The following is a 56,462-nucleotide window of genomic DNA, read 5'->3' on the forward strand; positions in this document are numbered from 1 at the left end:
CCCGTTCAAAAGAAGTTTACAACCCATAGGGCCTTCATCCTTCACGCGGCTTGGCTGGATCAGTGTTGCCACCATTGTCCAATATTCCTTACTGCTGCCTCCCGTAGGAGTCTGGTCCGTGTCTCAGTACCAGTGTGGGGGTTAATCCTCTCAGATCCCCTACCGATCGTTGCCTTGGTGGGCCGTTACCCCGCCAACTAGCTAATCGGACGCATGCCCATCTTCAACCGCCGGAGCTTTCATTGAAAAATGATGCCATCTCTCAATAATACTGGGTATTAATTCCCGTTTCCGGGAGCTATTCCCAAGTTGAAGGTAAGTTGCATACGTGTTACGCACCCGTGCGCCGCTCGTCAGCATGTATTGCTACACCTGTTACCGCTCGACTTGCATGTATTAGGCCTGCCGCTAGCGTTCATCCTGAGCCAGGATCAAACTCTCCATTGTAAAGTTTGATTTTCCTGATGGCCCCGCATCACTGCGGTGCCAGGGAAGTTTACTCAAGGTTTTGACTTCCTTCCCGGCCTCGCCGGGAAAGGGGTCCGCTATTTCATAGCCTCTTCAATCTTTTCAAAGAACCTTTTCTATTCTCAAAAGTCCACGTTCGGACTTCTAACTCTATTCAATATCCCCTAAAATGGGACGGCAAAAGTAGAAACCGTTTTCCTATCCACCAAATATTTCTTTAAAAATATTTTTCCCTCAGCCACAGGCCCTTACTTCTTTCCCGATTATCCTCTAAAAGGGGGGCAAAGATAACCATCTGAACCCACTTTGCCCCAATCATTATTAACATTTTTTTGACAGAACCTGAAAATGCCTGATCCAACCCTATCCCTTTGGGCATTCAATGAGATCTCTGCGCACTGATCCTATATAATATACTATAATTCAGGTGATTGTGTAATCACCGGAGCCTACTCACAAAACCTTCGCCTCGTTCCATAAAACATCCAACTCCGCAAGCGACATGGCGGACATCTCTTTGTTCGTTTCGCTGAGCTTCTTCTCCATGTACTGGAAACGCCGGATAAACTTCCGGTTGGTTCGCTCCAGTGCATCCTCCGGATTCACGCCCACAAAGCGGGAATAATTCACCAGGGCGAAAAACAGGTCTCCGATCTCTTCCTCTATTCTCCTAACATCGCCCTTATTCACTTCCTCCTTCACCTCCTGTATTTCCTCTTCTACTTTTTCCCATACCTGTTCCGGCCGCTCCCAGTCGAACCCCACTGCTCTGGCCTTCTCCTGGATTCGCCACGACTTTACAAGGGCCGGCAGCGATAGGGGAACCCCCGCCAGCACGGATTTAAATCCGGCGGCCGTCTGACTCTCTTTTTCCTTCAGTTTGATCTTTTCCCAGTTCTCCTTCACCTGGTGCTCATCCTTCACTTGAACATCCCCGTAAATGTGCGGGTGGCGCTGAATGAGCTTCTCACATAAAAAATGGGTCACCGTGCCGATATCAAAAGCCTTCTGCTCCTCTCCGATGCGTGCATAAAACACGATATGAAGCAGAAGATCGCCCAGCTCCTTTTTTATCTTCTCCTGATCGCCTTCCATTATAGCATCGGAGAGTTCATAGGTTTCCTCGATGGTAAGGGTGCGAAGCGTTTCCGGTGTTTGTTTCCGGTCCCAGGGGCATTTCTCCCGCAACTCATTCATGATCCCAAGAAGCCGCTCCAATTCTTTCAGTTTGCGTTCCATTTCCGACATTTGATGCCCCAAGTTACATTATTAAATTTGTGCCGTGCGTTTTGTGCTGTGGTTATTTTTCATTCCTGTTATTTCTACTGCTGCAAGTGGAACTGATTCGCTGTGCTTTTCCGTAATCGGACATTACGGATTCATCCTTCCCCATTCTCCCAGCATGAGTTACATTATTCCTTCACATATTTACGGGGCTGAGGTGAATGTTTTCCGGAGAACCGGCGGAGAAAGAGACTGGGAACGCACCTTTGGTTATCCTGAAACAGGACTTCACTTCTTTTTTATTGATCTGCAGAATCCGGGTGTCACCGGGCGGGGGTTTGCCCTGGATCCTTACCTGCAATTTCCGCTTTTCACAGGCAAAAGCCTACGCCTTCATCTAAAAACAGGTGCCGGAATCGGTTACCTCACCGAAAAGTTCGACCGGATTGAAAACCATAAGAATGTAACGATCGGATCTCATATCAATGCTTTTGCCGACATCCGACTCAGCGCCGCCATCCAGTGGAGCGGGAGTTACCGTACGGATGTGGGAATAGGCTTCGCACATTTTTCCAATGGTGCATGGACGGTTCCCAACCTTGGGTTTAACTGTATTACCTTAAACATGGGACTGGCCGTAACGCGATATCCTGTCACGAAAAAGGGAGAACCACCGCTTCCCGACAGGCAAATTCGTTACTGGCTGCGTATATTGGGAGGTGTTAACGAGACCATGCCGCCGGGCGGGAAAAAGTATTTTCCTCACCTGCTCTCTTTTAATGCACACATGGCACTGGGGAATATTTCCACCATTACCGGAGGTATTGAACTGCTGAACAATCCTGCACGTATCCGCAAACTGGAATTGGATTCAACCCCAATTTCCTATAATGAGAATTTCCAGGCCGGGTTGAAAATCGGACATGAAGTAACCGTTGGGCCTGTTTCGCTGGTGGTAGAAATGGGCGCCTATGTATACAACCCCTACCCCATCGCCGGTCCTTTATTTCACCGGATCGGGGTTCATTACCGGTTCTCCCAACTCTGGACATACAATATGACCCTGCGAACACATTGGGCGCAGGCGGATAATTTTGAATTCGGACTTTCCCGGCTCATCAATCCCGGACCATAAGATGAGGTACCCGCTATTATTCCTTTTCGCACTTTCTTTCTTCGGATGCAGTCCGCAGGAACGGTGGGATTGCGTGAAAGGCACAGGAGACGAGATCACTGAGTTACGCGACGTATCGCCCTTTTCAGAAATTTATTTGGAAAATAAAATTGATGTGGAACTGGTTCAGGACAGCGTGTACCGGGTAGAGATCACCGGAGGTAAAAATCTCATGCCAAAGATTCTGGCCACCTCCGACGGGAAGGTACTCCACATCCGGGAGGAGAATAAATGTGATTTCATGCGCACCTACAAGCGGCGTATCAGGGTCAAAGTACATGTGACCGGGCTCAAAAAGATTCTTCACGAAGGCACGGGAGAACTTACCAGTAAAAGCACTTTCAGAGCCGACACCATTGACCTGATTGTAAGCAACGCAGGAAACATACAACTGGATCTACAAGCGGATAAAGTGCTCACACATATGGGAAGAACAGGCGACATTACGCTCACGGGCTCTTGCGGGGAACATGCCTGCTACGCCATGGGCAACGGTTTTCTGGAAGCAGACGGACTCCAGACGAACTATACCTGGATGCACTGGAATTGCACAGGAAATGCGAGAGTACGCGCCTCCTCCTTATTGCATGCCCGGCTATTCTGGACGGGAGATGTATCCTATACCGGAGGACCCGTAGTAATTTCCGAGGTACTTGGGACCGGCAAGTTGCTGGCTTACTGATCATTATATTTGTCAGCCCATTCCACTTTTTTCCATCATTATTCGTACCTTTGCAGGCCTTTTCCCGGAAAGGTGTGACTTAAAGAAAGAAAACCACTCTTTCTGCGACAGCAACCGGGGCTGCACCAGAAGGATACAAAGCCACGGCCGAGGCATAAAACCGGCGAACAGCATGTCAGAATCCACTACTCCGGAAGTAATTTCCAACGCTTCCGTTACCGATGCCAGTTTTGACTGGGACAATATCGGAAAGAAAGTAAGCTCTTATTCCCAAGACGAATTTGCGAAGCTCGAGGAGTTATACACCCGTTCCCTGAAGACCATCAACACCCATGATTTGGTGGATGGAAAAGTTGTTTCCATTTCCAAAAAAGAAGTGGTAGTGAACATCGGTTTCAAATCAGACGGGGTGATTCCGGTTTCTGAATTTCGCTACAATCCGGAACTCAGCATCGGCGATACCGTAGAGGTATATATTGACAATCAGGAAGACAAAACCGGCCAGCTGGTGCTTTCACATAAGAAAGCCCGCGCGATGAAGAGCTGGGAGCGCGTGAAGGAAGCACTGGCAAAAGATGAGATCATCAAGGGATTTGTGAAGTGCCGTACCAAAGGCGGACTAATTGTTGATGTATTTGGTATTGAATCCTTCCTTCCCGGTTCACAGATTGATGTGAAGCCCATTCGGGACTATGACATTTACGTTGGAAAGACCATGGAATTCAAGGTGGTCAAGATCAACGAAGAGTTTAAAAACGTGGTGGTTTCCCACAAGGCGCTGATCGAGGCGGAGCTGGAGCAGCAGAAGAAAGAGATCATTTCCAAGCTGGAAAAAGGACAGGTGCTTGAAGGCACTGTGAAGAACATCACTTCCTACGGCGTGTTCATTGATCTGGGAGGAGTAGATGGTCTGATCCACATTACCGATCTGAGCTGGGGACGAATCAGCCACCCCGAGGAGATTGTTAAACTGGACGAAAAGATAAACGTTGTTATTCTTGATTTCGACGATGAGAAGAAGCGCATCGCACTGGGTCTGAAGCAACTCACCCCGCATCCGTGGGAGAAGCTGAATCAGGATCTTAAAGTAGGAGACAAGATCAAAGGACGCGTGCAGGTGATCACCGATTACGGAGCATTTGTAGAAATTGCTCCCGGCGTAGAGGGACTGATTCACGTGAGCGAAATGAGTTGGAGCCAGCACCTGCGTTCACCCGGTGATTTCCTGAAAGTGGGAGACGAGGTAGAAGCGGTGGTTCTTACACTTGACAGAGAAGAACGCAAAATGTCACTTGGCATCAAACAACTTACTCCCGATCCATGGGCCAACATCCTCGAGAAATATCCGAAAGGATCGCGGCACAATGCCACTGTTCGCAATTTCACCAACTTCGGTGTATTTGTGGAGCTGGAGGAGGGCATTGACGGGCTGGTTCATATCAGTGATCTGAGCTGGAGCAAGAAGATCAAGCACCCGAGCGAAGTTACCAAGGTGGGAGAAAAACTGGATGTGGTGGTGATGGATGTAGATGTAGACAACCGTCGTTTGTCTCTCAGCCACAAGCATATTGAGGAGAATCCCTGGGAAGTATTTGAGACCGTGTTTACGATGGACTCCGTACACAAAGGAACCATCACACAGGTACTTGACAAGGGAGCCGTGGTATCGCTTCCTTACGGCGTGGAAGGTTTCGCGCCGAACCGTCATCTCAAGAAGCAGGACGGCGGAAACGCGAAAGCAGAAGAGCAACTCGAGTTCAAAGTGATTGAGTTCAATAAAGATCAGCGAAAGATTGTACTCTCCCACACCCGCACCTTTGATGACATGGTACGCGACGAGAAGGAGAACAAGAGAACAGACAAGCGTTCAGATTCCGGCGAAACGCAGAAAGCGGTGAAGAAGCTCAAAGATGCCAACGAGAAATCCACCCTCGGTGACATTGAAGCCCTCTCCCAGCTTAAAACGGATCTGGCAGAGAAAGAAAAGAAAGATGAAGCAGGAAGCTGACAAAAAAATCCCGACCCCGGTCGGGATTTTTTTTCGCCCATCGGTTGAACAAATGTTAATAAGAGAGAAAAAACAAATCTTAAATCGCCTAAATTTGTTGTGCCGGACATGAAACCCAGACTGATACTTGACAGCGAGCAGTTTCAGATTACCATTGACCGGCTTTGCCATCAGCTGATCGAGGTGCACGATGATTTCCGGGAGACGGTGATCATAGCCATTCAGCCCCGCGGAATATTACTGGGAAGACGGATCCGGACCAGGCTGCAGCAGCTTCTCAAGAAAAAACACATCTTTTACGGAGAACTGGATATCACCTTTCACCGTGATGACTTCCGTAAACGTTCACTGGTTCCATCGGCCACCGACATACCGTTCACCATAGAGGAAAAGAATGTCATTCTTATTGATGACGTACTGTTCACCGGACGTACCATCCGTGCCGCGCTGGACGCCATGCTGGATTTTGGCCGACCAAAAGATGTGGAGCTCATGGTGTTGATTGACCGGCGCTTCAGCCGCAATGTTCCGATCCAGGCCAAATATGTAGGAAAAACCATTGATTCCATTTCCTCGGAGCGGGTGACAGTAGAATGGAAGGAAACAGATAAAAAGGACCAGGTCATTCTGGCTGCAACAGAAACCAAAGCGAAAAAAAAGAATGGATAAACTCAGTGTGAAGCATCTGCTGGGGATAAAAGGCCTCCACGCAAAGGATATCCAGCTCATCCTTGACACTGCAGTTCATTTTAAAGAAGTGCTCAACCGTCCGATAAAAAAAGTTCCTTCCCTGCGTGACATTACGATAGCCAATCTTTTTTTCGAGAACAGCACACGGACAAAGCTCTCCTTTGAACTGGCGGAAAAACGACTGGGAGCCGATGTGGTAAACTTTTCTTCCTCTTCTTCCAGTGTTAAAAAGGGAGAAACCCTGATTGACACAGTGAATAATATACTCGCCATGAAGGTAGACATGGTAGTGATGCGGCACCCCAACCCCGGCGCGTGCCTCTTCCTTAGTAAACATGTAGATTCCCGGATTGTAAATGCCGGCGACGGGGCACATGAGCATCCCACCCAGGCACTGCTGGACGCCTTTTCCATACGCGAGAAATTGGGAAAACTAAAAGGCGTGAAAGTGGCCATTATCGGAGACATTCTTCATTCCCGGGTAGCTCTCTCAAATATTTTTCTTCTCAAAACCATGGGAGCGGAAGTAACGGTTTGCGGCCCGGCCACGCTCCTGCCCCGTTATATTTCGAGTGTTGGTGTGCGGGTAGAAACGGATCTGAAGAGGACGCTGGAATGGTGCGATGTTGCCAATATGCTGCGCATCCAGCTTGAGCGTCAGGAGATCCGGTACTTCCCCAGCCTGCGGGAATATACCATGCAGTATGGGCTGAACCGGGCTCTGCTTGACAGCCTGAAAAAGAAGATCGTAGTGATGCACCCGGGGCCGATAAACCGGGGAGTGGAGATTACCTCTGATGTGGCTGACAGCAAGCAAAGTATCATTCTGGAACAGGTAGAGAACGGGGTAGCAGTTCGAATGGCTGTATTATTCCTGCTGGCCGGACGCACACCCGTATCGTAAGAAAAAAGCGTTGTTTCCATATTCTAAATTCCTTATCTTTGTTTGATACACGTTCAGGATGTCATTCTCAGTTGAAAGAAAGGAAAAGTTTGCGGTGATCCGCACTCAGGCGGAAAAACTGGACAGCAATGTGGCTCCCTCATTGAAATCCGAGTTGGTTGTACTTAACGCGGATGGAGTAAAGAATATCATCATAGATCTCACCAGTACACGTTATTGCGATTCTTCAGGCCTGAGCGCCATACTTGTGGCCAACCGCCTATGCAAGAATTCTCACGGTACGCTGGTGATTTCTTCCCTTCAGGAGAACGTTACTAAACTGATCTCCATATCACAGCTCGATTCCATTCTGAACATTGCTCCCTCGGTGGAGGAAGCCGTTAACATGATCTTCACGGAAGAAGTAGCTCGCAATAATTAAACCCTGATTCATGAGAAAATTTTTTATCCTGTGCCTACTCTGCCTTGCGGCATGGCAATTTGCCGGCGCGCAGGCCTGTAATCCTAACATGAGCTTCCCGGGTCCAGGCATTGACCCTGACAGTGCTACGAATTTTGCACCTGCGTACGCCAATTCACCCTATGCTCAGCTTATTACCATTGTAGTTCCTCAGGATACTCAGGTTCTCCCCTGGCCGATACCTCCCATTCCCTGGGACAGTACCGTTCTTATCGCGATCAATGGATTACCTCCCGGATTCACCTACTCCTGTTATAATCAGGGCCCCGGCAATCAGACCCGCTGTTCCTGGAAAGGTAACACAAGGGGGTGCGTTATCATTACCGGAAACCCTACGATCAACGATACCGGCACCTACAATCTCAGTATCCCCACAGCGAACTATGTAGGCGGAAGCACTACGCCTACTAACTTCACCATCACTTATTATAAAATTGTAGTGAATGCGCCCAGCGGTGTTAACGAAATGGATCCTGCCACTTTTGAAGTGCTGCAGAACGCTCCCAATCCATTTTCCGACCGGTCCGACATTACCTTTATTTCCGGAACTGCCGGAAACGTGGAGATCAGGGTGTATAATATGGTCGGCACGGAAGTAGGCACTTACAATCTGAGAGCCAGACAAGGAAAAAATAAATTCACCTTCGATGCAAAAGGATACACTTCCGGAGTGTATATGTATTCCCTGACCATGGGCGACCGTACGGTTACCCGGAGGATGGTGATTAACCGGTGATGCAGCCGTTTTCGCTGACCGTACTGGGAAGCAGTTCGGCGCTTCCCGCGGCAGGAAGACATCCAAGCGCTCATGTGTTACAAGTACATGAGCGTTTTTATTTGATTGACTGCGGAGAAGGGACTCAGATGCAGCTGAGACGATTCAACTTTTCAATATTAAAAATCGAGGCTGTTTTTATCACGCATCTGCACGGTGATCATTATTACGGATTACCCGGGCTGCTGGGATCTATGCATCTGCTGGGAAGAAAAAAGCCTCTGAATATATTTGCACCGCCCGGCTTGCGCGAAATCATCGAACTGCAACACAGGTTTTCCGACACATTTCTGCACTTCCCGCTTGAAATTCATGAAGTAACGGAAGAGGTGTGCAACGTGTTCAGCGATGAACGGATTAGTGTGAAAACTTTCCCACTCAAACACCGCATCCCCTGTAACGGCTACCTTTTTGAAGAAGTTCCCGCAGATGGAACACTGGACGTACAGAAGGCGGAAGCGCTCGGCGTGCCCAAAGAATTCCTCGGCGCATTAAAAAGAGGAGTTGCCTACGTAGCGGAAAATGGAAAAGAAATAAAAAAAGAAGATGTGGTGCATCCACCTCCCCCTCCCAGAAAACTGGCTTACTGTTCAGATACCCTCCGATCGGATGAATTTACAAAAGTGATTCAGGGCGCAAGTTTGCTCTATCATGAGGCCACTTTTATGGAAGTACACCGCGACAAAGCAAAAAAGACCTGGCATTCCACGGCGAAGGATGCAGCCGAAGCAGCCGCTGCCGCCCGGGTAAAACAACTGCTGATCGGACACTTCAGTGCGCGGTATTACGACAGCGCCGGGCTTTTAGCCGAGGCCCGCGCCCTGTTTCCCAATACGTTGGCTGCCGAGGAAGGGCGTTCCTACCCTGCAGAACACTGAAAAAGCGTTATTAAGACAAAAATCATGTTTTCAAATAGGGGAACTTATATATATTTGCGTGCTATTTAAACTGATTCTAAATTAAAATGACTGAAAATCAAAATGTTGTGATTGCCACTGAAAACTTCCTGGTGAGAGAAGGACTCAGGGGCATCCTTCGAACAGCGGTTGGTTTCAGTTTAGCAGGAGAATGCACGCAGAGTACAGACCTGCTCGAATTACTACTCACTACTCATCCCAAGGTGCTGGTTATTAATTATACAGATTCCGGATTTGACCTGTCGCTGGTTAAAAAAGTGAACCGGTACTTTCCCGAAACGCATATTCTGGCTATCACTCCCATTCAGCCCCGTCAGACAGTAAGCAAGGCTATCGCGGCGGGCATCATCAGCCATCTGCTTACGAATTGCGAAAAGGACGAGATACTGGAAGCCATTGTGGCCACTTCCAGAGGAGAAAAATTTTTCTGCGGTAAGATCCTTAACCAAACCATGAATGAAAAAGGTGCGGAATCTTCCGGATCTTTTTCCTGTAACGGCGTTCGGATCTCCTCGCGTGAAGTAGAGATTATTCAACTGGTAGCAGAAGGACTAACGAATAAAGCGATTGCCGATAAGCTCTGCCTCAGTTCTCACACCATTATGACTCACCGTAAAAATATTATGGCCAAAATAGGGGTTAACAATACCGCGAGTCTTGTGCTTTTTGCCATTAAAAATGGCCTGGTACCTCAGGATCAATTCCTGCTTAATCCCACACCCAACTGATACCTGAATCAAGGTACCAGAAATACCTAATATCCGGTATTTGATTGAATTTCAAGCTAATTAGCTTTGCTGTGTTATTTATACTTAATCTAAATAAGCACAGCATATGCGATACCTTCTTACACTGGCTCTATTAAATACCGCACTGTTTTCTGCAGCACAAAACGACAGCACCACGATGACTCCGCCGCTGAACGCGGTAAATACAATTATTCATTCGAAATCGGAAAACAAACTAACCATCGGTGCATACGGTCAGGTGGAATACACACGGCAGTTTGGCGACACCGCGTATCACAACGCCCTGATTGATGTGCACCGGTTGGTTATGTTTCTGGGGTATAAGTTCAATGACAAGACGCATTTTGTGGGGGAGCTTGAATTCGAGCACGTGAATGAAGCGGCGGTGGAGCAGGCCTTCATTAATTATCAGCTCACGAAGTGGATGGATCTCCGAACGGGGTTACTCCTGGTGCCTATGGGCATCATTAATGAATACCATGAACCTACCACCTTTAACGGAACGATTCGTCCGAACATTGACAAAAACATCATCCCAAGTACCTGGAGAGAATTGGGAGCAGGAGTTACGGGTAAGTTTAACGCAGCATCCGTACGTTACCAGCTTTACGCGATGAACGGGTTCATGGGATACGACGGGACAGGCAAATTCAAAGGGAGCGACGGGCTGCGTGGCGGTCGTCAGAAGGGAATAAAGTCTGTGATGACCACTCCGGATTTTTCCGTGAAGGTTGATTATTACGGAGTAAAAAATCTCAAAGTTGGTCTCGCGGGTTACTTCGGGGAAAGCGAAAGCAAGCTGTACGAAGGGCTATGGAAAGAGGATACGCTTCAAAATGCTCGGGCAAAATTCGACTCCTCGCTGGTAGGCATCAGCATGACCGGCGTGGATGTGCGTTACAAGATTATCGGTGTGGAATTTCGCGCTCAGTACATTCTCTGCTCGCTCAGCAACACAGAATCCTACAATAAGCTCACCGGCAAGGATCTCGGAGCGTCTATGGCAGGTTATTATGTAGAACTGGGATACAATATTCTGGAGATGACCAAATGCAAAAAAGAAAACAAACTCATTGTATTTGGTCGCTATGAAGACTATGATACACATGCCTCAGTAGCCGGCACACTCACACGAAATAAATCGTTTCACCGCAAGGAACTGACTGCCGGAATAGGTTATTTTATGGGTACCTCCGTAGCCTTCAAGGCAGATTTCTCCCAACTAAGCACGGATCAGGATAACGACGTTCCGAAGAAGTACTTCAACATGGGCTTCGGCTTCTGGTTCTAAGGGTATATCATGACGGGTTTAGTACCTTCGCGTAATGCTTCTCATTGCGGAAAGCGGGGGTACTCGTACCCGTTGGATCCTGACCGATAAACGGAAGACCCTGCCATTAGATGGTCACGGACTGAATCCGAACAGCGTAGACCACCGCCTGATCAAAAAAGAATTATCGCGAATCGCCAAAAGAATCCGTAAATATTCTGTTGACGAGGTAATTTTTTACGGCGCAGGTTGTGGCCGCAGTGCGCCCCGCGAACAAATGATGGGGCTTCTAAGCGCACAATTTCCAGCAGCCACCATATCCGTTTATACCGACCTGGAGGCTGCGGCCGCAGGGATGCTGGGAAACCGGAGCGGGTACATCGGCATTTTGGGTACTGGAAGCAACGCCGGATATTTTTCAGGGAAAAAGATAACTCGTACTACCGGTGCCGGGGGATTTCCGGCCGGAGATCACGGCAGCGGAGCCTGGATGGGATTACGAATGGTACAAGATGCTGAAACGGGCAGAATGCCTTTACGGCTGGTTCGCGCATGGAAACCGGCCATCCGAAAATCTTTCTCTGATAAACAACCTGCGGCGGCGCTGGCGCGGCTCGCAAAACTTGCCGGTAAAAAAAGAAAGGACGCCTATGTCCGTTCTCTGCTGCTGGAAGCCTTTGTCCTTTATCATTCCTATTATCTTAAACCCCTGCGTATACGTCGGAACTCGGTTCTTGCGTTAACTGGCGGCATTGCATGGAATTTCCGGACCGAACTGCGATCCTTCCTTCGCCGTAAAGGATTCACCTTGCTGCGTTTTTATCCTGACCCCGTGGAAGGACTCATCCGGTATCACCGTTATTTGTTGAGCAGACGGAAATAAGCAGCAAGATCCCAGTTGTTGCCGTAAAAGCATCCATCGTAGTAATAGATCATATCTATATTTACCGCGATAAAAACGATCACGAGAACCGTAAAAATAATTTTGCTCCAAATCGAGGAAATATTCATGATCAGCCAGGCGAGTCCCACTGCCAGAAAAGGATAAAGCACTATAAAACTCCGGCCGCCGTATGCGCAGCCGAACATCCAGCTATGCCAGGAGGCTGCGAGGTATGTCACCAGCAGTGTAACCACCAGAATTCCACGCCCTTCCCGGTAACCTTTTCTAATGTAATAAAGCGTTCCTGCCAGGGCAAGGATGATAAGAGGAGAATACAATAACCAGCCGTTTTTTGTACTGAAGAGCACATGAAAAAAGTAAGGTGACGCCCAGTTTTCGAATGATTCGCCGGTATAGGAATAATGAAAGTAAGAGCCCTGTGCATGTTTCCAATACAGCATTTGCGGAATCCAAACGAGAAAGGCAATGCCCACTCCCGCCACTAACCTCAACGGTTTACCAAGAACATCAATCAGGCGCTGCTTCCGTTCTGCTCTTCCCCTGACACCTGCGTAGAAGATCATCAGCAGAACGGGGAAGTCCATCGGACGTACGAGAATAAGAAAAGAGGCGCAGGTACTGAGAAGTACAAAGCGGATAAACGAAGGCTGCTCCATGAACCGGTAGATCAAAAACAAAAAAAGCGACGCGAGAAAAAAATCATAAACATGCGACATCCCCGTGCCGTCGATCATGTACCAATACAGATTGGTACCTGCAAAAAGAAGCAGGGGAACCGTGAAGGATATCCATTCGGGAAATCGCCGTTTCAATACCAGCGCCAGGAGCACGAGTCCGAGCCAGCCATAGGTTACACCGGCAACATTGACCGCCCCGCGATAGAAAGAACTATATCCATTGGCATCTGCATCCGGACTTATCAGGTGCGCCGTGAGAAAGAACGGCAGCTGCAGAATAGCCACTCCCATGGGGTACTTCGTTTGCAGAACACCAGATGCAGTGTAACTGAAGCCATTGCCGGTTTTCACCGAAAGGGAATCTACAGCGAGAATTTTTTCTGCAGGAATAAAAAAATACGGGAGATAGGCATTGTATCCTGCCGCATCAGCAAAAATGGGATTCCTGTAATGGTCCTGTCCAATCCTGCTGTGTTTATTAAACGTAAGGAATACCGATACCGGGAGCAGAAGATACAGCAGGAAAAACCTGGGGATTTTACTGAGCATTGTTCACCGGATAATGCAAACTGGGATGGTGGTTACTCCTGCCGACGTGGTGATTCTGAGAAAAAAACATCCGGCTGCCGGCGAATCAGTCACGACCCTTCTATAATCCGTCGAAACAGTGATAAAGGCCGGCCGCCCTGCCAGGTCAAACATTTCCACGCTTTCAATTTGCTGATCACCAGAACCCCGTGTGTAGATCTGAAACGCACCATCGCAGGAAGGATTGGGGAAAACGGAGAACAGGCCAGGCAATTTTTCTTCAACACTCACGGCAACATTTCCGCCGGCGGCTCCGGCAGAATCCGTTTTAATCACATAAATATCCGAAAGACCGTTGCCATAGCTCCACGTGGTACCTACGGCAAAGAAGCCACCATCTTTTGTGCGGATAATCTGACTGCCGATCTCATCATCAGAGCCGCCTATATCGCTGGACCAGACATACCATCCGGCGGCCGCGAACATATCTATTCTGAATTCATGTTGTGATCCTGTACTGGCGCCCTTTTCCCCGAACACCACAAAATTTCCGGATTCGTGGGGTAACACCGAGTAGTGCGCCTCATGCCCTGCGGACCAGAAAGTATTGAATGTAATAAAATTCCCTGCCAGATCGTACCTGATCTGAATACCATCACTGCCCCCAAATCCCACGCTGAATGTATTTCCTTCCGTTACCAATTCGTTCGTTGATGTAACGGTCACCGCGGTACCCTCATCATCGAGGTTACCTCCGAAGATCCGGTGCCAACCCTGTCCGCCTGTGGTATCTCCCCCACTTCCGATTTTCATCGAAATGATATCATACCCCCCCGAACCAAAACTTTTTGTCTTTCCGCTGAGGTAGAAATCACCCCCTGAGAGTTCTATAATTTCAGCCCCCTCCTCTTCATCTGACCCACCGTACGTTCGTGTCCAAAGGGTATCTCCGTTCTGATCCAGCCGGAGCACCCAGATATCCGAATTCCCCTGCCCGAAACTCTGTGTACTGCCTGTAACAATAAATCCATTTCCGGCTGCAGGGGCGATCCAGTTTCCAAAATCCCAATTGCTGCCTCCGTATGTTTTCTGCCAAAGAAAATTTCCATTTTTATCTGTTTTAAGCACCCACAGATCATACCCTCCACTTCCGTAGCTGTTGGTATACCCCACGCATACAATTCCGGAGTCGGTTGACTCCACCACCGACATTCCCACATCCACATTCACCTCGCCGAACGTGCGGTGCCACACAAAATTTCCGTATTTATTCAGCCGAAGCATGTAGAGTCCTGAAGCACCATTGCCGTAGGAGGAGGAACTGCCGACCACCACGTAACCGGAATCCCAGGTTTGCACACATGCGTTCCCTTTATCGTGACTCCAGGCGCCATAAACTTTTTCAAATCTAATCAGCTGAGGGAAGACCCCCCCCGGGAAGAAGATTAAAAAGATATAAAACAGTACACGTCTCACTTTTTCTGCATTTCCTGATTCTTCTTTTCGAATTCCCGTATGATTTCCTCATCCGTTTTTCCGAAGAAAGAGATCATAGCCTGCGCATCATCCACGAAGTCATGATCCGGAAAGTCCCGTATGAGTTCATCATAATATTCCTTTGCTTTAATTCCGTTTTGCAGTTTATCCTGGCTGATAAATCCGGCCAGAAAAAGACAATCGGGGTATTTGGGGAATTTCTTATGCCCGGCGAGAATAATATCATACAGATCGACGGCTTTTTTGTGATCGCCGAGGGCAGCTGAAGCAATATCCGCCGCCTTGTACAGATACCAGGGAGTAAGCGAGTCCGTTTTATAGGTAGCGGCAAACTGAGTATATGCTTCCAGTGCGGCAGATGCCAGTTTTTTATCCAGCTTGTTTGATGCTTTCAGCTCTGTTATCCGCATCTCGATCGTGTCAATTTTTCTTACCAGCGAATCCCGCGGCGAAAGCTCCGGCTGGTTTTCTCCTCCGGAGCATGAGAACAAAAAGATTCCGGAAATACCTGTCAGAATGAGGAGCAGTTTTTTCATATCATCTTGCATTTGCGAATTTCATTTTATAATCCACCTGCACTTTCCCTTTGATGATATCATCCAGTCTTCCCTTGATCATCCGCCGGCGGAGGGGGCTGATGCGGTCGGTAAAGAGTTTGCCTTCGATGTGATCATATTCATGCTGTATGATACGGGCCGCAAGGCCATCAAATTCCTCCTCCTGCTTTTTGAAATTTTCATCGTGGTACTGCAGAACGATCTTTGGCAGCCGGTGAACATCTTCCCGGATTTTTGGAATACTCAGGCATCCTTCGTTGAAGGGCCATTCTTCTCCTTCTTCGCTAAGCATAACAGCGTTGATGAATACTCTTTTAAAGCCGGCAAGCTTTCGCCTTTCCTCATCTGTTGTAAGGCCGTCATCCGCTTCGTCGTCTTCAGCATATACGGAGGCGTCTACCACAAAAAGCCGGATGTCTTTTCCTACCTGGGGCGCGGCCAATCCCACTCCGCTGGCATTGTACATGGTCTCAAACATGTCCGTAATAAACCGGTCGAGTCCGGCATGATCTTTCCTGATCTCACGGGCAACTTTCCGGAGTACCGGATCACCATATCCCACAATTGGCAAAATCATTTTGTTATTTCCAGATAATCCTGAAGGAGAATGGTTGCACTTACCTCATCCACCAGGGCTTTATTTTTCCTTTGTTTCTTTTTCAGTCCTGACGCCAAAATGGCTTTTTTCGCCAGCCGGGAAGTAAACCTTTCATCGAGTCTTTCCACTTTCATCTGCGGAAAAGAGCCTGTGAGCCGCTTTACAAACAAGTTTGCGTGCAGGGTGGCATCGGTTTCTTTCCCATCCAGACCTTTGGGTTCTCCCACCACCACCGCATCCACCTTTTCCCTTGAGAAATACTGCTTTAAAAAGTCAAATAATTCATTGGGATGCAAGGTAGTAAGTCCGTGCGCGATGATACCCAGCGGATCGGTCACGGCAACCCCTACCCGTTTGGTACCATAGTCTATGCCCATGATACGACCCATTGGCACAAATTTACGAAACTTTCACCTCTGATTCACAGGGGGTTTGTACCTTTAGCCTGCCTGTCGGCACCTATGAAAGAAATCATCGAAAAAGCCTGGGAAAACCGGGATCTTTTAAAAGAAGCAGAAGTTCGCCGAGCCATTGAATCGGTTATTGAAGGGTTGGACCTCGGAAAGATTCGTGTGGCCGAACCCGGTAACGGCGGGTGGATTGTAAACCAGTGGGTAAAGAAGGCAGTGATCCTGTATTTTCCGATCCGTCAAATGGAAACGATGGAAGCCGGTCCGATGGAATTTCACGATAAAATGAAATTAAAGCATGGCTTTGCCGCGCTGGGCGTACGTGTGGTACCTCATGCCATTGCCCGATACGGCGCATACCTTGCGAAAGGGGTGATTCTGATGCCGAGTTATGTTAATATCGGAGCCTATGTGGATGCAGGCACGATGGTAGACACCTGGGCAACGGTGGGATCCTGCGCTCAGATCGGCCAGAATGTACACCTGAGCGGAGGGGTAGGAATCGGAGGCGTTCTGGAACCCCTGCAAGCCTCGCCGGTGATTGTAGAAGATGGATGTTTTATCGGTTCCCGCTGCATAGTGGTGGAAGGAGCCCACATCGGAAAGGAGGCGGTACTGGGAGCAAATGTAGTGATCACGGGATCCACAAAAGTAATTGATGTTACAGGAACATCACCCGTGGAATATAAAGGGAAAGTTCCCCCGCGTGCGGTGGTGATTCCCGGAAGCTTTTCGAAAATATTCCCGGCAGGGGAATTTCAGGTACCCTGCGCACTGATCATTGGTCAGCGGAAACAAAGCACGGACCTGAAGACTTCCCTCAACGATGCACTGAGAGACCATCAGGTAGCTGTGTGATGAAAATAGGATTCGATGCCAAGCGGGCTTTTACCAATGCGAGCGGACTGGGTAATTATTCCCGTTCACTTATCAAAGCCTTAGCCGCCCTGCCGCAGGGGGATGAGCTGCACCTGTACAGTCCGCGCGACAAGGGAGGAGAATTCTCTGACTGGTGCAAAACGCACCCCGGTGTTATTGTACACACGCCGGGTTCACTCATTGACCGCAGACTGAAAGCACGCTGGAGATCCTATGTGATCACCCGCCTCCTGCAGAAAGAAGAAATCAGCATTTATCACGGACTGTCCAACGAACTTCCGTTTAACATTCAGCGTTTTAAAGGAAAAAAAGTTGTGACGGTGCATGATCTTATTTTTATACGGCACCCTGAGCTTTATCCGTTCCTTGACCGGACGATTTACAACAAAAAATGCCGTCACGCCTGCCATACGGCAGATGTAGTAGTGGCAGTAAGTGAGCAGACAAAAAAAGATCTGGAGGAGCTGTATTTCCTTCCTGAGACACGGATCAGGGTAATTTATCAGAGCGGGGATGAAGCCTTTCACCGGCCGGTTGCATCCGCTGACACAGAGAACGTCTTAAAAAAATACGGTTTACCCCGCGATTACATTCTGCATGTTGGGACGATAGAAGACCGAAAGAATCTGATCACGGTGGTGCGGGCGATGGAAAGGGTAAAAGATATTCCGCTGGTGGTGGTGGGAAAGAAGAAAGGAGCTTTCAGGAAAGTAAGTGAGCGGATCCGGGAAGCCGGGCTCACGCGGCGGGTATTCTTTCTGGAGGATGTAGCACAGCAGGAACTTCCGGCCATTTATTCCGGCGCCTCCGTGTTTGTCTATCCCTCACTCATTGAGGGATTTGGGATTCCCATCATAGAAGCACTGGGTGCCGGCATACCGGTGATAGCATCCCGCGGCGGATGTTTCCCTGAGGCGGGCGGCCCCGGAAGCTGTTACGTAGATCCGCTCAACGCAGAAGAACTGGCAGCGGCCATTTCGGAGATTGCGGAATCCGCGGTGCGGCGTAACCAAATGAGAACAGAAGGACTTGAATATGTAAAACGCTTCCGGCCCGAAATGGCCGCAGCACAAATGACACGTCTTTATCATACGCTCTAAGCAGGAATCGGTGATCCAGGAATGCCTGAAAGTACTTCGGGGAGGAGGCGTTATTTTATATCCCACCGACACGATCTGGGGCTTGGGCTGCGACGCCACGAATAAAAAGGCAGTGGAACGCTTATTTCTCATCAAGCAACGCAGTGAAGGGCATCCCCTGATTGTGCTGGCATCGGACGACCGGATGATCAATCGCATGGTACCCGATGCACCGGCCGCCAGCTGGGACATTATAGAACAGCATGAAGGCCCTGTAACCATTGTATATGAGAATGCCGGGTGGGTAGCGCCGAACGTGCTTGGATCCGACGGTACCTGCGGCATACGGCTGGTAAAGGATGAATTCTGCCGGACCCTGATTCATAAATTTCAGCGGCCGGTTGTGAGCACGTCAGCCAATATCAGCGGTAACCGCGCACCGGAAAATTACGAAGAGATTTCTCCCAGAATAAAAGAAGCCGTTGACTTTATTGTCCCCTTGCGGCAACTCGAAAAAAACTTGCCTCCCCCTTCTCCTGTTATCCTGATCAGAAATAACGGCGAAGTGAAAGTACTCCGGAAATGAACTACAGCGCTGCGCTTAATGATCCCGTCTTTCATGCCATCGGAAAAGCAGCCGACGAAGCGGGTGTGCGCGCCTACATTGTTGGAGGATGGGTTAGAGATCTGTTGCTGAACAAAGAAAGCAAAGACATTGATATTGTATGTATCGGCAATGGTATTGAACTGGCCGAAGCTTTTGCGCGGAAGTCAGGCGGTATCACCGTGAGCGTTTTTAAGAATTTTGGTACCGCCCAGGTTAAGATCAACGATCTGGATATTGAATTTGTAGGTGCAAGAAAAGAATCGTACAGGAGAGATTCCCGTAATCCGGTGGTGGAGAACGGAACATTGGAAGAAGATCAAAACCGCCGCGACTTCACCGTGAATGCCATGAGCATCTGCCTGAATGCCGCATCTTTTGGTGAGTTTCTTGACCCCTTTAACGGCAGGAAAGACCTGGCGGAAAAAGTGTTGCGGACACCGCTGGATCCGGACATCACCTACAGCGACGATCCGCTGCGGATGATGCGCGCCGTGCGCTTTTCCTGTCAGCTGGGATTCCAAATAGAAGAAGCGTCCCTTCTTGCAATCGGAAAAAATGCAGGCCGGATCGGTATCGTTTCCATGGAGAGGATCACGGAAGAACTTAACAGGATCATTCTGAGTCCGGCTCCCGGAGAAGGATTCCGGACTTTAAATGAGTCCGGACTGCTGCCGGTTATTTTTCCGGAATTCTGCAAACTAAAAGGCGTTGAAACAGTTGACGACAAATCACACAAAGACAATTTTTATCACACGCTGGAGGTTCTGGACAATGTTTCACGCGTTAGTACGGATCTGTGGCTGCGATGGGCAGCCATTCTACACGACATTGCCAAGCCGCAAACCAAACGATATGATAAAGAAAACGGATGGACCTTTCACGGGCACGAAGATAAGGGCGCACGAATGGTGCCCCGGATATTTGCACGTTTGAAGTTGCCGCAGAATGAAAAAATGAAATTTGTACAAAAACTGGTACTCCTTCACCTGCGGCCGATCGCACTCAGCAAGGAAGAAGTAACAGACAGTGCGGTGCGCCGCCTCCTGTTTGAAGCAGGGGATGCCATTGACGATCTCATGCTTTTGTGCAATGCCGACATCACCAGCAAGAATCCAAACCGGGTAGCCAGATACATGCGTAATTTTAATCTGGTAAGGGAAAAGCTGAAAGAAGTAGAAGAAAAGGACCGGATCCGGAACTGGCAACCGCCGGTGAGCGGCGAACTGATTATGAAAACCTTCGGAATACCCGCGGGAAAGCAGGTCGGCATTATCAAAGATGCTATCCGGGAAGCAATCCTTGACGGGGTGATTCCGAACACCTATGAGACGGCGTTCGGGTTCATGCTTCAGAAAGGAAAAGAACTTGGCCTTGCCCCTGCGCAGTGATGCTGTTTTTTTACTTAACTTTAAGTCCCGATGGCGATTTACAAATTCCGCGTGGTTTTTGAAGACCAGGACGACGTGTCCAGGGATCTGGAAGCGAAGGGTTCAACCTCTTTTCGCGAACTAGCCGACTGCATTCTCCGTTCGGTAGCATTTGACGACAAACACTCCGGTTCCTTCTTTATCAGTGATGATTCCTGGAGATATGGGGAAGAATTCGTTTGGAAGGAAGAAGATCGTCAGACAGGATATGCCGGAAAGAAAAGGGAAAGTCCGCTTCGCCTGATGGAGAAGGCTAAAGTGGTAAGCTACATTGACGATCCTCACCAGAAATTCATTTTCATTTACGATTACAAGGAACTGTGGACTTTCCACATTGAGATGACACGGATTGTGAGCGAAGAGCCGGGAGCGGTATATCCGCGTGTAACGCGTACCATCGGAACTCCGCCCAAGCAATACAAACAGGTGCTACCCGCTACCCCTGAGGAAGGGGGGGATTTGCTTTCCAAGCTTTCCGCCGAACTCAGTGATGAGGAGGATGAACCAATGCCGGAGCAGATCGCGGCCGCGGAGGAAGGGATGGACGAAGAGGATCATGAACGCGCCGCAGGAATGAGCGAAGAAAAAAATGAAGAGGAGGAAAATGAAGGGGGGGAAGACGGAGATGAATCCTCCGGCAGTTACGACGCGGAAGAAGAAGATCACTGAATCCTTTCCTGCACGAGCCGCAGCACAAACTGTAACTGCTCCTCCTTGTCCAGATCGGAATTATCCAATACCACCGCGTCCGCCGCCTTTCTGAGCGGATTTGTTTTACGGGTTGTGTCTTCCTGATCACGTGCCATCAGGTTTTCCCTTACTTCCGCCAGTGTCGCACGCGATCCTTTGGCATGCAATTCGTCGAACCGGCGTTGCACTCTCACTTCGGTTTCCGCTGTCATGAAAATCTTTAATTCCGCATCCGGAAAAACATTGGTTCCAATGTCACGGCCATCGAGCACCACTCCCTTCCCCTTTCCCATCCGGCGCTGAAGTGCCACCATTTTAGTTCGCACCTCCGGGATGGCGCTAACCGGACTCACCAGTGATGAGACTTCCATGGTACGTATATCATGTTCCACATTCGATCCGTTGAGAAGTGTATCCGAAGATTTCTTTCGCGGGTCGTATAAAAAGCCGATATCAATAGAGGGAAGCGCCTTTACTATTTCTCCCGCGTCAAAGGAACCTTCGGGCTTGATGATTCCGTTTTGCATACAAAAAAGTGTTACTGCCCGGTACATGGCTCCCGTATCAATGTACTTATAGCCGATGCGGGAAGCCAGGGAGCGCGCCAGTGTACTTTTACCGCAGGAAGAATAACCGTCAATGGCGATAGTGAGTTTCACAGGGTAAAGATACTTGGTTAACGGAAACCGGGATACCCCGGTATCAGATAGATGGCTTTCGTATAAAATCTGCCAGATTGGTAGTAATTGTAAAGTTGTTTGTGCCGCCGGCAAGGTGGTAGTTGCCGTGGCCGTAACTGATCTGGAACCGATTGATCTTCATACCGAATCCGAAGGAGAATCCCACCAGACCCGGTTTTGTTTCAGTGAGTAATTCCTTTCGGCGGCGGTAATTATAGGCCAGCCGGATATGAAAATTTTTGGTGAGAATCATCTCTGTGCTCACATGAAGATGCCTCATGGCCTTATCCGTGAATTTTGCCAGCTTCCGCTCTTTCAGCGGTTCGCCCGTGATGGGGTCTTCCGTAACAGGAGGATTGGCCGGATCGGTGTAGGTGAGATCCCATTTTTCCAGATGGGTCAGTATCAATGACATTCGGAAAGGGGCGTGTTTAGGCTTTTTTGTAATTCCTGCCTGAATCTCAAAAGGCATAGGTTCAATCACTCCCGGCGTATACCCTTTCCACTGCCGGCCAATATTTTTGATAATTACCGCCGCGGTAAAATTCTTTGATTCCCTGGAATAAATAGCGCTGAGGTCTATTACATTTCCTCCGCTCCAGTAATCCTCGTATACAGAATAAATTGTTTTGAGCGAAGCACCCACGGAAAACATGGAATCCAGCGGGCGCGCATAGGATATGTGAAAACAATAATCCGACGCAAAAAAAGAACCGGTTACCTCTCCGGTGACATCTGTTTCTTTGAATTTTCCGTAATCGGCATACATCAGTCCAGCAGCGAAGGTGCCCACCTTTTTAAACTCTCTGGCGTAGGCAGTATAGCCGTAATTGACATCGCCGAAATAATTAATATAACTCAGAGAAAGCTGGTTGTGCAACCTGTTGCTCAGGACAGACGGATTGTCGTACACCAGATTGATATCGTCGTCTTTGGTGGGAAGTGTATATCCCCCCAGCGCACAGGATCGTGCCGACAATGTGAGATTCAGGAATTCAAACGTATTATCACCGCCCGTCTGAGCCTTGAAAGAAAAAAAGGTTCCGAGGAAAAAACAGGTAACAAAAAGGCGCAGATTCCTCATGCTGACCGAACGAAAAAAAGTATTAAAAATTGCGGGGATCAGTTACTTCCCTCAGCCGCGATCTCTGCAACCGGTTCTTCCTTGACCGCCCGTGGTGCCGCCGCCTTCTTCGCCACCTTGCCGGGCTTGAGGCCCTGCATCAGCCGAGCTACCGACTGGCCTTCACACCAGATTTCCGCCATCAAAATACCGGAAGAAGAAATTCCTGAAATGTTCCGGATCTCGATGGTCTTGCCAAGAACATTGTTTAACAGCTGCTTTTTGGCATCCCTCCTTACATCCGCCTTGCTGGATATGGAATAGTCCGTTGCCCGCACTTTTTTGCCACCCATTTTGTGTTTCCACACCCTCCATTCCGGAGCGATCATCACGGTGTACTCATTAACGATCTTGATCACTTTGAAAGCCATGCCGTTGTTTTTTAGGTTCTTACAAACTTATCGGTTTTCATCGAATATTCCAAATACGCTGTTTATCAATGCATTACATCAATCTAACCAGCGCGCCGTCTTTTAAAACGGGAATAATACCGGTTTGGTTGGGAGTTAGACAGAAGCGGATATCCTTCTTCAGGTTAAGAGAAGCCAGCCGTTCTTTGTGGGAAGCATTACTAAGAAATTTAACGGGGTCCTTTTCTGCCATCTGATAAAGGTATTTCAGTGCGAGGCATGCGTCTCCCATTTTAAACTTTTTTGCTCTTGCGCTGAGTGCTTCCGTGACAGCGCCGGCGAAGAGGGCATCCTCCAGGTTAAATTTGTTCTTCCACCCGGAGCACAGTAACAAAACATTCCGGTTTTCCTTGAGGAGAAACTCACACAATGCGCCGATATTCAGAAACGATCCCACCACTACCTTGTATGCGTCTTTGGCGGCGTCTAAGGCCTGCGTTCCGTTGGTGGTGGTAAGCACAATGCTTTTGCCCTTCACGTGCGGACCGTTATAATCAAACGGGGAGTTGCCGAAATCAAACCCTTCCACCTTCACGGCATCACGTTCTGCTCCGGCAAGGAATCCTTTTTCCTTCCAGTGTTTTGCTTCTTCCACCGTGGCCACCGGAATAATTTTTTCTACCCCGTACTCGAACGCAATGCAGATGGCAGAGGTAGCACGCAGGATATCAATAACCACCACCACACTTTCTGTATCCCGGTAAATCGGATAGAGGTACGGCGAAAAACAGGCGTCTATTTTCTTTTGTTCCGGCAAAACGGTTCAGCCTGCTTTATAGAAAGGGATCTTCACCACCGTTGCCTTCAATGCCTTCTCTCTCACTTTGATAAAAATTTCGCTTCCTGAAGGAGCATGACTTTTATTCACATATCCCATTCCGATGCCTTTTTGAAGGGAAGGGGATTGCGTTCCGGAAGTAACCTTGCCTATCACCACACCGGCGGCGTCCGTAATTTCATAATCGTGACGGGGAATTCCGCGGTCTACCATTTCGAATCCCACCAGCTTTTTGCTTACTCCTTTCTCCTTTTGCACTTTCAGTGCGGCGGAGTTGGTAAAGTTTTTTGTGAATTTCGTGATCCAGCCGAGGCCGGCTTCCAGCGGTGATGTTTCATCGTTGATATCATTGCCATACAGGCAAAATCCCATTTCAAGACGCAATGTATCGCGTGCGCCAAGACCTGCCGGCTTCATTCCGAATTCCTTTCCCGCCGCAAGAATACTATCCCACATCTTTTCTGCATGTGCATTGGGAAAATAAAGTTCGAAGCCGCCGGCACCCGTGTACCCGGTATTAGAAATAATCACTCCCTCTACACTGTTGAACTCGCCTACGGCGAAATGATAATACGGAATGGAAGAAAGATCAACCGCCGTAAGTTTTTGTAAAGCGGCCGTAGCTTTCGGGCCCTGAATAGCCAGCAGAGCTGTTTCGCCGGAAATATCCGTCATTTTAACTCCCCCGGAATTATGACCGGAAATCCACTTCCAGTCTTTTTCCATATTTGACGCATTCACCACCAGAAGATATTTCTCCGGACCCAGGCAATACACCAGAAGATCATCCACGATACCGCCTTTTTCATTCGGCAGGCAGGAATACTGTGCTTTCCCTGCAGTAAGAACGGAGGCATCATTACTGGTTACACGCTGAATGAGCTCCAGGGCACCTTTCCCTTCCAGGATAAACTCGCCCATATGACTAACATCGAAAATGCCGGCTGCGGTTCGAACGGTGAGGTGTTCATCGTTCAGCCCTGAATAAGATACGGGCATATTGTACCCTGCAAAGGGAACCATTTTCGCTCCCAGTGCAATGTGTTTTGCGGCCAGGGCGGTTTGAAGCAATTCTGTACTTGTTTCCATTGAAAATTGTTTGATGCAAATGTATCATTTCGCGGCAATCAGACCAATGGGCAGGCCGGTTTTATTCGTCCCGGAGTACGGCGAGATAGCGATCCGTATTGGCGATTACGGAAAACTGCTCCTCCACTGTTACCCTCCCGGCATTGCCCAGCCTTTCCCGCAGCGACTGATCTTTCAGCAGCAGCAGAATCCTGTTCTTCCATTCTTCCGGCGTTTTCACTAAAAAGCCATTTTCGCCGTCGGTAATAATCCTGAAGTTGGCTCCCTTTGCGGAAGCGATCACCGGAATACCGAGTCCCATGTACTGAAGTGCCTTCAGTCCGCTCTTGCCCAGCACCCAGCGCTCCTCCGGAAGGGGATAGAGTCCGATATCAATACGGGCCAGTTCCTTCACCTCACCCGTACCCGGCCATTCCATTGCTTCCACGTTCACCCCCTCGATTTGAAAATCCCCGTCACCGATTACCAGCAATTTAAAATCCAGTTCCTTTGCCAGTTCCCGGAGAACAGGTGCCAGCAGGTGCAGAAAACGGGAAGTGCTGTGGGAGCCGCTCCACCCGAGCACCGGGGTTCCCCGCAACGCATGATCCGTTTTAGGCCGGTAGACTTCCGTATTGATTGTGGAGGAAATATCCGTGGTTTTTTTATTGTATTTCCGTACAAATTCATCCAGGATGGGTGTACAGGTAATCACATGGTCCGCCTTTCTCATCAGATACAGCGCCTTCAGACGACCTTTGAAACGAAGCGTCCATTGATTGGCTTCGCTCACATGCCCCAGGAAAATCAGGTCATCAATATCGTAGATCAGTCTTTTTGCGAGCAAGCGAACCGCCCGCTCAAAGCCCGGCAGTCCCAACGGTGTTACCCAGAGATGTACGTAAACGATATCGTAGGCCGGGAGTTTAAACAGGTGTATAACCCGGCGCAAATAACCAGTAAGCGTGTAGCGTATCTTCTTTCCAACATTTCCTTTGGAATAAAGTATTTTCCAAAAAGCGGGAGTAACAAATGAAAGCGTATGAACCGTATAACCTTCCTTTTCCCAGGATGCATAATACTGTTCAAACTTCAGGCGCTGACTGGGCGCGCATCCAACCGGATACGGAGTAAGCACGAGTATTTTTTTTCTGCTCACCTCAAACACTTTTTATACGCATCCCTGTACAATTCGACGCCCTGGTCCAGATCGAACAGCTGTTCTGCTATACTTCGGATCCTTTTCGGATCAACTGCCATGCCTGCAAACAATGCCGCCGCTTTCCTGTATCCGTCTGCGTTGAGTTCTTTCACGATTATTCCTCCTCCGTATTCCGACAACACTTCGTCCACATCACCCACCCCGCTGTTGGCGATCACGGGTATTCCGCAGGCCAGCATCTCTCCCAGTTTGGTGGGAGAAGAAGCCGTTTTAGAAAAAGTAGGACGGATAAAAAATATCCCGGCATCCGCTGCGGCCAGTTCCCGTGGCACTTCATCGCGCTCCGCTTCGCGGATGATGATCTCTCCGGCAGGAATCTGCTTCCGGGAAGCAGCGTGCCGGATGATCTCCGGATCATCGGGGGTGAGGAAAAGAAATAAGGAAGGAGCAAGGGAACGGAGCACGTTGAAAAAATCCAGCATTTCCTCCAGCATATACCAGGTTCCCAGCGACCCGAGATACACGATTACTTTTCTTTCTTCCCCGATATTCCGGATCGCTCTGCCGGCTATCCGTTGCTCCGGTGCCGGAGGATAAAAATGCTGGAGATCGGCCGCACAACGTATCAGCGATACCTTACCGGGATCTACTCCCCATGAGGTCAGCGTGGATAAGGCCTGTGCGGTAAGACAAACGATACCATCTGCATCGCGCAGGAATTTTTTCTCGAGATTCTTGAATCTTTTGTAAGCCAGGCGGTAGACCGGATTTCGCTGATCCCACAACCCGCCCTCCACGCGCTCATCCACCCAAAACCCTCTCATATCAAATAAAAATCTGACTCCTGTTTCCTTTTTCAGTTTCCAACCAGCCTCCGCCGCTACATAGCTCCGGCAATGCACCAGGTCAAAATTCTTCTCCCCGTGCCACTGCTTCGCCATAGAAATCATTCGTCTGCGGTCGACGAGTTTTGGAAGCACAGGCATCCCGGAAGAGAACGGTGAGGTTCTCCATTCTATTCCCGACGCCTCCAGTTCCTTTCGGACCGCTTCGCCGCGGCGTTTGAGGCGCTCTTCCTTTTCGAAACTGAGCAGGTGTATGCGGAATTCGCGCGCGAGCTTTTTCAGGTAGGGAATAACCTGAGACTGCCCAAGCGCATCCGTCATGCCATCGTAGGAAATATACAGAACGTCCGGGCCATGCTCCTTCACACCTGTAAAGATAATAGTATGTCCTGAAATCCAGCTTGTTCTGTGGTTTTGGTATCTTTGCTTCATGCTGGAACTCATTAAGCAGAAGTTGTTTTTCAGTAATAAGCGCCCGCGCTGGATCATTTTTCTGGCCGACCTTCTCATCTGCTTTTGTTCGCTGATACTGGCTTACCTGCTGCGATTCAACTTCAAAGAAATTCCCAGGACAGAAATAGACGCGTTCAGCGTTGTATTTCCGCTGGTGCTGGGTGTGCGGGCGCTGAGTTTTTTGCTATTCCGTACCTACCAGGGAATTGTTCGCTATACAGGTTCAAGAGACGCCTCCCGCATATTCCTTGTGCTCACCGGCGGTTCAGCGGTGATTGCGGCAGTGAATGCCGGAACCTACCTGGTGCAGGGCAGTTATCATGTGCCCGCTTCAATTCTTATCATCGAATACATGGGAAGCACTTTTCTCATGCTGAGTACCCGTTTTATTTTCAAAGCCCTGTATACCGAATTCGCAAATCCCGGAAAAGAAAAGCGGAATGTGATCATTTTCGGTGCAGGGGAATCGGGTCTCATCACGAAACGTACGTTGGACCGCGACCGCGGAACGAGGTATAAAGTACTTGCATTCATTGACGATGATCCGGCGAAAAAAGGGAAATACCTGGAGGGAACCCCCATTCATTCTCCCGCGAAACTGAAAGAACTTCTGAACGCAAATGAGATTGCGCACCTGATTATTTCCATTCAGCATCTACCCGCACAGCGAAAGCAGGAAATTGTAGATACCTGCCTCGAGAGCAATACCAAAGTGCTTTCTGTTCCGCCCGTGAGCAGCTGGATCAACGGCGAACTGAGTTTCCGCCAGATCCGGAAAGTAAATATTGAAGAACTGCTGGAGCGTGATCCTATCCGGCTGGACGAAGAGAACATCCGAAGACAGAACAAAGAAAAAGTGGTGTTAGTAACCGGTGCTGCCGGAAGCATCGGGAGCGAATTAGTGCGTCAGCTGCTGCGCTTCGGCGCTAAAAAAATTATTCTGCTGGATCAGTCTGAATCGCCCCTTTTTGAAGTAGAACAGGAACTCCTGGAGAAATACAGCAAGGACCGCCTGGAAGTGGTAGTGGGAGATGTGCGGAATAAAGAACGTATGACCAATGTGTTTCGGTCCTTCCGCCCCTCCCTTGTGTACCACGCCGCCGCTTACAAGCACGTTCCCCTGATGGAAACCAACCCGTCCGAATCTGTATTAACCAATATCATGGGCTCGGTAAATGTTGCCGAGCTCGCCGCGGAATACGAATCAGAGGTTTTTGTGCTCGTATCCACAGATAAAGCGGTGAATCCAACCAACGTGATGGGCGCCAGCAAACGGATTGCGGAAATGTATGTGCAGGCAAAACAGAAAGGATGCAAAACCCGCTTCATCACTACGCGCTTTGGAAATGTGATCGGCTCCAACGGATCGGTCATCCCCCGCTTCCGGGCACAGATTGAAAAAGGCGGCCCCGTTACCATCACCCATCCGGATATCACACGCTACTTTATGACCATCCCTGAAGCCAGTCAGCTGGTGCTTGAGGCCGCCTCAATGGGAAAAGGAGGAGAGATTTTTGTGTTTGATATGGGAAAATCCGTCAAGATCGCCGACCTGGCCAGGAAAATGATACGGCTAAGCGGCCTGGAACTCGATAAGGATATCCGCATTGTGTACACCGGACTGCGGCCGGGAGAAAAACTATTTGAGGAACTTCTGGCTGATAAGGAAGCGACACTTCCCACCCATCATCCGCAGATCCTGATCGGCAAGGTAAGAGAACTCGATTTTCAAACTGTGGCACAAAATGTGCGGGAGCTGGTCGGATTATTCGGCACACAGGACAATAAAAGTATTGTCTTGAAAATGAAAGAGTTAGTGCCGGAATTCCTGAGTAACAACTCTGAGTTTGAGCAACTTGACAAGTAGACGTATTGTTCTTTTTAGCCTCGGGATCCTTTTCCTGTCTGCTCTATTCCTTTCTTCCTGCATCATGGAGAAGCGCCTGTATATGCGCGGGTATCACGTTGATTTCGCTCACCGGGAGGTGAACACCAATAAGGAGAGGGAAAATAAACACGTACTGCCGGAAACAGAACCTCTGGTGCCGGTGAAGGAAAGGTCAATGAAACAGGGGCTTACGCAAACTACTCCGGATCAATGGCATAGCCCTTCCATTCCTCCCCCGGTCGGTACTCCCGATTTACCGGATTCCCCGGCACCCAATGTAACTGATTCCCATTCTTCCGGCATCGAATTCAAAACTCCTCAGCTCGAACTCCGCAGCTCCGGTTCCGAATCGGGTCCGCGCACCTCTCCCACTCCCGATGACCTGGAAATATGGGGCATTGTTTTTATTGTGCTCGGTATTATCATTGGGCTTTTAAGTATTCCTTTTTGGGAAGCGGCACTCACCACCGCTTATATTTTACTTGGCATCGGGGGTGCCCTGTTCATGGCCGGGCTCGTTTGCCTTTTTATCTATGATCCGGAAGGATGCATTGAAGCGTGCGGAGAAATCCTGGTGGAAGCCCTTATGGGCATTATACTGGGATTACTTTGCGGTGGACACTAAAAAAATAATGAGTAAATAATACCTTTAATTATGTCTCGATTCCGACACCTGCTGATTTTTCTGTTTTCCCTGTTGCTTCTGGCATCCTGTACGGTGGAAAGGCGGCACTACATGCCAGGATGGAGTGTGGACTGGAAGAAAAAGAGCCATGAAACGGAGAACACTCCGGAAAAGGAAAAGGATAACAAAGCTACAGCCCTTACCGGCCCTGAAAGAAAGGATTACTCCTTCGGCGGAGAAACGATGACAGATCTCTCTGATTCAGCTCCTGTTTTCCGGAAAACAGATGAGCCATCCGAATCGGTCTCCACACACACGATCGTGATCCCCTCGTCCTCCTCACATTTGTTCAGCAAGGTTAAACCCCTGGAGTGGACGAAAAGAGGATATGCTATTTTGAAGGATAAAAAACCAAAAAAGACCGATCAGCTGATTCTCGGAATTCTGCTTTTTATTGGCGGTCTGGCGGCCATGATCGGGATAGCCTTTGCCTATTCGGGTTACCCTACCCTGCCGGTGGTGGCCATCATTTTGCTGGTGATTTGCCTGATCACCTGTATTGTAGGGTATATACTAATCGAGGATGCCGTACCCGGTTTGGGTTGTCTGCTTCTCATGCTTTTGCAGATATTTGCAGCGGTACTGGGATAGTCAGATCCTTCCAATCCGCAGAAAATGCTCACACCCCGTCAGATCTTTTTAAAACACCTGGCTCAAACAAGTCCTTCCCCGCCTGCGCTTGAAATGGTGAGGGCCGAAGGAAGTAAAATGTGGGATGCGGCAGGAAAGGAATACATTGACCTGATCTCGGGCATTGGCGTAAGTGTGATTGGTCACCGGCATGCAAAAGTAGTGAAGGCGATCAAGGATCAAGCAGACCTTCATTTGCACTTGATGGTATACGGAGAGCTGATCCAGTCTCCTCAGGTAAAGCTGGCTGAAAAACTTTCTTCACTACTTCCCTCCTCCATTTCCTCATTTTACTTTGTTAACTCCGGATCAGAAGCCACAGAAGGTGCATTGAAGTTAGCGAAACGTGCAACAGGGCGCACAGAAATTATTGCATTCAAAAACGCTTACCACGGAAGTACCCACGGGGCACTAAGTGTAATGGGAAACGAAACACTGAAGCAGCCATTTCGTCCATTGCTTCCAGAGGTGAGGTTCATTGAATTTAACCGGGAAGAACAGCTCCGGGAAATTTCCAACCGTACTGCTTGTGTGATTGCTGAAACCATTCAGGGCGAAGCGGGAGTTGTGCTTCCGCAAAATGGTTTTCTGAAGAAATTACGGAAACGCTGTGATGAAACCGGAGCCTTGCTGATCCTTGACGAGATCCAATGCGGGATTGGCCGAACCGGAAAAATGTTTGCTTTTGAGCATTATGGTATAACCCCTGATATTCTTTGCCTGGGAAAAGCACTCGGAGGAGGGATGCCGATCGGGTGTTTTGCATCTTCCCAAAAGCTGATGGCGACTTTATCCGACAACCCTGCACTCGGACACATCACCACATTCGGGGGGCATCCGCTTAGTTGTGCCGCGGCCCTGGCCACACTTGAAGTATTGACTGAACAAAAGGATCTCATTGCATCAGTACCGTCAAAATCAGAGCAGTTCAGAAATAGAATCGAAAGTTTAAAGATCAATGGGGTAAAAGAAATACGGAATGCGGGCTGGATGATGGCGGTAGAGTTTACCAGCCGTGAAGACAATTTCCGGATGATACATCAATTACTTCAAAATGGAATTATCACCGATTGGTTTCTTTTCGACGACCGAAGTCTGCGAATTGCCCCACCATTGACGATCAGCGAAGAAGAATTAACTTTTGTACTAAGATCCTTTTCAAACTAATCCAGTTACATCCTTTCCGGCACTTCTATTCCCAGTAAATCCATAGCATAGCATATGGCGCCTGCGGTTTTATCGGAAAGCTGAATTCTGAACTGCCGGACTTCCGCCTGTTCCTCCTTCAAAATCGGACACTCATGATAAAAATAGTTGTATGATTTAGCCAGATCATAAACATAATTTGCAATAACTGAGGGATTATATTCACTTGCAGCTTGTTCAACTGTTTGCGGAAGGTCATGCAAACGACGAAGGAGGTCCTTCTCCATACGATTGACGTTTTCAATACGGCTTACCTTTGCTTCCTGTACACCTGCTCTCCGGAGAACAGACTTAATCCGTGCGTGGGTGTATTGAATGAAGGGGCCGGTGTTTCCGTTGAAGTCGATGCTTTCCTTCGGATTGAACTGCATCTTTTTCTTTGGATCCACTTTTAATATAAAATACTTTAATGCACCCATTGCAAGCCGGTGATACAGCTTTTCCGCATCGGCGGAATCAAAATCTTCAATTTTCCCCAACTCTTTGGTTGTTTCCCTCGAAGTTTCTGTCATTTCATGAATAAGATCATCCGCATCCACAACCGTACCCTCACGGGATTTCATTTTTCCCTCAGGTAATTCCACCATTCCATACGAAAGATGATAACAGTTTTTGGCAAAACCATATCCCAGTTTATTAAGGATAAGGAACAGCACCTTGAAGTGGTAATCCTGCTCATTCCCCACCGTGTAGATCATACTAGTCACGTCAGGGAAGTCCCTGGAACGCAAGATGGCCGTACCAATGTCCTGCGTGATGTAAACCGAGGTGCCGTCGGCTCGCTGAACAATCTTCTTATCCAGCTTATTCGCGGTTAAATCAATACTCACCGCTCCGTTGTCTTCCTTTTGGAAAACATTTTTCCGTAATCCTTCTTCCACACAGGATTTCCCGAGAAGGTAGGTATCTGATTCATAATAGATTTTGTCAAAGGAAACTCCCAGCGCAGAATAGGTCTTTTCAAATCCCTTGTAAACCCAGTCGTTCATTTTTTTCCAAAGGCCCATCACTTCCTTATCTCCGGCTTCCCAGGCCTGCAGCATTTTCTGTGCCTCAAGCATGAGGGGAGCGTTTTTCTCGGCCTCTTCCTCTGATTTTCCTTCCTCCTTAAGTTTTCCGATTTCCGCCTTCAAGTGCTTGTCGAATTCCACGTAATATTTCCCCACCAGATGATCTCCCTTCAGTCCGGACGATTCGGGCGTTTCTCCGTTGCCCCATTTCTTCCAGGCCAGCATGGACTTACAAATGTGAATACCCCGGTCATTCACCAGATTGACCTTTGTTACCTTATCTCCGCGCGCTTCGAGAATTTTTGCAACAGAATACCCGAGCAAATTATTCCGGATATGACCGAGATGCAATGGCTTATTTGTGTTTGGGGAAGAATATTCCAGCAGGATGTGTTTGCCGGTGGGTGGGAATGCAGGAGGACAGGATTGCCGGAGAAAAGCGTCTATCCAATATGAATCGGCAATAACGAGATTAAGAAATCCTTTCACCACATTAAATTCCTGCACCTGCTCACAATGCTCCCTCAGGTATTCGCCAACAGCCTGTGCCGTTTGCTCCGGATTTTTCTTTGATACCTTCAAAAACGGAAATACCACCAGCGTCAGGTGTCCTTCAAACTCCTGATTGGTTTTCTGAAAACTAATTTGTTCAGGTAAAACGTTCGCAGAAAAAAGGTGTTGAATAGCTTCTGCGGCTGCCAGGCCAAGAATTTCATCAATACGCTTCATACCATTCTCAGAGGTCGCCGGTTATTTGTGGTACGGACACACACTATGACATTGCCGAAGTTAGAAATCATTTGTAATCTGATTAGAGGCTTTTAGAAGAATTTCAAAAGCATTCTCTGCCATAAGATTTTCCTTATCAAGGGTAGGATTGATTTCCACCACTTCAAGGCACATCACCTTACGTGAACGCAGGAGATAATAGATGAGGTTTCCGGCTTCTTTCTCCGTGATGCCGTTCGGGGCCGGGGTACCGGTTCCTTTAGAGATTCCGCTGTCAATGGAATCAACATCAAAAGAAATATAGATCAGGTCGCACTGATCCAGGTAATTGAGGGAGTCAATCGCTACCCTTTCCACCGCCTTACGACGGATTTCCGTTACGTTGAATACTCTGACTTTATTTCGTTTGATAATGGCATCTTCCTGCATTTCGAAATCACGCAGGCCGATATACACCAGGTCAGAATAATTGATCTTGGGTTCTATTCCGCCGAGTTTTTTAAGGTTATTCCAAAACTCGATGGTATCCTCATCCGGCTTGTTCACGGCCAATTCCATATTATCCTCGGCCAGCAGGGCGGCGAGGGTCATTCCGTGCATGTTTCCGGAGGGAGTGGTATAAGGAGAATGCAAATCTGCATGGGCATCTATCCAGATCACCCCGATACGCTTATCGGGAAACGCACACTTGATACCGGCTACCGTGCCGATGGCAGTGGAATGATCTCCACCCAAAACAATCGGAAAAAACTTCGGATCCTTCAGCGTCTTGGTCAATTCCCTGGCCACCTTATCGCAGACCGAGTAGACTCCCTTAATCCTTTTAGCATAATCATGCACCACCGGTTCCAGTAAAAGGCGATTCTCGTGCGGAACTTCAACCGGGCGGTTCTTGCGGAAGAAGGAACTCCCGAAGTCCAATGCGGCAATCTTCACGGCATCCGGTCCCATGCTTGAACCGCGGGTTCCCGCTCCAATCTCTGATTTAACTTCAATAAGCCGAATGCTCTTCATTTGTTTGATTCTGATGATCCAATTTACTTACATTTGATAAAATTTCCCTATCCGGGTGCATTACATTTACATTGTATCGACAATAATCTAATAATCAACTTGTTATGAAGAACAAGTATTCCGATCTGATTGAACAAACTTTCCATTTTCCACAGGAGGGTTTCCGGGTGTCCGAAAACGAACTTTACTTCAATGAGATCCCCCTGATGGATATTATCAAGCAGTACGGTACGCCCTTGAAGATCACCTACCTTCCGAAGATTGGCGCTCAGATACAGAAAGCCAGAAAAATCTTCAAAGTCGCCATGGCAAAAGCCGACTACAAAGGTACCTATACCTATTGTTATTGCACAAAGAGTTCCCATTTTTCTTTCATCCTGGAGGAGGTTTTAAAGAACGATGTGCATATAGAAACCTCCTCAGCCTATGATATTCCGATAGTTAAGGAACTTTATAAAAAAGAAAAGATCAGCAAGGATCATTATATAGTGTGCAACGGATATAAGAGGGATGTATACCAGAAGTACATTACTGAGCTGGTAAATGAAGGATTCAGGAACCTTATACCTGTACTGGATAACAAGAACGAACTCAATTACTATAATAAGCACCTGAAGCAGAAGTGCAAGCTGGGTATACGCATTGCATCCGAGGAGGAACCGTCTTTTGAGTTCTATACTTCCAGGCTCGGCATCCGCCACAAGGAAATCGTGGAGTTCTATAAAGACAAGATTGCAGGCAATCCCAAGTTCGAACTGAAGATGCTGCATTTCTTTATTAATACCGGAATAAAGGACTCGATCTACTACTGGACGGAACTGGCAAAGTGCCTGCATGTATATGCGGAGCTCAAAAAGATTTGTCCTGAACTGGATTCACTAAATATTGGCGGTGGTCTTCCCATTCGCACTACCCTGGGCTTCGAGTACGATTACGAGTACATCATTGAGGAGATTATCTCCCAGATTAAAACGTTCTGTAAGCAACACAAAATCAAGGAACCCAACATATTTACCGAATTCGGTTCCTTTACCGTGGGAGAAAGCGGCGCCGCGATTTATTCTGTAGTAGACCAGAAGCTGCAAAACGACAGGGAAATGTGGTACATGATTGACTCCTCCTTCATCACTACCCTGCCTGACACCTGGGGCATTAATCAGCGTTTCATCCTTCTGGCCGTCAATCACTGGGATAAAGAATACCACCGGGTGAACCTGGGCGGACTCACCTGCGACTCCATGGATTTCTATAATACTGAACCCCACTCGAATCAGGTTTTCCTTCCCCGTGTGGAACAGGATTCAAAAGTTCCTCTGTTTATAGGCTTTTTCCACACCGGTGCCTATCAGGAATCCCTCAGCGGATACGGCGGAATTCAGCACTGCCTCATCCCAGCCCCCAAACATGTGCTCATTTCCAAAGACGAGAACGGAGAGCTTGTCACCCGCCTCTTTGCCAAGGAACAGAGCTATAAAAGCATGCTTAAAACGCTGGGATTCTGAATACAGATGTGGCAAAATAGTATATCTTTACACCTTTACTCTGAGAACCAATGACTTCTGCGATTCCAACAGCAGAGAGCCAGCATCAGGACCCTGATAAAAAGAAAAAGCGCAAAAAGCGTTTCTTCTTCTTTTTCCTGCTTGCCGGTATAGGCATCGGACTTCTCCTTTATTTCTTTCGCGACCAGATACCCATGCTGGGGCATAAAAAGGAAGGAGTGGTAGAATACGATGTGACTTATCCTGACATCGAGGAGGGAAACATGATGGCTGCCGGGCTCCCCGACGAGGCCAAATATTACTTCAAGGGGAATAAAACCATCACCTCCCTCTCTGGTATGATGGGCATGATCGAGATCGGCTTCATCACCGACGAAGAAACAAAAACCGCAAAACAGTCGTTGGTTGTTTTTACTAATAAATACGTAGCCGAATTGAATGAGGGCGGTGTGAATAAAATGAATGCCGGATTCGTCAAAGAGATTCAGCTGGTGGAGGGTGAGACAAAAAAGATTGCCGACCTGAAGTGCAACAAAGCCAAAGCCATCCTGGAGAATGGCAAGGAAATTGATATTTGGTATACAACTGAGATCGGAAATCCGGGAGTAAACTGGAGCAATCCCTACAGCCAGATCAAAGGTGTATTGATGGAATTTGAAATTGAAAAATATGGTATCGCCATGAAACTGGTGGCCAAAAAAGTGCTGAAAGATCCTGTACCGGATGAACAATTCTCTGTACCCGGCGATTACAAGAAAATGCCGATTGAGGAACTGGAGAACATCATGAAAACACTGAATCCCGTAAAATAAAACACATGAAACGACTATTCTTCTGCGCCATCGCGCTCCTTTCGCTTGCTTCCTTTGCACAGGAAGGCTGCATCACCTACGCCATGGAAATGCCCAACCTTCCCCCGGAAGCACAGGCCATGGTAGCAGGAATGGAAACCAAAACCTGGTTTAAAGGCGATCTGTCGCGCACCGAGGTAACATCTCCTTTCTCCAGCCAGATTGTGATCGCCAACAAAAAAACCGGCGAAACAGTGACGCTCATCGACATGATGGGACAGAAATACATGATCAAGGAAAAGGACGAAGACAAGGAAAAAGATAAAAATGTGAAGACCGATGTGAAGGTAAAACAGCTGAACGACAAGAAAGTGATTGCCGGTTACAATTGCCAGAATGCCGAGGTAACCATGAAAGTGAAAGGCGACGACGGCAAGGAAAAAGAAGTGGTGGCCATTGTTTGGTACACCAAGGAAATCAAGTTCGCAGCCAACGGCTATGAAGGAACTTTCAAAGGCCTGGGCGGCGTTCCCATGGAATATGAGATGGATCGCGATGGCCAGAAAATCAAATTTACCTGCAAATCCTACTCCCAGGATGCCGTTGCCGACAGCCGGTTCGATATCCCTGAAGGATACACCCTCACTACCCGTGAAGAACTCATGAAGATGATGGGTGGCATGGGCAAATAACCTCGGCCTTCCGGCAGAGGCGGGTAAGAGGCCGAAGCCGGATGCGGTGAGAAAGCCCCCCACGATATCAACATCCTCGGGTTAATAACCTGAAACCCAGCGGGGCGAGTTCCCGTATCAGGGTCTTTACCTTTGATTGGAATACCCCTATCCTTTCAACATGGAGGACCTCGAAGAAATTAAGCCCCGGCTACGCAATACGTTTCGCGACCGGCACGACATCGAAGAAGATGAAGTGCGGGAGGAAATCCCGGTAAAAAAGCCGCGAAAAAAGAAACTCTCACAAAAGCCCATTCTCGATGAACGGGAGGAGGAAGTAATAGAAGCAGACGAGGAAGAGGAAGAAGAGATTGCACCCAGATTAAAAAATACCCGCAATGAACCACGGGATAAGAAAAACGAGGATAAACCGAAAAAGAAACGGGCAAAAAAAGGTTCCTTCGCTGAATTCATACTGCCTGTAAAAGATTTTTTTGCCAGCGAAAAGGTTCACAAAATCGCCGGACTCTTTCTGCTCCTTTCATCGGTGTACCTCACCATTGCGTTTGTTTCTTTCTTTTTTACATGGACAGTAGATCAGGACAAGGTGATGGGATCCTGGGCGGATCTGTTTTCCAGCGACGAATCCGCTGCCAACTGGCTGGGCAAGCTGGGGGCGGTGATTTCCCACTCTTTCATTCACGCCGGCTTTGGAATTGCGGCACTTGCCTTTCCGCTGGTGGCGCTGGTGCTTGGCATACGCATTCTGATGAAGGTAGAACTGCTTCCGTTGGCACGCACTTTAAAGTGGTCGGTGTTCGGGCTTTTATTCCTTTCCTGTGCGCTGGGATATCTGTTCCATGATAAATGGTTTTATCTGGGCGGAACCTTTGGTTTTCATCTCTCCGAATGGCTGAACCGCTCTTTGGGCGCTGTGGGAACCGGTGCACTGCTCGCCTTCACTTTCCTCACCTTTCTTGTTGTGAACTTCAATATTTCCTTTGAATTCTTCCGGAAACCGGAACCCATACCGCCTGTAAACGAAGCCAGCCTGCAGAATGTGCTGCTGCGTACCGAAATGAAAGAAGAGTACTCGCCGCAGGTGGAAGTGACCCTCAACAGAGAAGAAACCCCTCCGCCTCCGGAGGTAACTGAAATAATTGCTCCTGCAGAAACAGAAAATACCATTGAGCCGGTACCCGACGAGGTTAAGCCGGTAGATCCTCCCCTGCTTCACTCCATCAGTTTGGGTGAAGAGAACGTGATGCTCACGGTAGAGCAAAATGAATTCAAAGACGAATCCGACGAAGATTATTCCAAAAAGGCCGAAGAACTGGTAGCACAGTTTGGCGAATATGATCCCACCCTGGAGCTCGGCGAATACCGTTTCCCCGGCGTGGATCTGCTCACTACCTACGAATCGTCGCAGGATGCCGTGAGCGAGGAAGAGCTCAACGCCAATGCGAAACGCATTGTGCAAACACTGAAAGATTACGGTATCGAGATCGAAAAGATCAAAGCCACAATCGGTCCCACCATCACCCTTTACGAGATCGTTCCCAAAGCCGGTGTGCGTATCTCGAAGATCAAATCGCTGGAGAATGATATTGCGCTTTCACTTGCAGCTTTAGGTATCCGCATTATCGCTCCTATTCCGGGAAAAGGAACCATCGGCATTGAAGTGCCGAACCTTCACCCGGAAATGGTACCCGCACGTACGGTGCTGGGATCAGAGAAATTTCAGAGCTCCCATATGGATCTGCCGCTGGCGCTGGGACGAACCATTGCCAACGAAACATTCATCGCCGATCTGGCTAAGATGCCGCATCTTCTTATCGCAGGCGCTACAGGCCAGGGTAAATCAGTGGGAGTAAATATGATTCTCTCGTCGCTGATCTACAAAAAGCATCCTTCGCAGCTTAAGCTCGTGCTGATTGATCCCAAAAAAGTAGAACTCACGCTGTACAACAAGATAGAGCGGCATTTTCTCGCAAAGCTTCCCGATGCAGAAAAGCCGATTATCACCGACAGCAAGAAAGTCATCAACACGCTGAATTCACTGGTGATAGAAATGGAAGCGAGGTATGAACTGCTGGAGATGGTGGGACTCAGAAACATTAAGGAATACAACGCAGAGTTTGTGAAACGCAAACTCAATCCGAATAACGGGCACAAGTTTCTCCCGTACATCGTAGTGGTGATTGACGAGTTTGCCGATTTCATTACGGAAGCCGGCAAGGAAGTGGAGATACCCATCGCCCGGCTCGCGCAGAAAGCACGCGCCGTGGGCATTCACCTCATCATTGCCACACAGCGTCCGAGCGTAGACGTAATAACCGGAACCATCAAGGCCAATTTCCCGGCCCGCATTGCCTTCCGTGTAACCTCAAAGATCGACTCCCGAACGATCCTCGATCAGGGAGGCGCGGATCAGCTTATCGGGAAAGGCGACATGTTGCTAAGTACCGGCAGCGATCTCATACGCCTGCAGTGTGCCTTTATTGATACCCCTGAAGTTGCCCGCATTACGGACTTTATAGGTTCTCAGAAAGGTTTCTCCACCGCGCACATCTTACCGGAGTATGTAGGAGAAGACGAAGGAGGAGGAGGAGTCAGTGTGGATGCGGCCGACCGCGATCCTTTGTTTGAAGAAGCCGCCCGGATCATTGTAACGCACCAGCAGGGCTCAGCATCCTTATTGCAGCGTAAGCTCCAGCTCGGCTATAACCGGGCCGGGAGGATAGTGGATCAGCTTGAAAATGCGGGAGTTATAGGGCCGTTCAAGGGCTCAAAAGCCCGTGAGGTCCTGATCAAAGATGTTCTAACTTTGGAACAGTTTTTGAAAAAAGGGGATGACACTCCACAATAAAGAAGTATGAAGCACATTCTTTTCATTCTCTGTTTCGGTCTGGGGGCCGGGATCAGCGCACAGCAACCAAAGGAACCTGTTGATACCAAGGCGAAGGCCATTCTCGATGAATTAAGTGCCAAAACAAAAGCCTGCGGAGCGATCAAAGCGGAATTTCTGATCGAAAATTTTGGAACGGATAAAAAGCTGAAAGAGTCGAACACCGGTAAACTGACTTCAAAGGGGCAGAAGTACATTGTGGAGTTCAAGGGACAGAAGATCGTGTGTGATTCTAAGACACAATGGACCATTATAGACGAGAGCAAGGAGGTTCAGGTGAACGACGCGCCCGACGGAAAATCAGCAGATCAGATTAATCCCACCAATATTTTCACCATCTATGAGAAGAACTTTAAGTATAAGTTTGAAAAAGAAGAAACGGTGAACGGAACGCTGATGCAGGTAATCAATTTGTATCCGTTATCGCCCGGAAAAAAAGCCTATCACACGATTAAGCTCTACATCGACAAAACAAAAAAGCAGGTAGCCATGCTGAAGATCATGAACAAAGACGCTACCAGCAGTACGATCACGGTCAAATCTTTCTCCTGTTACACAGAACCCAACGACGCGCAGTTCACTGTTACAAAAAAGGAATATCCCTCCCCTCCCTGGGAGTGGATAGATCTGAAGGAGAACTGATCTTCCGGTTTCCCTTTTAATTGAGCAATACACCTATCGGGGATTTTCCCGAATTTTCGTATACTGGATAAAGATTCCGGATGCATTTGGGGTCGGATCACTTACAAACTAGCTTTTCTGAAACGAAAACTACCTTAGAAGGAAGGCTGAAGAAAAGACCCAAACATCCGAGTGCCGGCACCGGTCGCTCCGCCGGGGCGGCATTGCGGAAGGCTGAGATGATCGCGCAGCGGAAGGCAGGCCCGGCGCGTTTGCGATCATCGCAGGGTATTGGAGCGGCCGATTCTTTTGGATACTTTTCTTGTAAAGAAAAGTATCGTATAAAATCATTAAATTAGCCTAAGCAATCCCAACACCTTGCGCTCCCAAACTACCAACTCTTCAAACCCAAACCGGAACCTAAGGCCGGAGGCCACGGCGTTCGGTAGTCTGCTCCCAGGCAGAACCTACTCTTCCAATACGTATAAGTACGGCTTCAATGGCAAGGAGGGAGATAACGAGATTAAAGGCTCCACTGGAACTAGTTATGATTATGGTGCAAGGATGTATGACCCACGATTAGGCAGATTCATGAGTTGCGATGCTTACACAACATACTATACCGAGCTAACGCCCTACCAATTCGCTGGGAACAGCCCCATTGTATTTAAAGATAATGGTGGCAACACTATCACAATATACTACGATAGTGGAAAACGAAATAAAGATGGCAGCATCATCTTTACTCCTTACGAGTATGGTTCCGGCTTGCCTTTGCCTGATAACCAAAGTGTACGAGACGCGGTCGAGCAAATTGATTATTTGATCAACAATTCTCCATTCGCCATAAATTTCGTTCAAGCACTTCACGAATCGAAGATTTTTTCTTGGGGAGTAACTCTTTATACACCGGAGCAAATCCTTGAAGATCAAAAATCAGATAGGCTAATTAAGGGTGTTGTAACGATCGGAATGGTAAACCACAAAAGCGGCTCCGCCTCAACGAGTTATAGTACCCGCATTGGCGTACGAACAACTGAGGGTGGCATGCAAAGCCCTGTCAATAATTTGTATCACGAAGCATTTCATGCATATCTATTGCAGTTATACACCTCGATGCTTAATGAGGTATGGAAAAAGGCTTCGACCATGTCGCCATCAGAATACAAGAAGGAGTGGGACAAAGTTTATGGTCAGATCACTGCTGTGCAACAATATTTTAATACCTCTCGAACTGACAACTATGACAATAACGAAGAATTTTGGGCTGTTCAGTTTGAAAATCTTCTAGCGAAACAGATGGGGGAAAGTCAGAGATCCGATCATCGAGGTTCATTTGTAATAATGGATGGCCCATTCTCAGTAAAAGAAGCTAAGAAAGCAGAAGGTGGAACAGCGAATGGTGGTAAAACTGAGGGCGACAAAAAGCCTCAGAAGCAACATGCACCAAGACATTAAATTTTCGTAACTTCATGAGAAAGTTTTGCATGAATACATTTCGTTTGGTTTCTTTTTGCATAAGCTCCCTGATCCTTCAGAGTTTGACGTGCTCAGATGAGGATAGTCGCCCTCTTAAAACAAAACAAGCCTCAATTACATATGTCTCGTTTAATCTAAGGATAGAGCTCGATAAAATTACACGAACTGAAATACGACAGAATTCGGAAATCCAACCCAAAATGATTGGTGATAAGGTGCTGTTACAAAAAATTGATTCAATCATCCCCCTTATTGTTAATGCCAAGAATAATTCTAACCCGTTAGACTCGGTTGTCTCAGAACCCGACTTTCGAATTTGGCTTAGAATGGATGGAAGAGACTATTACTATATTTCTTCGCAGCAATTTGTAGAAGGTAGTCTCGTTTATAAAAATGACTTTGGATTACTGGACTTAATTAAGAAATCGATTGTGCCTTATTCAGGCCCCAATGCGCCCATTGACTCTTCAGGTTTTTATGGGCCGAATAACCCACCGCCACCAACAAATGAAAAATAATTTTTTCATTTGCCGCAACTTCCGTTCTCCAAATGTTAACTCCTCACCACATTAACGAGAAGAAACTCCTCAATATCCACTAGTCTGAGGTTGTCCTTAATAATCCGAACCGGGAATTTTTTGGCCTCGACGCAAGATGCGATAAGCCGTTCGTTAAGGGGGTTCTCTTCTGCAATGAATTTTAAATGTTCGTCAAAACTCCAATTCGGATTTGGAGCGATGTCGATGAATTTCCACACATTGATTTCGAGCTTGGCAAGCCTATGTCTTTTGTTTAGATCGATTTTGCTCTGAATATAGGGCCGGGTCATTTCGATTTCGGGAACAGGAACACGATGTTGTACATTTTTGTAATTTTCTTCAAGTGCCAATTTTGTCGATGCCGTAATGACCTTGGCCTGTTCAACGCTGTCTGATAGAATGAATAGGGGAAGCCAATAAGTTCTGCCAAGCAGATCATAATCGAAAATAAACTCGACAAAAAAACGAAGTGGCAAATATCCCTTGCCATTGCAATCTGGACAAGTTACTGTTGGAGGTGGTAACTCCCCCGGATTAATGGATGGTTCGCTTTCCGAAATCTGGCCAAATCCCCCACATCTTTTGCAGTCCTGCTCGCTCATGCTTAGTGCTTAAAAAGTTTGTTTTTTATTAGCTTTAGATACTTGTTGACGTAAAACATATCCGGCTCACTTTTAACGGCTCTGCACCGAATTTCGAACCTAGGTGAATCTGGACTACTCGAATCGAACAAAACCAAACCGATGCCAAAGAGTTGACTAAGTACATCCAGCCTATCAACGTCCTCTGGTGAAGAGTCCTTTGGAACAGCGATATAAGATTTGTGAGAAAAAACTTTATAGGAGCAAGCCTGTCCGAATGCTTTAATAAGCTCATTTGAATCTATCTTTATCTCAGCGGAGACAATCTCAATGGGGAACCGGATAATGTCATCCACTTCATGCTGTCTTATTCCAATCACATCTGGAGTACTCCATTTGTCTCTGAATACTGCGCCACCAACAGGGATGGCCTTCGTGCATTCGTCCAGATCGTTGATTAGCCAATCTGCGAACGGCTGATAAAATGTTTCTTCATTAATACCCTTTTTAATTGGTTTTTCAATGGAGTCAATCTTTTGAGGTGTCGAATCACTCTCCCGAAAGGAAACAAGTCTGAAAATCCCTCTTGCAGGTTTATAAACTTCTTTTGGAAACGTGGTATCCAGATCCCAGATTGATCCGTTGATCGTATTACGATTGAAATCATTGTTTTTTGCCCAGATTGCATTTCGGAGATCTGTATATCGCAACCCTTGCGGGTTTTCAGAAAGTATTTGCAGTGCAAATTTCTGTATTTCTTGTTCCTTCGCCATATCGTAGAGTCTTCCTTAAGGGAAACTAAGGTACGGAAAAGCCACTTTTCCCTGTGAATCATCTAACTGATTGGTTCTGAACTTTCAAAGAACCCCATCTCGCCACCTTGATTAAACCTCCCGAATTGTACGGCCTTTCCCTTTTCCGGGATATCGATCACTACATCCACATCATGCTGGAAGGAATTCGCTCCCCTGAAATTCCCCGTTTTGGTAGTCTGGAAGATGTAGATGAAGGATTTACCGGGGTTCGCCTCTTTTAATGCCCGTAAAGCCGCAGGATTAAGCCCAAGAAGGTTTACGGAGTCCAGGAATATAAAATCATACCCAGACAAATCTTCGGGCAAATGATCGCTTACAAAAAGGTTCTCGTGGGCTACGTCCTTTTCCTTGAGCTTTTGTTGAAGGGTCAGGTCCAGCTTCTCCTCTTTGGCAACGTAAAGTACCTTCCCGAAGTTCCGTGCAAGGTATCCGGCAAAGTCAATACATAGAAATGATTTTCCCATTTTAGGTTTGCCAAAAACCATTGCTGTAAAGCCTTGGGAGGGATCACCGATAAGTTCCAGCCATTTTCCAGTAAAGCCGAGGGTTTTGAATTCCTTCTTTGCGAATTCAATGCTTGACATGATCTTCGGTTCTTCAGCCACAGGCTCCGAAGGACCACAAAGTGGAACAGATTCTGCCTTGCCATCTTTCTTAGAAATTTTTCTTGACTTCTCGTAGCGTTCTACAATTCGTTCAAGATCGTATGTAAAATATTCATCAATCTGGAATCTAAATGACTTGCGTCTGCTATTGTATAGATCAACGACAGCGTCTTGTATCCGCCTGATCTCTGCGGCGTAGAGAGAGGTCTTTCTAATTTCTCTTCCCTTAATTGCTTCTTGTAGGTCTTCGACATAATGGGTCATGTCGTCCCGGCTTATTTTACGCCTATTGAAATACAGGAATCGCTTGATAAAACTCATTTCAACATCGGTATCAGGTTTGCCGGACAATCCCTTCCCCTTCAAATCTTTTTTTCGAAGCCTAATTTCCTTTTCAAGTGCACGCTTGCGGATTTTTATCTCAGGGGTAAGACCATCCTCTTCTTCGGCCATTTTTTCAAGTTCATAAATGCGCTGAAGCTGATCGAGTTCCATATAAACATACATTAGGGCATCATTCTTAGCAAGACGCTCGGCAGCGGTCTTTTCAGGTTTTCCATTCAAGCTCGCTCCATTTTCCAAAAACTCCTCCAGCTTTTGAAAGGCAAGTTCTGCCAGACGTTTGAAATTGGCCTTTTTCTCAAGTAAAGACCAGTCCTTGCCACCATCGGTCATCTTCATGAGATACAAATGTGCTTGCAGGAGTCCTTCCGGCAGGTTTTCCTGACCGATCTTATGAACCTCGGTCATAAAGTTGTTCTTTGTTACTTTCATCAGGCGGCGAATTTTAATTTGTTGAGTTGCTGTTCGATTTCCTTTACAGGCAATGGTTCTGGCATAAATCGAGACTCTTTTTCAGGATCGTAATTGGAAACCATGAGTTCGGTTTTCTTTTTGTCCGTGAGCTTGGTGACGGCCACCGACTTTTTTATTCCCCGGACTTCCCATTTATATTTTTTAATAAACTCTTTGAGCAGTTTAGAGGGGTAGCTGCTCAACAGGAATTTTCCTTTCACTTTGGAAAGAGCTTCAAGAAGTTTTTTGTAATCATCTTCCGTGTAACCACTGTAATGCCCCTGATCGGAACCGATGTAGGGAGGATCGACATAGAAGAAGGTTTCTTTTGAATCAGCCCGTCCGATTACCTTCAGCGCATCATTGTTTTCCACCTGCACATGCTCCAGTCGGTGTGCGTACTCACGGGTAAAACCGTTTCGTTTGTTTGAAACTGCCTTCTCTTTTGAATTTTGCTTTCCAAAACCCCAGGAGCCGATCAGCGACGCAAACCCCTGATTGGTTCCAATCCAGAATGCCCAAGCGCGGCGCACATCACTAAACATTTCTGGATTCTTATAAATCACCATCGCCTGTTTGTAAAGCTGGCGAGAGTGAAGCGAAGAGCGAACAAGTTTCTGCAACTGAGAGAACTTGGTCTGCATCACCTTAAAGAAATTTACCACTTCGGAATTTTTATCGTTAATGATCTCCACCTCCGAGCGGGGTTTTGTAAAGAACAAAGCCCCTCCTCCAAAGAACGGCTCGCAGTAAATGCGATGCTTGGGCAAAAGTGGAAGCAGGTATTTTAAGATGGCCTGCTTTCCTCCATAATAGGTGATGGGTGTTTTCACGCTGTAGCCGGTGGTGGGTTTTGGTCGTTGTCGTTCAAGAGGAAGTAACCTAAAATGGTAAAGACAAGGAAATAGACGATTGCGACTTCCATTTCATTCGTATTTAAGATGCTGAGAAATGATAAATCCTGAAAGAAAAACGGCGGATACAGCAAGTACTTTCGCCGCACGTTTACTTCGCCTCAGTTTATTCTGCATGAGTCCAAGACTCTCATTTAATTCTTCGGTTGTAAGCAAGAGCCGCGCGGTTGTGGATTTATAGTCCACCAGCAGCGAATCTTTCATGTTAATAATGGCATCCTTTACTTCCAGAAAACAGTTCAGAGAAGAGATTTCATTATCGCACAAACTGTCACGGGCGAAACTCGCGATCCTGAATGTGTTACATAAAAGTGAAAGCGAGTCAAAGACTTGTTCATCCTTCATTCTCATAGTGTCCAACTCAAATGAAGACTTAAAAGCATCCATTTTCCGGGAAATCTGAATGACGTATTCCTTGGCACCTTCCAATCGCTGATCATTTTTGTGGATGACCTGCTCCAAGCTGTCACTGACACTTTTCAAAGAGTCCAGAGAACGATCATAAAGACTGTCCTTGGATTTTAAGTACTGCTTGATGTCATGCAACTCCTGCTTGGTCTTTTCATAGATCGGTTCCGGTGGGCTGTAGTGTGAGTCGTAGATCAAATAAACGGTACTGGCGAGGCTCAGGATTGAATACAGGATCAGTACGAAGCGTAATAATTTACTCTGGTTTTTGTTCATTTTCTGTGTTAAAAGGGTTTGTGGGTTTTCGTTCAAAGGAGTATCCGAAGCATCCGGCAGCGATCAGCGACACGAAGCCATAGAACATGAATTCCGGTACGTGGAGATAGAAAAATTGCTCCCCGATCCACGCAATAAGCGTTACGACCACAAAAATGGCAACGACGGTTTCTCGCAAGGAGTACGTCCCTGTTTTGTCCTTCAGGATATTTCTTAGATACTTTTTCATTTGTTTTTCTTAGAAGAGTTTTGAAAAGAGTCTTCTTAAGATTCCTGGTCTGTCAGGAGAAACCGCATGCACATTCACATGGATTTCATTAAAAGTCCGGCTCTGGTTGATGCAGACCGTTGATGGAGCCTGTTGGCGTGAGGACTCACGGGCGATCTCCAGCAGGTTTTCAAAAAAACGTTCCTGTTGATGATGTACTCTGAAGTTGTTTTTCATTGTGTTTGTTTTTAGGTTGATTGTTTAAATGTTTCATCGGGACTCAGGAGATAAACGCTTGTGGAAATGGCGGCCACTGTTGCGAGACTTCCGTAAAGGACTCTTCTTAAAAAAGCCCGCTTTAATGCCCGTTCATCGATGAGCGTGTAGGTAAACGAGTTACCATAGAGGGATCGGTGACGCTCTGCCATTTGCATGAAGCGGTAGAAATGCGCCGCGTTTTCAAAGACCTGACATCCGGCAGAGAACTTGTCCACGTATTTTGTTTTTCCCTGTTGCATTGCGCGGTGGATGTTTATTCCAAAGAGTCCCGTCTCTCTTTTCCCATTAAGGAAATCCAGCACTGCGTTGCGATCATAGTCTCTAAGGATCGTGACAGGCTTTCTCTGCACAAGCGAGGCGTATTGTCCCCTGTGAAGGCCGATCTGGTAGGCACCTTTGTACTGACCCTGCATGAGAATCGCCGTTCCCTGAGGTTGCATTGGATTTTCAAGCCAGAAGGTTCCCGGATCAGTCGTACAAGGGAAAATGTGATACTCCCACTTATTCTTTTCCGTTTTATAGAACACGTGAAAGTGATCATCAAATTTTCCAGATCTCGTGTTTTCACTTCTCACTCCCCAGATGTTCAGCTCGTAGGGACGCGAATAGATCAGGTAATTCTCCTTCCTCGCAATGGCCTTTAACTTACCGAGCATTTATGCCGCATTACCCAGATCCGGCGTGTAATCGGCAAGCCATTTCTTCACGTCAAAGTTCGGACAGGTCTTTCCGGCCTTGGGAAAAGTTCCGTGACCTTTAATTTCCGCTTTTGGATAGCGATTTGAAAGCTCCACGATCTTATCGAAAAGTGCCACTTCCTGAGCGCGGGTACGCGTGTCAGAGGATTTTCCCTCTTTGGTTCTTCCTCCGATGTAAGCGATGCTTATCGTGGATTCGTTAAATCCTTTCACTCCGTAGGAGGGCAGCTTTTCATCCAGTAGCTTCACCACATCTCCGTTTGCTTTGACGATATAATGATAACCCGGACGATCCCATTTACGTTCTGTCTTCCAGAAATTGAGGATGGATTCCACCGTCGTGTTTGAAGGGGTATCGGTGCAATGCACCGCGATGTATTTAATTTGTCTCATAAAATATTACGCTTTTTGATTTGACAATTAGTTTTTTATTCTTTTCGAGGGTTTTAAAGAGGGTGTAATTATTTTTTGATGCGATGAAATGTCCCACGACCGTTTTCACAGGCACTTTTACTTTGATCTTGGCTTTCAGATCGATCAGTTCGGCAGGCTCTACCGTGATTAAGAATTTTCCCTGATCATTACCTGACAAAGTCGGGATGGACCATTTTGCACCGTCGTATTTTAATCCCATCCTGAGGAACTCCAGTCGGATGGCATCCTGCTCTGAAGCTGACTTGAACGTATCAAGCATTCCGGTGACAAGTGTTTTGCGAACGCCTGAAGAGATGCGGTACTCTTTGAATTTGTCAGAAACAGCTGAGTACTCAGAAGTGCTTTTGATTTTTTTTAAGGAGTCCAGAGCAGAAGAAAAACTCTTAGCTGTGGCCGCTTCGTAGAGTTTCTTGGCAAGCGTTGCCGGGTCTTCCGTAGGTATTTGAGTAAGCACGGTAAATGTGCTTTCATCCACCACAATGGGAAGATTCAGTTTGGTAAGAGCCGCCTGCACTTCCGAACCAAAATCTCCATCTGCTCCATACTTGGGAAGGATAGTCTTGCCATGTTTGGCAATGAGAGCGAGTTGCAAAGTCTTAACCCTTTCTCCCTTGCTTCCTTTTTTAAGAGGGAAATCATCTTTTTTTACAGGAGGTGTTGGTACATAGGAAGACTGACTTTGTGAACTGGTCTTAGTGGGTGTGAAAGTAGTCTGGGGAGCAAGCGTTTCATCTTCCTGATCTGTTGGCTCTTGCTTCTTCTTGGTGATGGCTTTCCATCCGAAAAAACCTCCCACGGCAGTGACGGCCACGCCGAGACCGATCAATATGGCTTTTTTGAAATTACGCTTCTTGGGCTGATTTGTATCTTGTTTTGCTGCCATTAGTTCTAAGGTTTTTTACTGATTATCTGAAGCATTGCATTTAAGTCAGAGGACGACAGATCTTCTTTAATATCTGCAAGCAGGGAAACGGCATATTCTTTTTCATACACTGCCATTACTTTTGAAAAATCCGCTCGTGTAGGGATTTCCAAAAACACAGCCTTGATCGCATCTTCATCTGTTCCGGGAAAAATCCCGTAGGAGATGTTTACTGCGGCATGAAGACGTTTTGCCCACGCGAGGTGATTTAGAACAGCCGTGTCTCCGGGCATTTCAGGTTTGGAAGAAATGATCATCATCATTTCCTCATATTCGCCTGAGGTTAGTTCATCCTGCATCTCTTTGGTGATCGGGTCACCGTAGAGTTTTTTATAGGAAGCGGCCACTTCTTTGAAAAAACTCTTCGTAGGAATCCGTCTTAAAACTGATCTCAATGCCTCTTCATCCGTTCCCCACCACCCGTCGTTTTCAAAGGCCAGTTTTATCTGCTTGGCATAAGATGCAGGTGCATTGGTTTCAAGTGACTTCTTTTCCTCGGTGTTGGCAATTGAGGATTTTATCACTCGTGAAACCAGAAGAATGGTTCCCCCGGCTACAACCAGTCCTAAAGCAGAAACAAGTACGATTTCCTTCCATCCGGAAGAATCCTTGTTTCCCGTTTCTTGCTTTGGATCACTATGTTGAGCTTTAAATTTCATCTACACCCCTAACGCCTTTTTAGCGATTTGCAGTTTGATGGGATCGTTAGTGATCACATCGGCAAGCTTTGAAAGTTCATTAGCCGAAAGTTTTTCACCCATCACTTTTAGAGCGGCGGCCTTTAGATCGGCTTCCTTTTCTGAAGGAGCCAGGATTGTTATGTCGTATTCGTACTTTTTCATGTCTTTAGAGTTTTACATCCACCAGATCGCCTACTTCTGTGATAAGAGCGGGTTCATCCGTGAGTTTGCGGTTTATAAGCATCAGCATCGTGAATTCTTCTTCCTCCAAGCCTTCCTGCATGATGTTCATGAGTTTCAAGAAGTCCTTTTCATCTTCAGATAACGCAGGCGCAGTTTTCTTTTTTATAGTTACTTCCGTTTTATCTTTGGTTTCAGTCTCTCCTAACTGAGTAGCCTTTTGAGGAGAATTGTTATTTAGTACTAAGAGTTTCAGCCAGTCAGGTGGATTTTCTGCAATCTTTAAGAGGCGATCAAAAATGACACTCTGCTTATTATCTTTTTCCTCTTTTAGAAGATCGATCCCTCTTTGAAGATCAGAGATGTATTTTTCTGCTTCAGCCAGCTTGTTTTCTCGCTCCGATAATTTTTCTTCCAATTGGACAAGGCGATTAGCCAGACGCTCCTTGTCCATTAGTTCGCGTACGTACTGCTGTACTTCCGGTCCATTAAGTGCATTGGACGATTGTACCTGTACGGGCTGTTGTACAATGACCTTCTCCGGTTCCACCGTAAAGACATGCGAGGTGCAGGCAGGCGTTTTTATTCCCCGATAGATCGTTACTATGATCTTTTTGGAAGCCGGAGATAGAAATGTTTGATAGCTGTCAAAGATTTCCGTAACAGTAGTGCGTGGTACAACGCGGAGTCCGTCCACATAAATCTCATAGCTCTGGGGTTTACCTTGGGAAACCTGAATTTCAAGGATACGTTTGATATTGTCCAGAAGACCCTTTTCATAAGGCTGTTCTACCGTTTGCTTTTCCATATTGTCCTGATCTTCCATTTAGTGTTTGTAAGGAGTTACCTGTATGAATCTCACTCTTGCTACGACCGCATCTGAAGTGTTTTTAATTTTGATCTGTCCCTGATGCTCGTATTGAAGTTCATTCAGGTTGGTATTTCCCAAATCAAACAACCCACTCTGGCTTTTAACAGATACGTTTACAGGTTCTTCCACTAAAACAAAATAGCTGTGAAAGGCCTTTTCGTTTCTAATCTCGCTGGGTTGAAGTACGATGTGCCGGAAGCGTGTGTAATAACTATCTCCAAAACCCAACTCCCGCATCCTGCGGCAAATAAAATCATGTGCCAGTTCCGGGGTCATCGCTATTCAGGTTTTGAATGATGTATATATCCACTTCGTAATTCACCACAGATCCGTTAAGTATTCCCCAGTTGTCTTCTATAAATCCATGCACCGTGGTGGTCTTTGGATCAAGATTGATTTCTATGCTTTTATTGAATGTGTTGTGCGTGTAGGGCTTTACCTCAAAAACAGAATCAGTGAAATCAAGAAGACTTAGATTTTTATCCTCAAGGATGAGATCGCCGAAGAAGAAAACCCGCTCGCTTCTGTTACTGCTTAAAGAGAGCTTCCCTGCAATTAGTTCGCGACCATAAGGAGGATCAACACCAACTGCCCCAATCACAGGCACCGCTTCTCCAATTCCTACAATTACACCGCTATCCAGAAGCCTGATCTTGTACCACAGCGAGCACACGGCTTTTGCATTGAAAGAAAGCGGGATCTCAAAGTGTTTGATCTCTCCTGCACTTGAAATGCGAACCGTATGAATGATAATCTCTTCCATTAGTTGAGTTCGATTTCACAGTCCAGGTACAATTGAACCGTGTAAGAAGCAAACACCGTGCGACCATCTGCTTTATCGGTAAACTCCAGTTTCACCTGACCGTTTCCGATAATAACATCCTTCAAAGGCCAGTAACGGATGTCCATGTTGGCATTCACTCCGTTCATGACACGCTGTACGGCATGATTCTCTGGGAAAAACTCTCGTTTGTTAATCTCTAGTCGGGCATATCCCCTGTGGTAAAGCAAATCCGGTTTTTCAGAAGCAAATGCCACACCGAAGACCTTCTTCACGCTTTTATCAAGCTCGAAAGTTTCAGAGACCTTTTCTCCCAAAACCGTTACCGTTAGTTCAAAGACTTTAGGTGCACGGATGATATTGATGTTTTCGTTCATCTGTTATTTATACTTTGTCGTTGGATTGAAAACTTCAGGCTTCCTTTTAATAGGAGCCTGAAGTTTAGTTTTCATTCGTCTGCACTCAGGAATTAGGGAGTGGTGATCGTTCCGTGCAAGGCAGCGAAGATGTACGTGTTTGCCACGATTCCGTCGAGCGTCCCCAACTCAAGGGTCATTTCTACAAGCACATCATCGTGGATCAGACGCGGGTTAGCCAGTTTGTAATAACCCACAGGCACAATCCCGTACCCGGCAGTCTTGAACACATTGTTCGAGGTGTCGGGAACGATGAGTTTTTTGTTGGCCTTCAAAGAAACTTCTCCGTTAGCAACGGCTGGGATGGCTTCCACCGCCGCGTAATTCGTGGCGATGATCTTGTCCTTGGTGGCATCTGCCGCCACTCCTGCCAAGAGGATGATCCCGGACACAAGCATAGCTTGATTCTTTGGGAGTTTGGCGTTGGAGATATTGCGAAGACCGATCTCCTTGTCGTCTTGGGTTTCAAAGATTTTGATGGTCTTTGAACTTGCGGGTTTGATCGAATAAATGATCGTGTCGGCAAGACGCAGTTCTCCTTTTTTAAGTCCCTCACGGATGTGAGCAGGCAGTTCTGCAAAATGCTTTTCCATCTCAGCCCTTGATCCCTTGGAGGCAGGTGCCGGGGTGGAGAGTTTTTTCATCACGTTCACCCGCTGTATGGGGTTCATCTTCTGAAGAGCTCCCATCAGCTCCTCGTTTTCCAGCGCATCGAGACCCAAGAGGGCTCCAGCGTTGTTGTATTCTTCAATTGCTTCAAGTTGTCCGTTCATGGTGTTTTGGTTTTTGTTTTCGTTTGAATTATTTGGTTTCTTTTTAGTGTTCTAGAGAATTCTTTCTTCTTCCGTACTTCCCAGGAATTTGTCATCGTCCCCGGTGCCGGAAAGTCTTTCTTCGATCTGCTCGATCTCTTCTGTTCCTTTCATTTCAGGCTGAGAAATGATCTCTTGCTCTTTCTCAAAGTCAGAAGCAGATTCCTTAATCTTTTCCTCGTACTTTTCCAGTTCGCTTAAGTCCATCTGGTCAGTTTCGCTCTGAGGATGGGTGTAGTAGGTTACTTCGCCCATTGGCTTTTCCTCCGTTTTGGTAGTGGTTTCCGTTTTCTTCTCTGTGGAATCCGATTCTTTCTTTTTGATGACCTTGTCCAGCCAGAACTTCTGTAAAATTCCCTTGCCGTATGCCTTTGCCCGGTCTTTGGCTTTTGTAATGGCGGACTTTTTCTCTTCTTCCGGTCCATTTACCGTTTCTGTGGAAGGCATCAGGTTGGAGGCCATCATGCCAACTCCGAAAGAGGTGAGTTCCGGTGATCCGATCACTTCACCCGTTCCCGTTGCAAGGATTCCACCAAGCACCGACCACCTTCCAATAGCGGCTCCCGTAAATCCTCCGGCTAATCCGGTTACAAGACGAAGGGCTGCTTGTCCCGCACCTTTTTTCAGACGCTTCCCCATCGGAAGTTTTCTGTCCGAAGCCGAGTCTTCGATATTTTGCAGCCATTGGGAAGTTTGCTTCCGCTTGGCATCTTTTTCATAGCTGTTCATGTCTTTGTTATTTAAGTTCGATGGTTTTAAATTTTTTCTCACCCGTTCTTCTTCCCGGCTTTGACTTTTTCCGACCCACTCCCTCAAGAGGTTTTTCCTTTTTCTCTTTATCTTGCTGTTTTGGTTTGAAAGCGAGGTATCCAAGTCCAAGAGCTGAAAGGATGCCCGTTCCCCAGAGTGTGGGTTTGAGCCACTTTTTGTTTTTCTCCCAGAAGGTTTCGTCCTTTTCTTCGGGCGGGGTATCTTCTCCGGCGGTTCTTTGAGAAGAGCTGTCCGGTGCCGGGGTTTCGTCTTCAATTGTTTTGGGTAAAGCGTCCAGATCAACCTGCGGTTCCGTTTTATTGATCTTTTCAATTTCCTTGTCCACGTCAGCTGTGTCTTCAAAATCAGCTGCCTCTTTATTCTTCTTTGGAAAGAGGTTTCCGATCTTCTTCAAAAATCCGGCGATGACGGCAAGCACTCCGGTGGATGAAGCAATCGCTGTCGCTGTGGCAGGTTCTCCAAGACCAGCCAAGCCTTCAATTTCATCTGTTCCCTGCATGAACTCAGAGTAGTAAACATCCTGACCCAGCAGTTCAGTAAGCGGTGTCCGCTCATTCATTGCGGTTACAGCTTCGTCGTATCCGCTCAGAGGAACTTCTTTATTCTGATTGCCCTTTCCTTTTAAGATGGATTCCTTCAGGTTTTCGGGCTTTCCACCCGCAGCGAAGAATATTTTCTCCAGTTTTCCCTTGATCGTTTTTAGCTGAGTGAATTTCTGCATGTCCACCCCTCGCTTCTGTGCATCTGCATCGCTTAAGTAAGCGTATTTGATGCGCTGAGCAACTTTCATAAAGTTGGTCTTCATGGAGGCAAGGATGCCAGCGCGGAGAAGCACGGTTGCCGGGTTGACTTTATTGACAACGTTGACAGCCTTTTTAAGGAAGGTTTTTACCTTGCTTTCTTTCTTTGATGTAGTTGAGGTTGAGGCGGGCTTTTTCTTTTTAAAAAGATCAGCCAGTTTACCAAGATCACTTTGACCATCGTCAAACATTTCTGCGTCTATGTTGAGCGATTTTTCCGGTACTCCGTTCAGGTAGTTCAAATCCATTGTAAAATCTTTTTTCTGTGTGAAAGGTTCTTCGTAGTTAAATCGGTCAACGACACAATCAAGGATGATGGTTTCTCCCAAAAGGGACACGACGGGGTAGATATGCGAAAAATTGTTCCCGGAGTACTTCACTATTCTTAAGAAGTGGGGAACACGGAGGTTGGAGAGGATACTGGATATAAACACAGTATAGCAATCGCAATCTACCCCTTGGTGTCGGTCGTGCCAGGCTCTTGCAGGGCTGCGAACCTGCTCCTTGCCATCTTCATCTTTACGGTAATTGATATGCGTGTAAACAAAGTCCCAGATTCTTTGGCAGGTCTCTTTGATAGAGTTTCCTTTCAGTAGTCGGGAGATCCCTGCTGTATGAAAAAGTGTTTCCGAAACGACTTTGGGAATGAATCTCACCGTATGACCCACGTTGGCGTTTCGTTGAACGGTAATCTCTTCCATCTCAGCTTTTGGAAAGAGGCTGTCGTACTGTATGCCCGGTTTAATATGTCGTTTTGTGATAACCTGCACTACTTACTTTTTTAAAGTGATTTCTTTGTTGTCCTCATAAGGGACTTTCTTCCATCCCAGATCAATCGTGGTAAGTGTT

Annotated in this window: 62 protein-coding genes and 1 rRNA gene (1 of these 63 running past the window's edge); 27 read left to right on the forward strand and 36 right to left on the reverse strand. The window is 47.3% G+C overall.

The features are described 5' to 3' along the window. Window positions 1-447, reverse strand: a 16S ribosomal RNA gene (locus IT233_12325); the annotation flags it as partial. A gap of 474 nt (window positions 448-921) precedes the next feature. Further along, window positions 922-1,716, reverse strand: a complete 795-nt coding sequence (gene mazG / locus IT233_12330) for a nucleoside triphosphate pyrophosphohydrolase (protein ID MCC7303417.1) — start codon at window positions 1,714-1,716, stop codon at window positions 922-924. Between the two features lie 34 nt (window positions 1,717-1,750). Between mazG and IT233_12335 the strand changes: the two genes are divergently transcribed. From IT233_12335 to IT233_12385, 11 genes are all read left to right on the forward strand, one after another. Continuing rightward, entirely contained in the window at window positions 1,751-2,827 is a 1,077-nt protein-coding gene (locus IT233_12335; protein MCC7303418.1) for an acyloxyacyl hydrolase, read from the forward strand. A gap of 1 nt (window position 2,828) precedes the next feature. Continuing rightward, window positions 2,829-3,548, forward strand: coding sequence for a DUF2807 domain-containing protein (locus IT233_12340; protein MCC7303419.1), 720 nt, complete (start codon window positions 2,829-2,831; stop codon window positions 3,546-3,548). Window positions 3,549-3,720: 172 nt separating this feature from the next. Then, a complete protein-coding gene (rpsA, locus tag IT233_12345) occupies window positions 3,721-5,556 on the forward strand; it encodes a 30S ribosomal protein S1 (GenBank protein MCC7303420.1) in 1,836 nt (611 codons plus the stop codon). A 108-nt stretch (window positions 5,557-5,664) separates the two neighbouring features. Next, window positions 5,665-6,225: a bifunctional pyr operon transcriptional regulator/uracil phosphoribosyltransferase PyrR gene (pyrR, locus tag IT233_12350; GenBank protein ID MCC7303421.1), complete on the forward strand. Its 561-nt coding sequence runs from the start codon at window positions 5,665-5,667 to the stop codon at window positions 6,223-6,225. Next, window positions 6,218-7,150 carry an aspartate carbamoyltransferase catalytic subunit gene (locus tag IT233_12355; GenBank protein ID MCC7303422.1) on the forward strand — a complete coding sequence of 311 codons (933 nt, stop codon included), beginning with the start codon at window positions 6,218-6,220 and terminating at the stop codon, window positions 7,148-7,150. The genes pyrR and IT233_12355 overlap by 8 nt, the downstream gene beginning before the upstream one ends. Before the next feature lie 58 nt (window positions 7,151-7,208). Continuing rightward, window positions 7,209-7,571, forward strand: coding sequence for an STAS domain-containing protein (locus IT233_12360; GenBank protein ID MCC7303423.1), 363 nt, complete (start codon window positions 7,209-7,211; stop codon window positions 7,569-7,571). A gap of 10 nt (window positions 7,572-7,581) precedes the next feature. Continuing rightward, on the forward strand, window positions 7,582-8,346 hold the full coding sequence (locus IT233_12365; protein ID MCC7303424.1) for a T9SS type A sorting domain-containing protein: 765 nt from the start codon (window positions 7,582-7,584) through the stop codon (window positions 8,344-8,346). After that, window positions 8,346-9,263, forward strand: a complete 918-nt coding sequence (locus IT233_12370; protein ID MCC7303425.1) for a ribonuclease Z — start codon at window positions 8,346-8,348, stop codon at window positions 9,261-9,263. The genes IT233_12365 and IT233_12370 overlap by 1 nt, the downstream gene beginning before the upstream one ends. 86 nt (window positions 9,264-9,349) lie before the next feature. Beyond that, window positions 9,350-10,030 carry a response regulator transcription factor gene (locus IT233_12375; protein MCC7303426.1) on the forward strand — a complete coding sequence of 227 codons (681 nt, stop codon included), beginning with the start codon at window positions 9,350-9,352 and terminating at the stop codon, window positions 10,028-10,030. Between the two features lie 106 nt (window positions 10,031-10,136). Then, the gene (locus IT233_12380; GenBank protein ID MCC7303427.1) at window positions 10,137-11,342 is read left to right on the forward strand and encodes a hypothetical protein; all 1,206 of its coding nucleotides are present in this window, start codon (window positions 10,137-10,139) and stop codon (window positions 11,340-11,342) included. A gap of 34 nt (window positions 11,343-11,376) precedes the next feature. Continuing rightward, the gene (locus IT233_12385) at window positions 11,377-12,204 is read left to right on the forward strand and encodes a hypothetical protein (GenBank protein MCC7303428.1); all 828 of its coding nucleotides are present in this window, start codon (window positions 11,377-11,379) and stop codon (window positions 12,202-12,204) included. Here the strand turns inward: IT233_12385 and IT233_12390 are convergent. From IT233_12390 to ruvX, 5 genes are read right to left on the reverse strand one after another with little or no spacing between them, the layout of a single operon-like run. Next, a complete protein-coding gene (locus tag IT233_12390) occupies window positions 12,180-13,451 on the reverse strand; it encodes a hypothetical protein (GenBank protein MCC7303429.1) in 1,272 nt (423 codons plus the stop codon). The genes IT233_12385 and IT233_12390 overlap by 25 nt on opposite strands. Before the next feature lie 3 nt (window positions 13,452-13,454). After that, the gene (locus tag IT233_12395) at window positions 13,455-14,906 is read right to left on the reverse strand and encodes a hypothetical protein (protein MCC7303430.1); all 1,452 of its coding nucleotides are present in this window, start codon (window positions 14,904-14,906) and stop codon (window positions 13,455-13,457) included. After that, on the reverse strand, window positions 14,903-15,463 hold the full coding sequence (locus IT233_12400; protein ID MCC7303431.1) for a tetratricopeptide repeat protein: 561 nt from the start codon (window positions 15,461-15,463) through the stop codon (window positions 14,903-14,905). Before IT233_12400 ends, IT233_12395 begins: the two co-directional genes overlap by 4 nt. A gap of 1 nt (window position 15,464) precedes the next feature. After that, the gene (locus tag IT233_12405; GenBank protein ID MCC7303432.1) at window positions 15,465-16,061 is read right to left on the reverse strand and encodes a peptide deformylase; all 597 of its coding nucleotides are present in this window, start codon (window positions 16,059-16,061) and stop codon (window positions 15,465-15,467) included. After that, window positions 16,058-16,471: a Holliday junction resolvase RuvX gene (gene ruvX / locus IT233_12410; protein MCC7303433.1), complete on the reverse strand. Its 414-nt coding sequence runs from the start codon at window positions 16,469-16,471 to the stop codon at window positions 16,058-16,060. Before ruvX ends, IT233_12405 begins: the two co-directional genes overlap by 4 nt. A 72-nt stretch (window positions 16,472-16,543) precedes the next feature. Between ruvX and IT233_12415 the strand changes: the two genes are divergently transcribed. The 5 genes from IT233_12415 to IT233_12435 are packed head-to-tail and all read left to right on the forward strand — an operon-like array spanning window position 16,544 to window position 21,153. After that, window positions 16,544-17,350, forward strand: a complete 807-nt coding sequence (locus IT233_12415; GenBank protein ID MCC7303434.1) for a 2,3,4,5-tetrahydropyridine-2,6-dicarboxylate N-succinyltransferase — start codon at window positions 16,544-16,546, stop codon at window positions 17,348-17,350. Beyond that, window positions 17,350-18,471 (forward strand): glycosyltransferase family 4 protein, encoded by a 1,122-nt coding sequence (locus IT233_12420; GenBank protein ID MCC7303435.1) that lies wholly within the window; start codon window positions 17,350-17,352, stop codon window positions 18,469-18,471. Before IT233_12415 ends, IT233_12420 begins: the two co-directional genes overlap by 1 nt. A gap of 10 nt (window positions 18,472-18,481) precedes the next feature. Continuing rightward, the gene (locus IT233_12425) at window positions 18,482-19,036 is read left to right on the forward strand and encodes a threonylcarbamoyl-AMP synthase (GenBank protein ID MCC7303436.1); all 555 of its coding nucleotides are present in this window, start codon (window positions 18,482-18,484) and stop codon (window positions 19,034-19,036) included. Then, window positions 19,033-20,445: an HD domain-containing protein gene (locus IT233_12430; protein MCC7303437.1), complete on the forward strand. Its 1,413-nt coding sequence runs from the start codon at window positions 19,033-19,035 to the stop codon at window positions 20,443-20,445. Before IT233_12425 ends, IT233_12430 begins: the two co-directional genes overlap by 4 nt. A gap of 30 nt (window positions 20,446-20,475) precedes the next feature. Beyond that, the gene (locus IT233_12435) at window positions 20,476-21,153 is read left to right on the forward strand and encodes a hypothetical protein (GenBank protein ID MCC7303438.1); all 678 of its coding nucleotides are present in this window, start codon (window positions 20,476-20,478) and stop codon (window positions 21,151-21,153) included. Here IT233_12435 and IT233_12440 read toward each other — a convergent pair. The 7 genes from IT233_12440 to IT233_12470 all read right to left on the reverse strand — a co-directional run bounded on the left by IT233_12440 (window position 21,147) and on the right by IT233_12470 (window position 27,672). After that, window positions 21,147-21,833, reverse strand: a complete 687-nt coding sequence (locus tag IT233_12440; GenBank protein MCC7303439.1) for a (d)CMP kinase — start codon at window positions 21,831-21,833, stop codon at window positions 21,147-21,149. The genes IT233_12435 and IT233_12440 overlap by 7 nt on opposite strands. 43 nt (window positions 21,834-21,876) lie before the next feature. Then, a complete protein-coding gene (porQ, locus tag IT233_12445; protein MCC7303440.1) occupies window positions 21,877-22,938 on the reverse strand; it encodes a type IX secretion system protein PorQ in 1,062 nt (353 codons plus the stop codon). Between the two features lie 38 nt (window positions 22,939-22,976). Beyond that, window positions 22,977-23,348: a hypothetical protein gene (locus IT233_12450; protein MCC7303441.1), complete on the reverse strand. Its 372-nt coding sequence runs from the start codon at window positions 23,346-23,348 to the stop codon at window positions 22,977-22,979. 73 nt (window positions 23,349-23,421) lie between these two features. Beyond that, window positions 23,422-24,144, reverse strand: coding sequence for a 2-phosphosulfolactate phosphatase (locus tag IT233_12455; protein ID MCC7303442.1), 723 nt, complete (start codon window positions 24,142-24,144; stop codon window positions 23,422-23,424). A 6-nt stretch (window positions 24,145-24,150) separates the two neighbouring features. Next, the gene (gene gcvT, locus IT233_12460) at window positions 24,151-25,236 is read right to left on the reverse strand and encodes a glycine cleavage system aminomethyltransferase GcvT (GenBank protein MCC7303443.1); all 1,086 of its coding nucleotides are present in this window, start codon (window positions 25,234-25,236) and stop codon (window positions 24,151-24,153) included. 79 nt (window positions 25,237-25,315) lie between these two features. Further along, on the reverse strand, window positions 25,316-26,392 hold the full coding sequence (locus IT233_12465; protein ID MCC7303444.1) for a glycosyltransferase family 4 protein: 1,077 nt from the start codon (window positions 26,390-26,392) through the stop codon (window positions 25,316-25,318). Beyond that, window positions 26,389-27,672 (reverse strand): glycosyltransferase, encoded by a 1,284-nt coding sequence (locus tag IT233_12470; GenBank protein ID MCC7303445.1) that lies wholly within the window; start codon window positions 27,670-27,672, stop codon window positions 26,389-26,391. The genes IT233_12465 and IT233_12470 overlap by 4 nt, the downstream gene beginning before the upstream one ends. Between IT233_12470 and IT233_12475 the strand changes: the two genes are divergently transcribed. From IT233_12475 to IT233_12490, 4 genes are all read left to right on the forward strand, one after another. Further along, window positions 27,671-29,560 (forward strand): polysaccharide biosynthesis protein, encoded by a 1,890-nt coding sequence (locus tag IT233_12475; protein ID MCC7303446.1) that lies wholly within the window; start codon window positions 27,671-27,673, stop codon window positions 29,558-29,560. The genes IT233_12470 and IT233_12475 overlap by 2 nt on opposite strands. Window positions 29,561-29,624: 64 nt before the next feature. After that, window positions 29,625-30,206, forward strand: coding sequence for a hypothetical protein (locus IT233_12480; protein MCC7303447.1), 582 nt, complete (start codon window positions 29,625-29,627; stop codon window positions 30,204-30,206). Between the two features lie 30 nt (window positions 30,207-30,236). After that, window positions 30,237-30,857 carry a hypothetical protein gene (locus tag IT233_12485; GenBank protein ID MCC7303448.1) on the forward strand — a complete coding sequence of 207 codons (621 nt, stop codon included), beginning with the start codon at window positions 30,237-30,239 and terminating at the stop codon, window positions 30,855-30,857. 24 nt (window positions 30,858-30,881) lie between these two features. Continuing rightward, window positions 30,882-32,063, forward strand: a complete 1,182-nt coding sequence (locus IT233_12490) for an aspartate aminotransferase family protein (protein MCC7303449.1) — start codon at window positions 30,882-30,884, stop codon at window positions 32,061-32,063. Between the two features lie 5 nt (window positions 32,064-32,068). Here IT233_12490 and IT233_12495 read toward each other — a convergent pair whose 3' ends face one another. Together IT233_12495 and IT233_12500 are read right to left on the reverse strand one after the other, a co-directional pair. Continuing rightward, window positions 32,069-33,841 carry an arginine--tRNA ligase gene (locus IT233_12495; GenBank protein MCC7303450.1) on the reverse strand — a complete coding sequence of 591 codons (1,773 nt, stop codon included), beginning with the start codon at window positions 33,839-33,841 and terminating at the stop codon, window positions 32,069-32,071. A 60-nt stretch (window positions 33,842-33,901) separates the two neighbouring features. Next, window positions 33,902-34,855 carry an arginase gene (locus tag IT233_12500; GenBank protein ID MCC7303451.1) on the reverse strand — a complete coding sequence of 318 codons (954 nt, stop codon included), beginning with the start codon at window positions 34,853-34,855 and terminating at the stop codon, window positions 33,902-33,904. Between the two features lie 104 nt (window positions 34,856-34,959). Here IT233_12500 and IT233_12505 point away from each other — a divergent pair, with 104 nt between their 5' ends. The 7 genes from IT233_12505 to IT233_12535 all read left to right on the forward strand — a co-directional run bounded on the left by IT233_12505 (window position 34,960) and on the right by IT233_12535 (window position 43,345). Further along, on the forward strand, window positions 34,960-36,357 hold the full coding sequence (locus tag IT233_12505) for an arginine decarboxylase (protein MCC7303452.1): 1,398 nt from the start codon (window positions 34,960-34,962) through the stop codon (window positions 36,355-36,357). A gap of 50 nt (window positions 36,358-36,407) precedes the next feature. After that, on the forward strand, window positions 36,408-37,169 hold the full coding sequence (locus IT233_12510) for a hypothetical protein (GenBank protein MCC7303453.1): 762 nt from the start codon (window positions 36,408-36,410) through the stop codon (window positions 37,167-37,169). A 5-nt stretch (window positions 37,170-37,174) separates the two neighbouring features. Beyond that, window positions 37,175-37,840 carry a DUF4412 domain-containing protein gene (locus IT233_12515; protein ID MCC7303454.1) on the forward strand — a complete coding sequence of 222 codons (666 nt, stop codon included), beginning with the start codon at window positions 37,175-37,177 and terminating at the stop codon, window positions 37,838-37,840. Between the two features lie 160 nt (window positions 37,841-38,000). Continuing rightward, window positions 38,001-40,688 (forward strand): DNA translocase FtsK 4TM domain-containing protein, encoded by a 2,688-nt coding sequence (locus IT233_12520; protein MCC7303455.1) that lies wholly within the window; start codon window positions 38,001-38,003, stop codon window positions 40,686-40,688. A 6-nt stretch (window positions 40,689-40,694) separates the two neighbouring features. Continuing rightward, the gene (locus tag IT233_12525) at window positions 40,695-41,369 is read left to right on the forward strand and encodes an outer membrane lipoprotein carrier protein LolA (GenBank protein MCC7303456.1); all 675 of its coding nucleotides are present in this window, start codon (window positions 40,695-40,697) and stop codon (window positions 41,367-41,369) included. Window positions 41,370-41,726: 357 nt separating this feature from the next. Further along, window positions 41,727-42,806, forward strand: coding sequence for a hypothetical protein (locus IT233_12530; protein MCC7303457.1), 1,080 nt, complete (start codon window positions 41,727-41,729; stop codon window positions 42,804-42,806). Window positions 42,807-43,027: 221 nt separating this feature from the next. Then, window positions 43,028-43,345 carry a hypothetical protein gene (locus IT233_12535; protein MCC7303458.1) on the forward strand — a complete coding sequence of 106 codons (318 nt, stop codon included), beginning with the start codon at window positions 43,028-43,030 and terminating at the stop codon, window positions 43,343-43,345. A gap of 35 nt (window positions 43,346-43,380) precedes the next feature. Here the strand turns inward: IT233_12535 and IT233_12540 are convergent, their stop codons facing one another. The 20 genes from IT233_12540 to IT233_12635 form a co-directional block, all read right to left on the reverse strand. Beyond that, complete coding sequence (locus IT233_12540) at window positions 43,381-43,968, reverse strand: hypothetical protein (GenBank protein MCC7303459.1); 588 nt, start codon at window positions 43,966-43,968, stop codon at window positions 43,381-43,383. A gap of 2 nt (window positions 43,969-43,970) precedes the next feature. Beyond that, window positions 43,971-44,720 carry a hypothetical protein gene (locus tag IT233_12545; protein ID MCC7303460.1) on the reverse strand — a complete coding sequence of 250 codons (750 nt, stop codon included), beginning with the start codon at window positions 44,718-44,720 and terminating at the stop codon, window positions 43,971-43,973. Between the two features lie 62 nt (window positions 44,721-44,782). Continuing rightward, window positions 44,783-46,141 (reverse strand): hypothetical protein, encoded by a 1,359-nt coding sequence (locus IT233_12550; GenBank protein MCC7303461.1) that lies wholly within the window; start codon window positions 46,139-46,141, stop codon window positions 44,783-44,785. Continuing rightward, window positions 46,141-46,995, reverse strand: coding sequence for a DNA adenine methylase (locus tag IT233_12555; protein MCC7303462.1), 855 nt, complete (start codon window positions 46,993-46,995; stop codon window positions 46,141-46,143). Before IT233_12555 ends, IT233_12550 begins: the two co-directional genes overlap by 1 nt. 93 nt (window positions 46,996-47,088) lie before the next feature. Further along, window positions 47,089-47,760 (reverse strand): hypothetical protein, encoded by a 672-nt coding sequence (locus IT233_12560; GenBank protein ID MCC7303463.1) that lies wholly within the window; start codon window positions 47,758-47,760, stop codon window positions 47,089-47,091. Continuing rightward, the gene (locus IT233_12565) at window positions 47,741-47,989 is read right to left on the reverse strand and encodes a hypothetical protein (GenBank protein MCC7303464.1); all 249 of its coding nucleotides are present in this window, start codon (window positions 47,987-47,989) and stop codon (window positions 47,741-47,743) included. Before IT233_12565 ends, IT233_12560 begins: the two co-directional genes overlap by 20 nt. 9 nt (window positions 47,990-47,998) lie before the next feature. Further along, window positions 47,999-48,205: a hypothetical protein gene (locus IT233_12570; protein MCC7303465.1), complete on the reverse strand. Its 207-nt coding sequence runs from the start codon at window positions 48,203-48,205 to the stop codon at window positions 47,999-48,001. Between the two features lie 11 nt (window positions 48,206-48,216). Next, a complete protein-coding gene (locus IT233_12575; GenBank protein ID MCC7303466.1) occupies window positions 48,217-48,903 on the reverse strand; it encodes a hypothetical protein in 687 nt (228 codons plus the stop codon). Then, window positions 48,904-49,338, reverse strand: coding sequence for an N-acetylmuramoyl-L-alanine amidase (locus IT233_12580; GenBank protein MCC7303467.1), 435 nt, complete (start codon window positions 49,336-49,338; stop codon window positions 48,904-48,906). Further along, the gene (locus IT233_12585) at window positions 49,325-50,263 is read right to left on the reverse strand and encodes a hypothetical protein (protein MCC7303468.1); all 939 of its coding nucleotides are present in this window, start codon (window positions 50,261-50,263) and stop codon (window positions 49,325-49,327) included. The genes IT233_12580 and IT233_12585 overlap by 14 nt, the downstream gene beginning before the upstream one ends. A gap of 5 nt (window positions 50,264-50,268) precedes the next feature. Beyond that, window positions 50,269-50,961, reverse strand: a complete 693-nt coding sequence (locus IT233_12590; GenBank protein MCC7303469.1) for a hypothetical protein — start codon at window positions 50,959-50,961, stop codon at window positions 50,269-50,271. Then, window positions 50,962-51,144 carry a hypothetical protein gene (locus IT233_12595; GenBank protein MCC7303470.1) on the reverse strand — a complete coding sequence of 61 codons (183 nt, stop codon included), beginning with the start codon at window positions 51,142-51,144 and terminating at the stop codon, window positions 50,962-50,964. Between the two features lie 4 nt (window positions 51,145-51,148). Then, on the reverse strand, window positions 51,149-51,988 hold the full coding sequence (locus IT233_12600; GenBank protein ID MCC7303471.1) for a hypothetical protein: 840 nt from the start codon (window positions 51,986-51,988) through the stop codon (window positions 51,149-51,151). Next, window positions 51,989-52,309, reverse strand: coding sequence for a hypothetical protein (locus tag IT233_12605; protein ID MCC7303472.1), 321 nt, complete (start codon window positions 52,307-52,309; stop codon window positions 51,989-51,991). Further along, the gene (locus tag IT233_12610) at window positions 52,287-52,796 is read right to left on the reverse strand and encodes a hypothetical protein (protein MCC7303473.1); all 510 of its coding nucleotides are present in this window, start codon (window positions 52,794-52,796) and stop codon (window positions 52,287-52,289) included. The genes IT233_12605 and IT233_12610 overlap by 23 nt, the downstream gene beginning before the upstream one ends. Then, the gene (locus IT233_12615; GenBank protein MCC7303474.1) at window positions 52,796-53,191 is read right to left on the reverse strand and encodes a hypothetical protein; all 396 of its coding nucleotides are present in this window, start codon (window positions 53,189-53,191) and stop codon (window positions 52,796-52,798) included. The genes IT233_12610 and IT233_12615 overlap by 1 nt, the downstream gene beginning before the upstream one ends. Window positions 53,192-53,283: 92 nt before the next feature. Next, entirely contained in the window at window positions 53,284-54,003 is a 720-nt protein-coding gene (locus IT233_12620; GenBank protein ID MCC7303475.1) for a hypothetical protein, read from the reverse strand. Between the two features lie 51 nt (window positions 54,004-54,054). After that, a complete protein-coding gene (locus tag IT233_12625) occupies window positions 54,055-54,771 on the reverse strand; it encodes a hypothetical protein (protein ID MCC7303476.1) in 717 nt (238 codons plus the stop codon). 7 nt (window positions 54,772-54,778) lie between these two features. After that, window positions 54,779-56,383, reverse strand: coding sequence for a hypothetical protein (locus tag IT233_12630; protein ID MCC7303477.1), 1,605 nt, complete (start codon window positions 56,381-56,383; stop codon window positions 54,779-54,781). Window positions 56,384-56,386: 3 nt separating this feature from the next. Further along, window positions 56,387-56,462, reverse strand: the end of a protein-coding gene (locus tag IT233_12635; protein MCC7303478.1) for a hypothetical protein. The gene runs 407 nt beyond the window's last position; only the last 76 of its 483 coding nucleotides appear in the window; its start codon lies beyond the right edge, outside the window; it ends in the stop codon at window positions 56,387-56,389.

The organism is Bacteroidia bacterium, assembly GCA_020852255.1.
In the GTDB taxonomy this organism is placed as follows: domain Bacteria; phylum Bacteroidota; class Bacteroidia; order JADZBD01; family JADZBD01; genus JADZBD01.

What these genes read in the sequence shown, in the direction of transcription:
- IT233_12430 (MCC7303437.1), top strand. Translation starts at nt 19,033, where the DNA reads ATGAACTACAGCGCTGCGCTTAATGATCCCGTCTTTCATGCCATCGGA.
- IT233_12580 (MCC7303467.1), bottom strand. Translation starts at nt 49,338, where the DNA reads ATGAGACAAATTAAATACATCGCGGTGCATTGCACCGATACCCCTTCA.
- IT233_12495 (MCC7303450.1), bottom strand. Translation starts at nt 33,841, where the DNA reads ATGAAGCGTATTGATGAAATTCTTGGCCTGGCAGCCGCAGAAGCTATT.
- IT233_12480 (MCC7303447.1), top strand. Translation starts at nt 29,625, where the DNA reads ATGGAGAAGCGCCTGTATATGCGCGGGTATCACGTTGATTTCGCTCAC.
- IT233_12545 (MCC7303460.1), bottom strand. Translation starts at nt 44,720, where the DNA reads ATGGCGAAGGAACAAGAAATACAGAAATTTGCACTGCAAATACTTTCT.
- IT233_12340 (MCC7303419.1), top strand. Translation starts at nt 2,829, where the DNA reads ATGAGGTACCCGCTATTATTCCTTTTCGCACTTTCTTTCTTCGGATGC.
- IT233_12435 (MCC7303438.1), top strand. Translation starts at nt 20,476, where the DNA reads ATGGCGATTTACAAATTCCGCGTGGTTTTTGAAGACCAGGACGACGTG.
- IT233_12570 (MCC7303465.1), bottom strand. Translation starts at nt 48,205, where the DNA reads ATGAAAAACAACTTCAGAGTACATCATCAACAGGAACGTTTTTTTGAA.
- IT233_12535 (MCC7303458.1), top strand. Translation starts at nt 43,028, where the DNA reads ATGATTGGTGATAAGGTGCTGTTACAAAAAATTGATTCAATCATCCCC.
- IT233_12375 (MCC7303426.1), top strand. Translation starts at nt 9,350, where the DNA reads ATGACTGAAAATCAAAATGTTGTGATTGCCACTGAAAACTTCCTGGTG.
- IT233_12490 (MCC7303449.1), top strand. Translation starts at nt 30,882, where the DNA reads ATGCTCACACCCCGTCAGATCTTTTTAAAACACCTGGCTCAAACAAGT.
- IT233_12520 (MCC7303455.1), top strand. Translation starts at nt 38,001, where the DNA reads ATGGAGGACCTCGAAGAAATTAAGCCCCGGCTACGCAATACGTTTCGC.
- IT233_12380 (MCC7303427.1), top strand. Translation starts at nt 10,137, where the DNA reads ATGCGATACCTTCTTACACTGGCTCTATTAAATACCGCACTGTTTTCT.
- IT233_12620 (MCC7303475.1), bottom strand. Translation starts at nt 54,003, where the DNA reads ATGAACGGACAACTTGAAGCAATTGAAGAATACAACAACGCTGGAGCC.
- IT233_12565 (MCC7303464.1), bottom strand. Translation starts at nt 47,989, where the DNA reads ATGAAAAAGTATCTAAGAAATATCCTGAAGGACAAAACAGGGACGTAC.
- mazG (MCC7303417.1), bottom strand. Translation starts at nt 1,716, where the DNA reads ATGTCGGAAATGGAACGCAAACTGAAAGAATTGGAGCGGCTTCTTGGG.
- IT233_12525 (MCC7303456.1), top strand. Translation starts at nt 40,695, where the DNA reads ATGAAGCACATTCTTTTCATTCTCTGTTTCGGTCTGGGGGCCGGGATC.
- IT233_12390 (MCC7303429.1), bottom strand. Translation starts at nt 13,451, where the DNA reads ATGCTCAGTAAAATCCCCAGGTTTTTCCTGCTGTATCTTCTGCTCCCG.
- IT233_12500 (MCC7303451.1), bottom strand. Translation starts at nt 34,855, where the DNA reads ATGAAGAGCATTCGGCTTATTGAAGTTAAATCAGAGATTGGAGCGGGA.
- IT233_12505 (MCC7303452.1), top strand. Translation starts at nt 34,960, where the DNA reads ATGAAGAACAAGTATTCCGATCTGATTGAACAAACTTTCCATTTTCCA.
- IT233_12585 (MCC7303468.1), bottom strand. Translation starts at nt 50,263, where the DNA reads ATGGCAGCAAAACAAGATACAAATCAGCCCAAGAAGCGTAATTTCAAA.
- IT233_12420 (MCC7303435.1), top strand. Translation starts at nt 17,350, where the DNA reads ATGAAAATAGGATTCGATGCCAAGCGGGCTTTTACCAATGCGAGCGGA.
- ruvX (MCC7303433.1), bottom strand. Translation starts at nt 16,471, where the DNA reads ATGGGTCGTATCATGGGCATAGACTATGGTACCAAACGGGTAGGGGTT.
- IT233_12450 (MCC7303441.1), bottom strand. Translation starts at nt 23,348, where the DNA reads ATGGCTTTCAAAGTGATCAAGATCGTTAATGAGTACACCGTGATGATC.
- IT233_12600 (MCC7303471.1), bottom strand. Translation starts at nt 51,988, where the DNA reads ATGGAAGATCAGGACAATATGGAAAAGCAAACGGTAGAACAGCCTTAT.
- IT233_12510 (MCC7303453.1), top strand. Translation starts at nt 36,408, where the DNA reads ATGACTTCTGCGATTCCAACAGCAGAGAGCCAGCATCAGGACCCTGAT.
- IT233_12485 (MCC7303448.1), top strand. Translation starts at nt 30,237, where the DNA reads ATGTCTCGATTCCGACACCTGCTGATTTTTCTGTTTTCCCTGTTGCTT.
- porQ (MCC7303440.1), bottom strand. Translation starts at nt 22,938, where the DNA reads ATGAGGAATCTGCGCCTTTTTGTTACCTGTTTTTTCCTCGGAACCTTT.
- IT233_12370 (MCC7303425.1), top strand. Translation starts at nt 8,346, where the DNA reads ATGCAGCCGTTTTCGCTGACCGTACTGGGAAGCAGTTCGGCGCTTCCC.
- IT233_12415 (MCC7303434.1), top strand. Translation starts at nt 16,544, where the DNA reads ATGAAAGAAATCATCGAAAAAGCCTGGGAAAACCGGGATCTTTTAAAA.
- IT233_12560 (MCC7303463.1), bottom strand. Translation starts at nt 47,760, where the DNA reads ATGAACAAAAACCAGAGTAAATTATTACGCTTCGTACTGATCCTGTAT.
- IT233_12515 (MCC7303454.1), top strand. Translation starts at nt 37,175, where the DNA reads ATGAAACGACTATTCTTCTGCGCCATCGCGCTCCTTTCGCTTGCTTCC.
- IT233_12405 (MCC7303432.1), bottom strand. Translation starts at nt 16,061, where the DNA reads ATGATTTTGCCAATTGTGGGATATGGTGATCCGGTACTCCGGAAAGTT.
- IT233_12550 (MCC7303461.1), bottom strand. Translation starts at nt 46,141, where the DNA reads ATGAAAGTAACAAAGAACAACTTTATGACCGAGGTTCATAAGATCGGT.
- IT233_12590 (MCC7303469.1), bottom strand. Translation starts at nt 50,961, where the DNA reads ATGAAATTTAAAGCTCAACATAGTGATCCAAAGCAAGAAACGGGAAAC.
- IT233_12615 (MCC7303474.1), bottom strand. Translation starts at nt 53,191, where the DNA reads ATGAACGAAAACATCAATATCATCCGTGCACCTAAAGTCTTTGAACTA.
- IT233_12355 (MCC7303422.1), top strand. Translation starts at nt 6,218, where the DNA reads ATGGATAAACTCAGTGTGAAGCATCTGCTGGGGATAAAAGGCCTCCAC.
- IT233_12400 (MCC7303431.1), bottom strand. Translation starts at nt 15,463, where the DNA reads ATGAAAAAACTGCTCCTCATTCTGACAGGTATTTCCGGAATCTTTTTG.
- IT233_12575 (MCC7303466.1), bottom strand. Translation starts at nt 48,903, where the DNA reads ATGCTCGGTAAGTTAAAGGCCATTGCGAGGAAGGAGAATTACCTGATC.
- IT233_12610 (MCC7303473.1), bottom strand. Translation starts at nt 52,796, where the DNA reads ATGGAAGAGATTATCATTCATACGGTTCGCATTTCAAGTGCAGGAGAG.
- IT233_12595 (MCC7303470.1), bottom strand. Translation starts at nt 51,144, where the DNA reads ATGAAAAAGTACGAATACGACATAACAATCCTGGCTCCTTCAGAAAAG.
- IT233_12540 (MCC7303459.1), bottom strand. Translation starts at nt 43,968, where the DNA reads ATGAGCGAGCAGGACTGCAAAAGATGTGGGGGATTTGGCCAGATTTCG.
- IT233_12385 (MCC7303428.1), top strand. Translation starts at nt 11,377, where the DNA reads ATGCTTCTCATTGCGGAAAGCGGGGGTACTCGTACCCGTTGGATCCTG.
- IT233_12605 (MCC7303472.1), bottom strand. Translation starts at nt 52,309, where the DNA reads ATGACCCCGGAACTGGCACATGATTTTATTTGCCGCAGGATGCGGGAG.
- IT233_12625 (MCC7303476.1), bottom strand. Translation starts at nt 54,771, where the DNA reads ATGAACAGCTATGAAAAAGATGCCAAGCGGAAGCAAACTTCCCAATGG.
- IT233_12475 (MCC7303446.1), top strand. Translation starts at nt 27,671, where the DNA reads ATGCTGGAACTCATTAAGCAGAAGTTGTTTTTCAGTAATAAGCGCCCG.
- IT233_12365 (MCC7303424.1), top strand. Translation starts at nt 7,582, where the DNA reads ATGAGAAAATTTTTTATCCTGTGCCTACTCTGCCTTGCGGCATGGCAA.
- rpsA (MCC7303420.1), top strand. Translation starts at nt 3,721, where the DNA reads ATGTCAGAATCCACTACTCCGGAAGTAATTTCCAACGCTTCCGTTACC.
- pyrR (MCC7303421.1), top strand. Translation starts at nt 5,665, where the DNA reads ATGAAACCCAGACTGATACTTGACAGCGAGCAGTTTCAGATTACCATT.
- IT233_12360 (MCC7303423.1), top strand. Translation starts at nt 7,209, where the DNA reads ATGTCATTCTCAGTTGAAAGAAAGGAAAAGTTTGCGGTGATCCGCACT.
- IT233_12470 (MCC7303445.1), bottom strand. Translation starts at nt 27,672, where the DNA reads ATGAAGCAAAGATACCAAAACCACAGAACAAGCTGGATTTCAGGACAT.